Genomic DNA, 56,764 nt, shown 5'->3' on the forward strand with positions numbered 1-56,764 from the left:
GTTAGTCTTCTTTGCCGACGCAAAGAAGAGTGACCGGCAGCCCCCGCAGGGGGATGTCGTATGGCTCTTGGGTGCAATAACCATCGCCGTTCAAAGAAACAGCAGACCAACCCCGCAGGCAGATGTCGTACGGCCCTTGGCTACAAAAACCAACGCCGCAACAAATCCCTCCCAAACCCCACCCCTTGACATCCCCCCTCCCCCCTCCTATCCTCCCACCTAAATTCCCTAAGTAAGACTAACGTTCTATTCTACAGAACACAAAAATCATCCGCCGGTGCCGTGCACCACCCCAATCCGGAGACACAACACAATGAAACGCTTCCCCATCCGCGCCCTGCTGCTGCTCGCAGTCCCCGCCCTGCTCGCCGCAGGCGCCATCCCCGCTGCCGCGGACACCTATCCGAGCCAGCCGGTACGCCTGGTGGTCCCTTTCCCGCCGGCCGGCGGCACCGACGTCATGGCGCGCCTGGTGTTCAACAAGGTGGGCATGACCACCCACTGGAACGTGGTGGTGGAAAACCGCGCTGGCGCGGGCGGCAATATCGGCATGGACGCGGTGGCCAAGGCCCGCCCCGATGGCTACACGCTCGGCATGGGCCAGACCGCCAACCTGGCGATCAATCCCACGCTGTACCCCAGGATGCCCTACGACGCGGTCAAGGACTTCACCCCGGTGGCACTGGTTTCCGCGCAACCGCTGGTGCTGATCGTGCGCAAGGACGCGCCGTACAAGAACCTGGCCGACCTGGTCACCGCCGGCAAGGCCAGGCAGCTCTCGATGGCGTCGGCCGGCACGGGCACTGTGGGCCACCTGACGGGCGAGATGTTCGCGCGCCGCACGGGCATCAAGATGCTGCACGTGCCCTACAAGGGCGCCTCGCCGGCGCTGACCGACCTGCTGGGCGGCCAGACCGACTTTTACTTCGCCACGCCGCCGATCGCGCTGCCGATGATCAAGGCCGGCAAGCTGCGCGCACTCGGCGTGACCTCGGCCAAGCGCCTGCCGCTGCTGGCCGACGTGCCGACCGTGATCGAAGGCGGCTATGCCGGCTTCCAGGCGGAGGACTGGAAGGCGCTGGTGGCGCCGGCCGGCACGCCGGCGGAGATCGTCAAGCGCGTCAACGAGGAGATCAACAAGGCCATCGCCCAGCCCGATACCATCGCCAAGATGCGTGAGGAAGGCAGCGAGCCGCGCGGCGGCTCCCCGCAAGACCTGGCCGCGTTCATCAAGGCTGAAAACACCCGCTGGGGCACCCTCGTGCGCCAGTCCGGCGCCAAGGTAGAGTAACGCCTTCGCCGCTCGCCGCGGCCGGCTTCGCCACTGCGAAGCGCCGCGGCACCCACACCTCAAAGCCTCGCCATGCAAAAACCGCTACGCCATATCCGCGTCCTCGACCTCACCAACGTGCTGGCCGGGCCCTTCTGCTGCCACCAGCTCGCCCATATGGGCGCCGAGGTCATCAAGGTGGAAACCCCCGGCACCGGCGACCTGGCCCGCCAGCTGGGCGCCGACGCCGAGCTCAACAGCCGGCTCATGGGCGTGTCCTTCCTGGCGCAGAACCCCGGGAAGCGCTCCATCACCATCAACCTCAAGCACGCGAGCGGCAAGGAAGTCTTCCGCAAGCTGGTGCAGAGCGCCGACGTCCTGGTGGAGAACTTCCGCCCCGGCGTGATGGACCGCCTGGGGCTGGGCTTCGAGGCGCTCAAGCAGATCCATCCCAAGCTGATCTATTGCGCCATTTCCGGCTTCGGGCAGGACGGCCCGCTGTCGGACCTGCCGGCGTACGACCAGATCATCCAGGGGATGTCCGGGGTGATGAGCATCACCGGCGACCCGCAGACCGCGCCATACCGCGTGGGCTACCCGGTCTCCGACACCATCGGCGGCATCACCGCGGCCTTTGCCGTGGCCGCCGCGCTGGCGGATCACCAGCGCACCGAGGGTTACTTCATCGACGTGTCGATGCTGGAAGCCACCCTGGCCACCATGGGCTGGGTGGTGTCCAACTACCTGATCGCAGGCAAGACCCCGGCGCCGATGGGCAATGAGAACATGACGGCCAGCCCGTCGGGCGCGTTCCATACCGGCGAGGGCCTGATCAATATCGCTGCCAACAAGCAGGAGCAGTTCGAAGCGGTCTGCCGCGTGGTGGGCCGCCCGGAACTTGCCACCGACGCGCGCTTCGCGCAGCGCCAGGCGCGGCTGGCCAACCGCGCCGAACTCACGCGCGAGCTGGAGGCAGAGCTGGCGAAGAAATCCGCCGATGCGTGGTGGAAACTGTTCAACGAGGCGGGCGTGCCGGCCGGCCCGGTCTACAGCGTGCCGCAAACGCTGGATCACCCGCAGGTGAGCGGGCGCGGCATGATCGGTGAGTTTGCCGACGTGCCCGGCGTGGGCCGCGACATCCGGCTGGTGCGCACGGGCTTCAAGCTCAATGGCGAGGCCCCGTCGGTCGACACCCCGCCGCCGGAGCTCGGCCAGCACACCCGTGAGATCCTCGCCCAGCTTGGCTACGGCGAGGCGGATATCGAAACCCTGCAAAAGGAGCGCGCGGTATGAGTGAACCTACCAAGGCAAACACCGGCACCAATGACATCAACGAAGGCCAGCGCCTCTCCCAGGACTGGTGGCGCACCGAGATCATCGACATGCAGCCCGGCGAGATCCGCTACCGCGGCTATCCCATCGAGCAACTGATCGGCCAGGTGTCGTTCGCGCAGATGATCTGGCTGATGCTGCGCGGCGAGCTGCCGGCGCGCGGGCAAGGCGAGTTGCTGGACGCCGCGCTGATGTCGGCGGTGGACCACGGCCCGCAAGCGCCGAGCATCGCCATCGCCCGCATGGCCGCCACCTGTGGCGTGGGCCTGAACAATGCGATGGCGTCCGCCGTCAACGTGCTGGGCGATGTGCACGGCGGCGCCGGCGAGCAGGCGGTGGAGCTGTACCAGGATGTGGCACGCCGTATCGACGGCGGCGAAACCCAGGAAGCCGCGGTCAAGGCCGCCCTGGCGGATTACCGCGACAACCACGGCAAGTTCGTGTCCGGATTCGGCCACCGCTTCCATCCGCTAGACCCGCGCGCCCCGCGCCTGCTGGCGCTGGTGGGCCAGGCCGCGGCCGATGGCGTGGTCTCGGGCCGCTTCGCCACCATTGCACGCGCGGTGGAGGCCGAACTGGGCGCGGGCCGCAGCAAGCCGATTCCCATGAATATCGACGGGGCCACGGCCGTGATCTATGCGGAGCTGGGCTTCCCGGCGCCGCTGGCGCGCGGGCTGTTCTGCCTGTCGCGCTCGGTCGGGATCCTGGCGCATGCCTGGGAGCAAACGCAGCAAGGCGGCCGCAACAAGGGCCCGATCCCGCGCCAGTACATCTGGACTTACGACGGCCACCCGCCCCGGGACGTGCCGACGGCGCAGGACTGATCCAGGCTCAGAGGCAACGCTACCGGCCCTAGCGGTCCTAGCGGCCAGGCACGTGGGCGGAGTCGCCCACGTCGCCGGGCACCGGGCGCGTGGACGGCGCCATCCAGGACGCCAGCGTATAGCGGTCCCGGCCAAACTCCTTGGCCGCATAGAGCGCCCGGTCGGCCGCCGCGAACAAGGCGCGCCATAACCCTTCCACCCCCGCCGCCCCGCCCCGCAGCTCGGCCACGCCGATGCTGACGCTGGCAAACGCCGCCGAGTCGCCGGGCAGCGCAATGCCGCGCACCTTTTTCAGGATCCGGTTGGCCAGCGCGGTGGCCTGGCCCTCGTCGGTATGCGGGCAGAGGATGCAGAATTCCTCGCCGCCGTAGCGCCCGGCCACATCGGAGGCACGCCGCGAGTTGTCGATAGCCTCGGCGATCAGCTTGAGCACGGTGTCACCGGCATGGTGGCCATGCCGGTCATTGACCTGCTTGAAATGGTCGATATCGATCACCAGGCAGGACAAGGGCTGGCCGTGACGCTCCCAGGCAGCCACCAGGCTGATGGCCGCCTTGTCGAGCGCGCCCCGGTTGAGCAGGCGCGTCAGCGCATCGAGCCTGGCGCCGCTTTCATTGGTGGCAATGACCTGCTCCATCGCCATGACCGTAAACCCGAACAAGGCCAGCAAGGTGCCCACCAGCGGCGCCACCAGCAAGATCCCGTTGGCACTGCTGGCATAGAACGGTCCTGAGGCCACGTTGCCTGCCAGCCCGGCGGCGAATCCGGCCAGGTGCGTGGCCAGGTGAACGAGGCTGGCAATCACCACCAGGGGCGTGCCCACGCTGCGCCGGCCATCGTAGGCATGCAGCAGGGTGACGACCGTCAGCACCGCCACCAGGGCCAGGCAGCCGTAGCCGATCACATGCATGCGTGCCTGGCCGCCAGCCATGCCGGCGGCGCCAACCAGCGCCAGCGCTGCCACCGTCACGCCCACCGCGAGCGTGCGATCCCACGACGCCATGCCGTAATACACCCGCACGCCGCGGTAGATCAGCAGCCTGCCGGCGATAAAGGCAGCCGCCCCGCCCGCGCTGACGTAGACCAGCCTGGCCGAAGCGTTGGCCGCCAGCACCAGCCCGGCGGCCGACACCAGCAGATGCCCGAGCGCCCACAGGCGCCCGGCCGCGCTGGGCCGCAAGGCGCCGAGCAGGCCGGCCGAAATGGCCAGCGTGCTGGCGTACACCACCACCATGACGACGACAATCGTTTGCTGGTCTAACTGCACGGAATTCCTTTGAAGATGCCGTGTTGCCGGTGACGTTGACGGAAGGCTTCAGAGGCAGGCCCGGTTGCGTGGTCAACTTCGCAAAGGCGCATGATATCGCCACGGACGCCGACAGGGCCACCCCCGACAAGCCGGGCATCGTCCTGGCTGCCGGGCACGGCACAAGGAGCAAGGCGCAAACGCCGGGGAGCAAACACCACACCCGAACCGGTTCCGCACCGATCTGGGGCAGCTCAGGCGGGAAACGGGAACGTGCCCCCCAGCGCCAGGGTCAGGTCGCGGGCTGCCCGCAGGACGTGCGGGCGGAAGGCCTCGTCGAAGCGCGGCGTCGGGCAGGTCAGGGTCAGCGCGCCCTTGAGCTCGCCGTCCGGGCCAAACACCGGCGACGATACGCCGGCAATCTCCGGGAGACGATCCCCGACCATCGCCGCGACGCCCTCTTCCCGTATCTTCTGGTAAAGGTCCCCCCGCGCCCCGCTGAACGCGCGCAGCACGCGGCCACCGGCGCCGCGGTTGCGCGGCAGCAGCTCGCCCGCCTTGGCATGGTCGCGCACCGGCTGGGGCGAGTCGACGCGGTACAGGCACAGGCGGTGCTCGCCCTGCTCGACGTGGTAAGCGGCGCTTTCGCGCGTGGCCTGCACCAGCTGGCGCAGCACCGGCATGACGATGAGCTCGAGCGAGAACGAAGCCGAATACACCGAGTTCAGCCGCGCTACTTCCGGGCCTAGCCCATAGCGGCCATCGGTATGGCGCAGGATCAGCCTGGCATGCTCCAGCGACGCCAGCAGGCGCAGCAGCGTGCTTTTGTAGAGCCCGGTGCGCTGGGCCAGCTCCACCAGGCTCAGCGTGGTGTCGCCCAGGTGGAACGCGGAAAGCACGAACAAGGCCCGGTCTACGGCTACGGCGCCGCCTTCGGCGGCATGTTTGTCGGCTTCGGAGAGCTGGGCGGCTTTACGTGGCATGAAGGAAACAGGGCAGGAAAGGTCAGGAATGCGGGAATGCGGGAATGCAGGAATGCGGGAAAAAGCGGAGCGGCGGCGTGGCACAGGGCCGGCATCCCGTCGGCCGGGGAAAGCCAGTGGCATAGCCGCACGGAGTTCCACGGTACAGAACGGTACCAGCCTTGTCAATCGGTGCCACGAGCGGGTGTGGAGGGATGCCTCGCTGGCCAGAGGCCCTGCGGCGAAGCGACGCAGGGCCCGCGCGAAGCGTGCGGCCAAGCAATCCGGTGGCGGCGCCTGTCGCGCATTCACATTGGGCGCCGTCCTGCGTCAGTGATGATGGCCGCCACCATGGAACCCGCCCTGGAAGCCGCCGCGTGGCGCGCCGACAAACGACCCGCGCGAGCCGCCATGGAAGCCGCCGCCCGGGCGCGGCAGGAACACGCGGTGCATGTTGTGCGCGTGATGAAAGCGGTCGACAAAGATAAAACTCGCGCCAAAGCCGACGCCAACCGGCGTCCAGTACCAAGGGTCGTAGTAGTAAGCCGGCTGCCCATACGCCACCGCGCCGCCCGAACTATCCACCATCTGCCAGGAGCCATCCGGCTGCAGGCAGGCCAGCCCCACCACCTGTTGCAGGTAGCCGTCGATCTCCACCTGCCCTGCCATCTGCTGGCAAGGCGACGAATAGCCATTCCATGCGTCCGCGGCCACCGCCTGCGCCGCCGCGGGCGCGCTCAGGCCGAGGCCGGCAAGTAACGCCGCCACGGCACCCAGAGCCTTGCTCATGATGTCATCCCGGGATCGAATGCCCGACGTTGCGATGCGCCGGGCTATTGCCCGAACCGCATCCCGCGGCACATCGGTTTGCCTGCCGGACCCGCTGGCACGCTTGCGCGGCGCGCGTTCCTGCATTCGGTAAACGGATCAGGCGCCCCGTTTATTCCATGCATTCCCGCTGCGTTCCGCGCTCCCTTGTCCCTTGTTATTGCCATGCCTGCGGATCGCCGCCCAGGCTCGCGCAGACATCGCCGGCGATGGCGCGCAGCCGCGCTTCGGCCAACTGGCCGGAGAGCGCATAGCCGGCCCCGCCGCTGACCCAGTAAAAGGTGCGGCGATCCGCCTGGCGCAGCACGCCAAGCGTGGCCAGGGCGGGCGCGGCCGGCGTGATGTAGAGCGTGAGCCGCTCGCCGGCCGGGTCCTGGTACATCAGCTGGGCGGCCGGGCCTGCCTCGCCCGCCAGCAGGCGACCGCCCAGCAGCGTGAAGCCGTATTCGTCCAGCGACGGAATGGTGAGCGTACGCGCGAGCCGGCGCGACAACCACGCGCGCAGGTGCGCCTGGTCGGCTGCCGCCACCTCGACCGGATGACGCTCTTCAGGCGCGAACACCACATAGGCGGCGTCGGCACGGCGCGCAAATGCGTTGGGGTCCGCGCTGGCGCCTGGCAGCCACGCCACGCCGAATGCAAGCGCCAGGCCAGCCATCACCCAGCCCGTGGCGGCAAGCGCACTGCGCCACCACGGCACGCGCGCCCGGACCAGCACGTAGCGCAGGTCCGCTGGCAGCGGGAACAAGGCCTTGAGCGCGGCGTTCTGCTGGACATAGTGCTCCGCCAGCTCCGCCGCCCGCGCGTCATGCGCGAGGGCCGCGCGCAGGGCCGCCCCTTCGGCCTCGGGCAATTCGCCGTCCACCAGCGCGCACAGCCGCGCCAGGTCGGGTGCAGGCTCGCTGGCGTTCGGGTCAGAGGCGGGGCCGGGGCCGCGGTCGTCGTTCATGGCGTGTTCCTCACCACCCTTAGCGGTACGTGCCGCTCGCCGGCGCCACCCGTGCCACCAGAGCCGCCGGCGCCATCGGCCAGCAACGCGCGCAGATGCTCGCGCGCGCGGGACAGGCGCGACATCACCGTGCCCAGCGGCACGTGCAAGACCGCGGCGGCTTCCTGGTAGCGCAGGCCTTCCAGCACGATCAGCAGCAGCACCTCGCGCTGCTCGATCGGCAGGCGGTACAGCGCACGCTGCACATCGCGCAGCATCAGCCCGTCGACTTCGCTGGCAGGGGCCGCCTGCCGCTGCCAGAGCGGATCGGCCGCATCCAGCGCCACTTCGCGGCGCCGGCGCAACTGATCGATGTAAAGGTGGCGCAGCACGGTCAGCATCCAGGCCCGGGCCTGGATGCCTGCGGGCAGCCGCTTGCCTTGGGCAAGCGCGCGCTCCGCGGTGTCCTGTACCAGGTCATCGGCCCACGCCGCGTCGCCGGTGAGCGCGCGCGCATAGCGCCGCAGCTGCGGAAGCCAGACCGCGATGTCGTCGCCAACGCTCACTGCTGACAGGACATGGGGGGCGCATCTGCAGGCATCGGGGCAGGGATCAATATCCCCTCGTCCCCATGCCGCCGGTGCCACTTGTGCCACTCGTGCCACTCGTGCCGCGGCTGCCATCGCGCGAGGCCGAGGCGCCGCCGGACCCGTCGCCACCGCCATCGGAAGAACAGGCCGCCACCGCCATCAAGGCTAGCAGCAGGGCAGAAACCAGGCGGAGCGCTTTCATGTTGGTCTCCTTGGCGGGCGGGCCGCATGGTGACGCCATCGGGTGATGCCGCCAATCGGTCCTGCCCACCCGAGTAAACGCGTGGCGCCCCGGTTTTATTCCGCAAAGCGGATGTTTTGCCCCCGCTCCCACGCAGCGCGCAGCATGGCCCACATCTTGGCCCGGCCCGTGCGGCGCACGATACTTCGAGACGCTTCTTGCTTTGTCATGCAAGTGATCTAGAGTGATGTGATGCACCATTTCGCCCGGCTGTGGCGGTGCCGGAAGGGCCACAGCGTGCAACGACACGATGCCGTGATCGCGCAATGGCTGGCATGAGTGCACTGATACGGGCTCGCATTCGGTTTGCGGAAATCACCTCCCCCTACCCTCTTCGCCTTTGTCCTGCCACGCCGCATGGCAGGGTCGGGCATCCAAGCTTTAGCGGCCTGTCCCGCACGCCGCGCGAGGCTTGCGGCCATCGCCGGCGCCCTGATCGCAGCGCCTATCCATAGCCGAATCCACGACAGCCGCCCGCCAGCCGGCAAGGCCGGGGCGGCGGTTGCTCACCTGCCAGGCGCCAACCGGGACAACGGTTGCCGGCGCACGGCTCCGATTACCGTGCCGTGTAGCGGCTCTGCCTGTCCATGCCGGGTGGCCAGCGCGTGCGCGTGTTGTTTGTGCTTCTCGTCCACTTTCACCGATTCCGAGGTCCCTTCATGCGCATCGAGCGGGTTCCCTTTCGCCATATCAGTGCCGCGACGGTTGCCGTAATTCTTGCTGCATGCGGACAGAAGCCCGCCGCGCCGCCGCCGCAGACGCTGGAGGTCGGCGTCGTCACCGTCAAGCCGGCCACCGTGCCCGTCACGTCCGAACTGCCGGGCCGCACCAGCGCGTACCTGGTCGCGCAGGTGCGCGCGCGGGTCGACGGCATCGTGCTGCGCCGCGAGTTCACCGAGGGCGATGAGGTCAAGCTGGGCCAGCGCCTCTACAAGATCGACCCAACGCCCTACATTGCCGCGCTCAACAACGCCAAGGCCGTGCTGGCGAAGGCACAAGCCAACGTGGGCACGCAGAACGCACTGGTCCAGCGCTACAAGATCCTGGTGGCGTCCAACGCCGTGAGCAAGCAGGACTACGACAACGCCGTGGCCGCGCTGGGCCAGGCCGTGGCCGACGTGGCATCGGGCAAGGCAGGGGTGGAAACCGCGCAGATCAACCTGGGCTACACCGATGTCGTGTCCCCCATCAGCGGACGCAGCGGCTTGTCGCAGGTCACGCCGGGCGCCTATGTGCAGGCCAGCCAGGCCACGCTGCTGACCACGGTGCAGCAACTGGACCCGGTCTACGTCAACCTGACGCAATCGAGCGTCGAGGGGCTGCGGCTGCGCCGCCAGATCCAGGAGGGCCGCCTGCAGACCACCGGCGCCAATGCCGCCAAGGTCACGCTGCTGCTGGAAGACGGACGCGCCTATCCGCAGCCCGGCAAGCTCCAGTTCACCGACGTGAGCGTGGACCAGAGCACGGGATCCGTGACGGTGCGTGCGATCTTCCCGAACAAGGATCGCGTGCTGCTGCCCGGCATGTTCGTGCGCGCGCGCATCGACGAGGGCGTCAACGACAAGGCCATCGTCGTGCCGCAGATCGGCGTCACGCATGACGCGAAGGGGCAGGCCGTGGCGCTGGTCGTCGGCCAGGACAACAAGGTGACGCAACGCCAGATTGTCACCACCGGCACCTACGGCAGCGGATGGGTGGTGGACAGCGGCCTGCAGCCGGGCGATCGCGTGATCGTCAATGGCGTGGAAAAAGCCAAGCCGGGCATGACGGTCAAGCCGGTCGAAGCCCAGGTACCGGCGCAGCCGGCCTCCGGCGCGCAGGCCATGCCTGGCGCCGGCGCGCCAGCGGCATCGGCGCCTTCCGCAGCATCGGCAGCATCGGCCGCGCAATAACCGGGAGCCAGCTTCATGGCAAAGTTCTTTATCGACCGGCCGATTTTTGCGTGGGTGATCGCGATCATCCTGATGCTGGCCGGCCTCGCCGCGACCACCACGCTGCCCATTGCCCAGTACCCCACGATTGCCCCGCCGGCCGTGCAGATCAGCGCCACCTACCCCGGCGCTTCCGCCAAGACCGTCGAAGACACCGTCACGCAGGTAATCGAGCAGCAGATGAGCGGCCTGGACCACCTGCTGTACCTGTCGTCGACCAGCGACGACTCCGGCACCGCCACCATCACGCTCACTTTCGCGGCCGGCACCAACCCGGACATTGCGCAGGTCCAGGTGCAAAACAAGCTGCAACTGGCCACCCCGCTGCTGCCGCAGGCCGTGCAGCAGCTGGGCACCAAGGTCACCAAGTCGAGCAGCAGCTTCTTGCTGATCCTCGCCTTCGTGTCCAAGGACGGCAGCATGGGCCGCTACGACCTGGCGAACTACGTGGCGTCGAAGGTGCTGGACCCGGTCAGCCGGATCGACGGCGTCGGCACGGTGACGCTGTTCGGCTCGCAGTACGCCATGCGGATCTGGCTCGACGCGACCAAGCTGAACAACTACAGCCTGACCCCGATCGACGTCAAGAACGCGGTGGCCGCGCAGAACGTGCAGGTCGCTGGCGGCAGCCTGGGCGGCACGCCGTCGGTGCCGGGCCAGATGCTGCAAGCCACCATCACCGAGGCCACGCTGCTGCAAACCCCCGCGCAGTTCGGCAATATCCTGCTCAAGGTGAATACCGACGGCTCGCAGGTGCGCCTGAGGGATGTGGCGCGCATCGAGCTGGGCGGCGAGAACTATAACTTCGACACCAAGTACAACGGCCGGCCGACCGCGGCCTTCGGCATCCAGCTCGCCACCGGCGCCAACGCGCTGGCCACGGCCAAGGCGGTGCGCGCCAAGATGGCCGACCTGCAGCGCTACGCACCGCAAGGCGTGGTGGTGGAGTATCCGTACGACATCACGCCGTTCATCACGCTGTCGATCGAGGAAGTGATCAAGACGCTGATCGAGGGCATCGTGCTGGTGTTCCTGGTGATGTACCTGTTCCTGCAGAACCTGCGCGCCACGCTGATCCCGACCATCGCGGTGCCCGTGGTGCTGCTGGGCACCTTCGCGGTGATGTCGGTCGTTGGCTTCTCGATCAACACCCTGTCGATGTTCGGCATGGTGCTGGCCATCGGCCTGCTGGTGGACGATGCGATCGTGGTGGTGGAAAACGTCGAGCGGGTCATGGCCGAGGAAGGCTTGTCGCCGCGCGACGCCACGCGCAAGGCCATGGAGCAGATCACCGGCGCGCTGGTGGGCGTGGCGCTGGTGCTCTCGGCGGTGTTCGTGCCGGTGGCATTCTCCGGCGGCTCGGTGGGAGCGATCTACCGGCAGTTTTCACTGACCATCGTTGCCGCCATGGTGCTGTCCGTCTTGGTGGCCCTGATCCTGACGCCGGCGCTGTGCGCTTCCATGCTCGAGCCGATCCCGAAAGGCCACCACGATGAAAAGACCGGCTTCTTCGGCTGGTTCAACCGCACCTTCGCCAGGAGCCAGAAGAAGTACCACGGCGGCGTGGAGCACGTGATCCGGCGCTCGGGCCGTTGGCTGGTCATCTACCTGATGGTGATCCTGCTGGTGGGCTTGCTGTTCGTGCGCCTGCCGAAAGCCTTCCTGCCCGAAGAGGACCAGGGCACCATGTTCGTGCTGGTGCAGGCACCCGTGGGTTCCACGCAGGAGCGTACCGCCAAGGTGCTGCTGGATGTGCAGGAGTACCTGCTCAACAGCGAGAAGGAATCCGTGGAAGCGGTGCTGACGGTTAACGGCTTCAGCTTTGCCGGCCGCGGCCAGAACTCGGGCCTGGTGTTCGTGCGGCTCAAGGACTTCTCCCAGCGGGAGTCCGCCAACCTGAAAGCACCCGCTTTGGTCGGGCGGATTTTCGGGCACTTTGCCGGATACAAGGACGCCAACGTGTTCCCGTTGAACCCCCCTTCCATTCCGGAACTCGGCACGGCCGCAGGCTTCGACTTCGAGTTGCAGGACCGTGCCGGCGTGGGCCACGAGAAGCTGATGCAGGCGCGCAACATGCTGCTCGGCATGGCGGCCAAGGACGCGCTGCTGGCACAGGTGCGCCCGAACGGCCTGAACGATACGCCGCAGTTCAAGGTCGACATCGACCGCGAAAAAGCCAATGCGCTGGGCGTCAGCGCCGCCGACATCGACCAGACCTTCTCGACCGCCTGGGCGTCGTTATACGTGAACAACTTCCTCGATACCGACAACCGGATCAAGAAGGCCTACGTGCAGGGCGAACCGAGGTTCCGCATGAACCCGGAGGACCTGAACGCCTGGTACGTGCGCAATGCGACTGGCACGATGGTGCCCTTCGGCGCCTTCGGCTCGGGGGCGTGGATCTTCGGGTCCCCCAAGCTCGAACGCTTCAACGGCATCCCGGCGGTCGAGATCCAGGGCTCGGCGGCAGCCGGCAAATCGACCGGCCAGGCGATGAACGCCATGGAAGCCATCGCGCAGAAGCTGCCCGACGGCATCGGCTACGAATGGACCGGCTTGTCGTACCAGGAGCGCCAATCCGGCTCGCAGGCGCCACTGCTCTATGGCATCTCGATCCTCGTCGTGTTCCTTTGCCTGGCCGCGCTGTATGAGAGCTGGTCGATCCCGTTCTCGGTGATCATGGTGGTGCCGCTGGGGATTTTGGGCGCGCTGCTGGCCGCCACCCTGCGTGGGCTGGAGAACGACGTCTTCTTCCAGGTCGGCCTGCTGACCACGGTGGGGCTGTCGGCGAAGAACGCCATCCTGATCGTGGAGTTCGCCCGCGACCTGCGCGACCAGGGTATGAGCACCGTCGACGCGGCGGTGGAGGCGGCACGCCTGCGCTTGCGCCCGATCCTGATGACATCGCTGGCCTTCATCCTTGGCGTGCTGCCGCTGGCGCTCAGTAATGGCGCCGGCTCCGGCAGCCAGCATGCGATCGGCACCGGCGTGATCGGCGGGATGCTGACCGCCACCTTCCTCGCGATCTTCATGATCCCGATGTTCTTCGTCGTGATCGGCAAGTTCAGCAAGACCAAGCACAAGCCCGGGTCGCCGCCTGCGCCCGTCCCGTCCGGCCATGCGGGCGGCGGCAATGACGATAGCAGCGATAGCAGCGATGGCGACGCCGGCACGCCTGGCCAAGGACATTGAGATGCCCAGACTCGCACTGATCGCCGCCGCCACCGCCATCCTGGCTGCCGGCTGCACGCTCCAGCCGCGCTATGAGCGCCCCGCCGCCCCCGTTGCCCCCACCTTCCCGGCCGGCGGCGTCTACGACGCCCAGCCGGACGCCGCCAGCGCCACGGCCAGCACGCCGGCCCCGGAGATCGGCTGGCGGGACTTCTTTGCCGATGCGCGCCTGCAGCGCTTGCTGGAACTCGCGCTCAAGAACAACCGCGACCTGCGCGTGTCGGTGCTGAACATGGAGGCGGCGCGCGCGCAGTACCAGATCAGCCGCGCCGGCCTGTTCCCGGCCGTCAACGCGGTGGCCTCGCAGAGCCGCTCGCGCACGCCGGAGAACCTGTCCTTCCTTGGCAAGACCATCTCCGGCGAGTATTCGGTGGGCCTCAGCGCGTCGTGGGAAATCGACTTCTTCGGCCGCATCCGCAGCCTGAACGACCAGGCCCTCGCGCAGTTCCTGTCGCTGGCGGAAAACCGCAGGGCGGCGGAGCTAGCCTTGCTGTCGTCGGTGGCGAACCAGTACCTCACCATGCTCAGCTACGACGACGCGCTGGCCGTCACGCGCGCAACGCTGGTGACGGCCGAGGAGTCTTTACGCATCACCAGCCTGCAGTTTGACGTCGGCACGGGCTCGGAGCTGGCCCTGCGCCAGGCCGAAGGCGTGGTCGAGCAGGCGCGCGCCAACCTGGAAACGGAAAGCCGGTTGCGCGCGCAGTCCGAGAATGCACTGGTGCTGCTGGTGGGCGAGCCGCTGCCGGATAACCTGCCGCCTGGCCTGCCGCTCAACAGCCAGGCCTTGCTGGCCGACATCCCGGCGGGCTTGCCGTCCGACCTGCTGACCCGGCGCCCGGACATAGCCGCCGCGGAGCAATCGCTGCGGGCAGCCAATGCCAACATCGGCGCGGCGCGCGCGGCGTTTTTCCCGCGGGTGACGCTCACCGGCAGCGCGGGCACGCTGTCGCCCACGCTGGGCGGCTTGTTCAAGCCGGGCTCCGGCGCCTGGTCGTTCGCGCCACAGATCACCTTGCCGATCTTCCAGGGCGGCCAGAACATCGCCGCGCTGGACCTGGCGCAGGTACAGAAGCGCATCGAGATCGCCACCTACGAGAAGGCCATCCAGACCGCCTTTCGGGAGGTGTCCGATGGCCTGGCGGCGCGCGGCACCTTCGACAACCAGATCAAGGCGCTTGAGCGCTTCACCGGCTCGCAAGAGCGGCGGCTGGTGCTGTCGGACCTGCGATTTCGCAACGGGGTGGACAGCTACCTGAGCGTGCTGACCGCGCAGAACGACCTCTACAGCGCGCAACTGCTGCTGATCAACGCCCGGCTGCAACGGCTGACCAACCTGGTCGATCTCTACCAGTTCCTCGGCGGCGGCTGGATCGAGCGCGCGGGCGACACGCCCCGCCCCTCGGACGCGCCGCTCGACTACAGCGCGAACGCGCCAGGCCCGGCGGCCGCGCCGTAGCGTGCCCGATGTGTGTCCGCTGCGGGTCCGCAGCGGGTCCGTCAGGCCAGCCGCTGGCAGCTATACACCTCGGTCCGGTAGGGAAACGCCACGCTGGCCTTGCCGGCCAGCGCCGGGCTGCCGTCGATCACAGCCAGCAGCCGGGCGCGCACCGCGTCCTGCTCCGCGGCCGGCAGCGAGGCAATGAAGCTGACCGACATCACCCGGTCCACGATCACCTGCTGCGCGGGGCCAACGTGCTCGTAAGGCAGGCTGGCCAGCCCCAGCTCGCCGAAGCCGCTGGCCGGGAACACCTTCTTCCAGTCACCCTTGTAGAAGCGCGGCGCGTCGCCCTCGAGCGGGGTCATGATGGCGGTCAGCTGCGCCACCCAGTCGACCGACTCATCGCGCACGTTCCACACCAGGCCGAGCTTGCCGCCCGGGCGCAGCACACGGCCGATCTCGGCCATGGCCGCGGCGTTGGCAAACCAGTGGAACGCCTGCGCGCAGACCACCGCATCGACACTGGCGTCGGGCAGCGGGATGCCCTCGGCCGTGCCCGCCAACGCCTGCACGGCGGGCAAGGCGGCGCTTAGCTGGGCGCGCATCGCGGCCACGGGTTCCACCGCGATCACGCTGGCGCCGGTGGCCAGCAGCAGGCGGCTGAACTTGCCGGTGCCGGCGCCCAGGTCCAGCACCGTCTTGCCGGGCTGCAGGCCGAGCTCCGTCGTCAGCCAGCCGCCAAGCGCGCTCGGATAGTCGGGGCGCCCGCGGGCGTAGGTATCGGCCTGGCTGGAAAAGCCCTGGGCAGCGGCGTGGTGGATGTCGGTCATGGTTGCGCGTCTCTCATCTCTCTCGTGCGTTGGACAGGCACTCCGGAGCCAGCCCCTTGCCGCAGCGGCCCTGGAGTGGAGGAAGGAAGTGGAACTAGAACGAAGGCACCGGGTTCTCGCCCTGGCTGACCTGGTACTTGCCGTCCTGGAAGCGATAGCGCACCACCGCATCCAGCGATTTGCGCCGCGGCTTGGCCGCGCCTCCCGGTACTTTGACCTCCTGGCCCCGGAACGTCACGGTCAGGTCACCCGGCGTGTCCGCGCCAAGGGCAAATGCCGGTTTGCCCTCTACCGCATAGCAGACCTGCTCGCCGGCGTCCTGGCTATCCGCGCCGCGTTGCGCGAGCACGGCGGACTTGCCTGACAGCGCCTCCTCGCATGGCTCGAGCGCGCCGGAATTCTCCGCGCTCATGGCCTCGCCGGCCAGCAGGGTGGAGATCTGCCCCGGCGCCAGGCGATAGAACGACGCCCAGCTGCCGCAATAGCCTTGCCAGCAACCGCCCCAGGTCAGGGTGAGCGCAAAGTCCGTGGCCGATATCTTCGCGATCGAGGACTCGCCGAGCGAGCCTTGCCCGCCTGAGAAGTCGTAGCCATCAACGCGCCGGCTGAGCCGCCAGCCGCCGGGGCTTTCGCCACTGGCCGTGGCATCGCGCGTAAAGAAGTACGCGCCCAGCCAGGCACCCGCCGCGTGGCTATTGTTGCGCGTGCCGCCTTCATCCACCACCATGCCCTCGGTCAGCATCGCCGCATGGGTGTCGTCCAGCCGGATCACCTGGATCGGCTTGACATCGATGGTGCCCTCCACCAGCGGCGCCTCGCCCGTGCCCTTGTAGTCCGGGTCCGGCAACGCGGCGCGCACCACGCGGCCTTTGTCGTCGTCGCGCCAGGCGGGAAAGGCCAGCAGGATCAAGGCCTCGCGCTTGAGGGTGTCGGCCTGCGCCACCGCGGCGGAGGCCGGCGCGGCCTGCGCGGACGAAGCGCCAGCCGCCGCGGGCGGGGCCTCATGCCGCGAGCAGGCGGACAAGCCGAGGCAAAGCGCCAGGGCCGGCGCCAGCATCCGCCTGGCAATACGTCGGGAATCCGCAGAGGCGGCACGAAGCGAGCAAAAGGTCATGTTGACGGCGGGCGCAAGGGCCGCGGCTGCGCGGCCAGGGATAGGGAGGCAAAGCGGGAGGCAAAGCGAGAATCACGAACTGCGGAAACCGTGGCAAATGGCCACGCGGATGCCGCGCACCGCACTATCCGCGAGCTGGTCCGCGCCGTCAAGGCGGGCCGGCTGCCATCCGGGCCCTCAAGCCGGGGCGTCGGGTGTAGTGGCGGAGCCCATGGCGGCCTCCAGCGCGGGCAGGTTGCCCTCGCCGAAGCCATGGTAGTTGTCGCGCTGGACGATTTCGAAGAAGAACTCGCCGGCCTCGCGGCGGGCAAAGGCTTGCAGGAAGGCCTCGCGCGTGCCGTCGGCGCGCAGCGCGCCGTCCACCAGGATGCCGTAGCGCCGCAAGGCCACCAGATCCAGCCCGTGGCCCGGCACGCGCGCGTCGACAGTGTCGTAGTAGGCCGCGGGCGGCTCGACAAAGCGCACGCCGTTGCGCGCCAGGGCGGCGGCGCTGGCCACCAGGTCGTCGGTCGCCAGCGCAATGTGCTGGATGCCCTCGCCATGATGCCCCGACAGGTAGTGCTCCATCTGGTCGTGGCGCTGCGTGCCTTTCTCGTAGATCGGGATGCGGATCAGGCCGCAGGGCGAAAGCAGCACGCGGGAATCGCTCGCGACATGCCAGCCGGCATTGACCTCATGGATCTCGCGAAAGCCCAGCACCTTGCGGTAGAAATCGAGCCACTCTTCCAGATGCCCGGGGTCGACCGCCTGCGTCACGTGATCCACGCGGGCCAGGCCGGCGCCAGCGGTAGTGGCGGCAGTATCCGTGGCGGCATGCGCCAGCGCGCGGAAATCCACGTCGTAGATGGAGATGTCGCCCACGTCGCCGGGCCGCCCCTCCTTGCCGCGCCAGCGGTCGATAAAGTAGATGATGGATCGGCCAATGCCCTGGATGGCCGGGATATTCAGCTCCATCGGGCCGACCGTGCCGGCCTCGAACGGCCATGCACCGGCATCGACCGCGCGCGCGAATGCCGTGGCGGCATCGTTCACGCGGATGCCGACCGCGCAGATCGAGAGGCCATATTCGGAGGCATAGCGGGTGGCGAAGGAATCCGGCTCCGCGTCAACGATGAAATTCATCTCGCCCTGGCGGAACAGCTTCACGTTCTTGTGCCGGTGCTGGGCAATGGCATGAAAGCCGAAACGCTCGAAGGTACGCCCAAGCGCCGCGGGATCGGGGGACGCAAATTCGACGAACTCATAACCCATGATGCCCAGCGGGTTCTCCCAAGGCTGGAAATCGTCGGCGCGCGGCGAAAAAACGTCTGCCGGTCGGCTCATGTCTGCTCCTTTTTATGTGGTCCGTGGTGGCTGCGGGTGTTAGCCATCATAGCAAGGGCCATGGCTTCGCTCTAGCCCGGCGCCGTGCCCCGCCGTGGCGCCGTGGCGGGGTCGGCCAGCGGCAGCCGAAGCGTAGCGGGCGCCCCGCGCGCCAACAATGGGAGCGCCCCGGCCTGTCGCGCTATTCGTGCGCCAGCGCGCGATGAACGCACCAATCATGGGTAAACCCTTAGTTTTGATGCCTTCCCCGCAAAATGGCCTCATCCACCGGGGCAAACCCGAATTTCGCCCCATAAGCGCGCACATACGTCCGTCTATCGCGCATAGTGCGCATTACACCTCTTGGTTCGCCTCATTTCACCCTTTAAGCTTGCGCTACCCACCTCGCTTCCACCTTGCGGAACAGACGGCAACAAGTAGAGCAACAGGCAACACGGACACCACCATGATCGACGGCAAGACCATCCTCATCGCGCATATCGGCTACCCCACCGAGTCCTTCAAGGCGCCGATGATCTACAACCCCTGGTTCGCGCAGCGCGGCATCAATGCCGTCGTGGTGCCCATGGGCCTGAAAGCCGAGCACTTCGCCGATGGCTTGCGCGCGCTGTTCCGGCTGACCAACCTGCGCGGCGCGCTTATCACCATGCCGCACAAGGTTTCCACCATGGCGCTGGTGGATGCGCTCACCCCGACGGCCCGCATCGCCGGCGCCTGCAACGCGGTACTGCTGCGCGACGACGGCACCCTGCTCGGCGATCAGTTCGATGGCGCGGGCTTCGTGCGCGGCATCCAGCGCAAAGGCTGCCAGCTGCAGGGTGCCAGCGTGCTGGTGTCCGGCTGCGGCGGCGTGGGTTCGGCCATTGCCGCGTCGCTGGCCGGCGCCGGGGTGGCGCGGCTAGGCCTGTTCGATGCGCGCGACGCCTCGGCGCAGGCACTGGCCGCGCGGCTGCAGGCGCACTACCCGCAATTGCAGGTCGGCACCGGCTCGAACGATCCTGCCGGCTACCAGCTGGTGGTCAATGCCACGCCGCTGGGCATGAACGAGGCCGATCCCCTGCCCTTCGACGTCAGCCGCATCGACCCGCAAGCCTGGGTGGGCGAGGTCGTGATGAAGACGGAGTACACGCCTTTGCTGCGCGCGGCGCTGGAGCGCGGCTGCCAGGTCCAGGTGGGCACCGACATGCTGTTCGAGATGATTCCCGCCTATCTTGAATTCTTTGGTTTTGGCACGGCCACGGCCGAGGAACTGCGCGCCGTTGCCAGGATCGCCTATTGAGTGTTTGCCATCCGTGCGGTTTTCACTGCAAATTCAACGGCTTAACTGCTTAACTGCTTAACTGCTTAACTGCTTAAAGTCAAAGGCGGTTTCACCTCCCCTGCGGGGAGGCGACCTACTTTCTTGTCTTGCCAAGAAAGTAGGCAAAGAAGGCGCGCCGGATGGGGCGACTACCCCCTCGGGCTTCGGCGAAAAGAGCGGCCGGGACCCAAACTCGCATCGCCTTGAGGCGATACTCAGACATGGGTCCCTCTTTTCCGCTCTTTTCGCCGAATCCCGAGGCGCCCCATACGGCCTAGGTACACCCTGACGGCTCGCTTCGCATCGCGCTTGGGTGTTTTCCGCCCCTTCGGGCGGGAAACACGGCTACCACAGTTGGTTGGTCTTGCCGCTGGTTGGCTCCCCTCTCCCACTTGTGGGAGGGGCCGGGGGAGAGGGAGCAGACTGGGAGCAGCCGTCGTCGTAGCGTATGGCTTTGGCCTGTTCGGCGGCTTCGGCCTGTGCATTGGATTTGTCAGGCTGGCGTGCCCGCCAGTTTCGCGGCGATGAACTGCAACGCCAGCCCGTACCCCTGGGTGCCGAACCCCGCCATCACCGCCTCCGCGATATCCGACAGGTAGGAGTGATGGCGGAACGCCTCGCGCTTGTGGACATTCGAGATATGTACCTCGACGAAGGGAATGGCGACCCCGGCAAACGCGTCGCGGATCGCCACGCTGGTGTGGGTGAAGGCGCCCGGATTGATCAGGATAAAGCTGACGCCTTCGGTGCGCGCTGCGTGGATGCGATCGACGATGGCGCCCTCATGGTTGCTCTGGAAGCAGGCCAGGGACAAACCCAGCTGGCCGGCCTGCTGGCGCAGGCTGCCCTCGACATCGGCGAGCGTGGTCGAGCCATAGATCTGCGGCTCGCGCGTGCCCAGCAGGTTCAGGTTGGGCCCGTTCAGGACGAGTACGGATTTCATGGTGGTTCCTCTGGTTTCCTCTGATGGGTCTGGTTGATTGCTGCCGGCCGGTTGCCGCCGGCTTGAAGACGCCCGGCTCAGGCGTCCACCGTCTCGACAATGCGCCCGCTGCGCGCAGCTTCGGCGATGGCTTCGGTCACGCGCAGATTCTGCAGCCCGTCATGCACGGTGACAAGCGGCGCGGCGGCGCCGCGGATCACGTCGCAGAAATGCGCGAGCTGGCGCGCGAGCGGATCCTCGCGCGTGAGCTCGACCACGCTGGCCTGGAAGGGCCTGAACCACGAGCGGTCCTGGTCTTGCGCATAGGTCTTGAGCCGCATGGTTGGCACCGCGAGCGAGCCGCGCGTGCCGGCGATCACATAGCAATCCTCGTCCGGATAGCTGGCATAGTCCGCGTTCTCCCGCGAAGTCTGCTCCCAACTGCGCGCCGAAGCCGCGCTATCGGACAGCATGAACGTGCCGAGCGCGCCATTGGCAAAGCGCAGGTTGATCGCCACCGTGTCCTCGACCGGAAACTGCCGCGCGGCGTTCGACGCCATCGCCTGCACCGCCACGATCTCGCCGCACAAGGCCCGCAGGTTGCCGATCTCGTGAATCATGTTGATCAGGATCGGCCCGCCGCCAGGCTGGCGGCGCCACGGCGCCGCCGCGAAGTAGTCATCGGGCTTGCAGAACATCGCCGTGCCAACCACCGCCACGGGCGTGCCCAGCACGCCTTGCTGCACGATTTCGCGCGCGCGGGCCAGCAGCGGGCTGTGCGCGCGGTGATGTCCTACCAGCAGCTTTGCAGTGGCCGCCTCGGCTGCCCGGCGCAAGCGCATGCCCTCCTCCAGGCTGTGCGCCACGGGCTTCTCAATCAGCGCCGGAACGCCCGCGCGCAAGCAGGCCAGCGCGTCTGCCACATGCAGCTTGTTTGGCGTGGCGAGGATCATGCCATCGAGCCGTTGCGCTGCAAGGAGTGCATCTAGCGAAGCGTACAAGGGCACGCCCGTAGCGCGCGCCACCTCGGCCGCGGCCGATGCGGGGTCGGCAATGGCGGCCAGCTCGCAGGCCGGGCTGGCCTGCACCAGTTCCATATGGCGGCGGCCAATCAGGCCGGCGCCGGCAATGCCGATTCTGAGCTTTGTCATTTGCTGTGCTGGTGAGGGATGACCGTGGGGTGAGCCCCCGGGGTGAGCCCCGTATCCGGCCGCCTGGACAGGGGCCATCAGCACAGCGTACTGTTATACGTCGATACGATAATCAGGCGTCATGGAAAGTCACAATGTCCCATTGGCGAACAATGATCCCTTCCTCCGGGATCTGCGCCTGTTCTGCACCGTGGCCCGGCGCGCCAGCTTTAGCGCCGGCGCCAACGAGATGGGCCTGTCCGCCGCGCATGTGAGCAAGCGCATCGCCACCCTCGAGGCCATGCTCGGCGTCAAATTGTTCCACCGCACCACGCGCCGTGTCAGCGTGAGCGCCGACGGTGAAGCGGCCTTCCTGTGGGCGCAGAAGATCCTGGATGACGTCGAGAGCATGCTGGAAGCGGTTGGCGGCGCAAGCGCGGAGCCACGGGGCCTGCTGCGCATCAGCACCAGCTTGCGGCTCGGGCGCGACCACCTCTGCCCGGCGCTGTCCCTGCTGCGCCAGCGCCATCCCGCGCTCGAAGTCTGGCTGGAACTGCTGGACCGCCGCGTCGACCTGATCGCCGAGAACTTCGACCTCGACATCCGCGTGGGCGAAGTCCAGGAACCCCACCTGATCGCCCACAAGATCGCCCCGGGCAGCCGCATCCTCTGCGCCGCGCCCTCCTACCTGGTCCGGCACGGCCAGCCCCGGACTCTCGCAGAACTGGCACAGCACGACTGCCTGCCCTTTCGCGACCGCGACCAGCGCTTCGGGGTATGGCGCATGGCCGGGCCCAGCGGCACGGAAACCGTCAAGATCACCGGGCCCACGGCCTCCAACCACAGCGATATCGTGCGCCAGTGGGCGCACGAAGGCTACGGCATCATCATGGCTTCGATATGGGACGTGGCCAGCAGCATCCGCAGCGGCGCACTGGTGCGCGTGCTGCCCGCGTACCACCAGCCGGCCGACGTATGGGCGGTGACCACCGCGCGCGCCTCAAGCTCGGCCAAGATGCGGGCCTGCATCGATTTCCTCAAGGTGCAGCTCACGCAAGGACCACACGCGCTGGCAACCAGCCTGGAAGCCGGAGCAGCGTAGCGTGCCGCACGTCGGAAACGGGCGTGAACTGACACCAACCAGCGCCGCATGACCTAAAAATCACTTTTATGATGAAGCAGACAACCCCGGTGAGGCTGCCACGCTCCTGAGACGGGCGTGGGATCCGACCGCTCCTTGCAACGGATTGGGGGTGCCATCCCGCTGGTAGAAACCCGGCTTTTGCGCGTATATCGCGCAGTCTGCGCGAATAGCGCGCAGATTGCGAGAATTCGCCTTGTCGACGATCAAGGGATCGCTTAATTTCCAGCCAACAATGATTGGAGACGAAATTGGCTACTACCCTCAATGACCGTGACCTGCACGGCAAGCGCCAGACCAAGAAGGCGACCGCGAGCGGCTGGATCGGCTCGGCACTCGAATACTACGATTTCTTCATCTATGCGACGGCAGCGTCGCTGCTCTTCCCCCAGATTTTCTTCCCCTCGGGCAACCCCAAGGTCGCCATCGTTGCTTCGCTGGCAACCTACGGTGTCGGCTATATCGCCCGCCCCATCGGCGCCCTCTTCCTGGGCCACTGGGGCGACACCCACGGGCGCAAGAACGTGCTGGTGCTGTGCATGTTCCTGATGGGCTTTTCGACCGTGGCAGTCGGCCTGCTGCCGACCTACAGCCAGGTTGGCATGCTCGCCCCGGTGCTCCTGGTTATCCTTCGCCTGATCCAGGGCTTCGCGGTCGCCGGTGAAATCTCCGGCGCCAGCTCGATGATCCTGGAGCACGCGCCGTTCGGGCGCCGCGGCTACTACGCCAGCTTCACGCTCCAGGGCGTGCAGGCCGGCCAGATCCTGGCCGCCGCAGTCTTCCTGCCGCTTGCCTACTACATGCCGTCGGACGCGTTCAATGCCTGGGGCTGGCGCATTCCGTTCCTGCTGAGCGCCGTCGTGCTGGTGGCCGGCTTCATCATCCGCCGTGAAGTCTCCGAGACGCCGGCGTTTGCCAAGGAAGCCAAGGCTGGCGAAGTGGTGCGTTCGCCCATCATCGAAGCCTTCAAGTTCAGCTGGCGCGACATGATCCGCGTGGTGTGCATGGCCCTGATGAACGTGATCCCGGTGGTAGCCACGATCTTCGGCGCAGCCTACGCGGTGCAGCCGGCGTACGGCATCGGCTTCGACAAGAGCCTTTACCTGTGGATTCCTGTGGCAGGAAATATCCTCGCAGTGCTGGTCATTCCGATTGTCGGCAACCTGTCCGACAAGTTCGGCCGCAAGCCGCCGATCGTCATTGGCGCGCTTAGCTCCGGGTTGCTTTCCTTCCTCTATCTCTACGCCATCAGCATCCATAACGTGCCGCTTGCCATCGTGGCATCGCTGCTGATGTGGGGCATCGTCTACCAGGGCTACAACGCGATTTTCCCGAGCTTCTTCCCCGAGTTGTTCCCGACACGCTCGCGCGTGTCGGCCATGGCCATCGCGCAGAATATCGGCACCGCCGTCACCGCCTTGCTTCCCGCGCTGTTCGCCACCGTGGCACCTCCGGGATCGGCCAATATCCCGCTGACGATCGGCGCGATTACCTTCGCCGTGACGATCGTTGCAGCCCTGGCGGCCCTGAGTGCCCGGGAAACCCACCGCATCCGCATGAGCGAACTCGGCGAGCCCGACGCCGCGCCCATGGACAAGCAGGACTATGACCGGCTGCGCGCCGAGGCCATGGGCGAGACAAAGGTGGCCCGGGCAGCCGCCTGAGCGCACCACAGCCTGGCTAGGGAGCACAGAGCAGCCGGTCCGCCGCGGACCAGCGCTCTCTGAGGCCAGGTTCTACCTCCGTCGCCCGCCACCGATATGCACTTGTTGGCGATATCGGCGATATCGGTGCTATCACGGCCCTGTCACGCTCCTTTCACCTGATGTCAGTGCGATCGCACGCACCGAGGGGGGCCCATTTCCCTGAAAGCGCTGAAACACAAAAGCGCAATCGAATGAAATCGAATTGAATCGAATTACCAAGCCCACGTTTTAAAAAAATCAATATCAATATTGATATCCACATGAAAAGTATCTGGAGGAGTATCGACATGAACAAGAAAGCCGCCGCCCTGCTCGTTCTGGGGAGCGCCGCCCTGCCCGCATTCGCCCAGCAATCCAGCGTCACCCTGTATGGTCTTGTCGACACCACCATCCGCTACAGCACCCACGCGAACGCCGCCGGCAACAGCAAGTGGGAAATGACCGATGGCGAACTCACCGGCAGCCGCTGGGGCCTGCGCGGCACCGAAGATCTCGGCAACAACCTGAAGGCCTTTTACATCCTCGAATCGGGTTTCAGCCCGGATACCGGCAGCAGCCAGCAAGGCGGCCGCCTGTTCGGGCGCACCGCGGTGATCGGCCTGGACGGCGATTTCGGCAAGCTTGCGCTGGGCCGGCAATACACGCTCGCCCACGAAATCCTGTCCTCCTACGAGGCCATGGCCTTCGCCAACAACTCCATCGTCGGCTACCAGGGCGGCAACTACACCGGCCTGCGCTACGACAACACCATCAAGTACATCAAATCGTTCGGCGGGCTGCAGGCGGCGGCGGCCTATACCTTCGGCGAGGTCGCGGGCAGCATCAAGGCCAGCAACGCCAGTGCCGGCTCGCTGGTCTACAGCACCGGGCCCATCGAGGTTGGCGCTGTCTACCAGGTCACGCACGATGTCTCCTCCGCCTTCTTCGGCGCCGTGCCGGCCGCGCAGGCCAGCAAGCAAACCGTGTGGGGCCTGGGGGGTACCTGGAAAGCGTCGCGCGCGCAGTATTACCTGGGCTATACCAACAACCGCCTGGATGTGGCCGACTACCGCAGCAACGTGGGCTATATCGGCACGCGCGTGAATATCACCGAAGCCCTCAGCTTGATCGGCACCTTCCAGTACGACTGGCTCAAGCATGCCGGCGAGAGCGGCAAGCGCATGACCACCGCCGGCATGCTGGACTACAACTTCAGCAAGCGCACGGACGTCTATGTGGCAGTGGATTACACCCACCTGAGCGGCGCCTGGATCCCGCTGAACAGCTCGCCAAACTTCAACAACAGCGGCAATATGTTCGGCAACACGACCCGGCTGGGCTTCATGGCCGGCCTGCGGCACAAGTTCTGAGGCGCATAGCCGGACATAGACAGGCAAGCAGATAGGCCGGCAAGAATACAGACAAGAATACAGACAAGACTCGCATGTTAAATATCCTGGCGATCATCGCGCCGATCTACATCCTCATTCTGATCGGATTCGCGACGACCCGCGCCGGGCTGTTTGCCAAGGCCGACATGCGCGTGTTCGGGAAGTTCGTGATCAACCTGGCATTGCCGGCGCTGCTATTGCGCGCGCTGTCGCAACGCCAGGTTGGCGAGATTCTCAACGTCAGCTACCTGCTTGCCTATTGCATCGGATCGTGGGCGGTGATCGGCCTGGGCTATGCCTGGTGCCGCCGCGTCAGCCGGCTGAATCCGGCCACCAGCGCGTTCTATGCGATGGGCATGTCGTGCTCGAACAGCGGGTTCATCGGCTATCCCATCCTCCTGTTGACGCTGGCGCCGGTAGCGGGCGTTTCGCTCGCGCTCAACATGGTGGTGGAAAACCTGCTGGTGATTCCTTTCCTGCTCTTCATGGCGGAGCGCAAACCGGGCAGCACGGGCGGGTGGCAAACGTTAGGCAAAGCGCTGGCCCGGCTGATCTGCAACCCGCTGATCCTTGGCTTGCTCGCGGGGCTGGCGGTGTCGGTGCTTGGCTTGACATTGCCCGCGCCGGTCACGCGTACCGTCGATACGCTGGCAACCGCCTGCAGTGCGCTCTCCCTGTTTGTCATCGGCGGCACGCTGGTCGGACTGCCCATGGGCGGGCTCGGCTCGCGGATTGTGCCCATTGTCGTGGGCAAGCTGGTGCTGCATCCGTTGTGCGTATTGCTGGCGATCACGATGCTGCCGATGCTCGGGCTGCCTGAGATCGACCGCTCGCTTAGCGCAGCGGCCGTGCTGATGGCGGCCATGCCCATGATGGGCATCTACGCCACCCTGGGCCAGGCCTACGGGCAGGAGGATTTCAGCGCTGTGACCTTGCTGATCACAACCATCGCTTCCTTCTTCACGCTGAGCGCGTTGCTCTTTTTGCTCGGTGCATTTCACGCGCTCCCCTGACAGGCTTGCCGGGCGCGGCGAGTCTCACAATACCCGCATGATCGAGATCGCCGTATCCTGCAGCACCCGCAGCACCCGCTCCAGCGCCTGCTCCGCGCTCTCGTCCCCGATCTGCATATTCACGCTGAGCGCGGCGATCACCTTCCCATGGCGATCCCGCAGCGGCACCGCCACCCCCCGCACGCCGATCTGCAACTGCTGCTCGACCAAGGCATAACCCTGGGCGCCGGCACGGCGGATTTCCGCCATCAGCCGATCCTGCTGCATGATTGTGTACGGCGTGTAAGGCGTGAGCACGCAGCCTTCCAGCCAGGCCTTGACCTTATCCTCCGGCTCGGACGCCAGCATCATCACGCCGGCTGACGCCAGCGGCGCCGGCACGCGCGCGCCTAGCACGAAGCCTGTGTTCATCACCCGGCTGGTGCCGGTGCGGCAGATAAACACCAGTTCCCAGTCGTCCAGCACGCTCAGGTAAGCCGGCTCGCCAACGGCGGCGGTGATCTGCTGCAGGAAAGGCTGCACGGTGCGCGGCAGGCGCGCGGAGTCGAAGTACGACCACCCGACCTTGAGCACGCGCGGGGTGAGGCTGAACAAGGTGCCATCGCTGGTGGTGTAGCCCAGATGCTCCAGCGTGAGCAGGTAACGCCGCGCCGCGGTGCGCGTGAGACCGGTGAGCTGGGCCGCCTGCGTGGGTGTCAGGCGTGGGTGGTCGTTATCGAATGCCTCCAGGATGGCCAGGCCCTTCTCCAGCCCGGCAATCCAGTCCCGACGGCTCAATGGTTCTTTATCCATAGCGAAAACCCTAATCCCGAGCGCCAGTCGCTCGCATACGCGCGATTGTCGCACGCCTACGCGCGAATTGCGCTTGTTGTCACCTACGATCAGTCCTAATCTTGCCCTACACGAAGCACGCAGGATCTGACATGGACACCACAATCTGGCGCCACCCGAAATCAATCGCCACCGTATCGCTCTCCGGGACGCTTCCTGAAAAACTTGAGGCCGCCGCCGCGGCCGGCTTCGATGGGGTCGAGATCTTCGAGAACGACCTGCTGAACTTCGACGGCTCGCCAGCCGACGTGCGCCGCATCGCGGCCGACCTCGGCCTGGCCATCATGCTGTACCAGCCCTTGCGCGATTTCGAGGCCATGCCGGATGCGATCCGCGAGCGCAACATGGCACGGGCTGAGCGCAAGTTCGACGTGATGGAAGAGCTCGGCGCGCGCATGGTGCTGGTCTGCAGCAATGTGCAAGAGATCGCCATCGACGATCCCGCGCGCGCGGCGGCCGACCTGCGCGCCATGGCCGAGGCTGCGGCGAAACGCGGACTGTCGGTAGCCTACGAGGCGCTGGCCTGGGGCCGACACACCCGGCGCTGGCGCCAGGCGTGGGAAATCGTGCGGCAGGCCGACCACCCCGCGCTGGGCCTGGTGCTGGATAGCTTTCACACGCTTGCGCTTGGCGACACGCTCGAAGGCATCGGCGAAGTGCCAGCGCAAAAGCTCTTCTTCATGCAACTGGCCGACGCGCCGCGAATGAGCATGGACGTGCTGTCGTGGAGCCGGCATTACCGCAATTTCCCCGGGCAGGGCGATCTGGCCGTCACCGAGTTTGCGCGCGCGGCAATGGACGCGGGCTATCGCGGACCGCTCTCGCTGGAGATCTTCAATGACGAATTCCGCGCGGCGCCCGCGCGCCTGACCGCGCTCGATGGGCTGCGCTCGCTGATCTGGCTCGAGTCCGAGGCGGGCGGCCCGCCCCTGCCGGCGCCGCCGCGCTTCGGCGGCGTGGACTTCCTGGAGTTCGCGGTGGACTACGTGACCGGGCGCGAGCTGGGCGCGCGCCTGCGCTCGCTGGGCTTTGGCCATGCGGGCCGCCACCGCTCCAAGGCGGTGGAGCTGTACCGGCAGGGCGGCGTCAACATCATCCTCAATGCCGAGCAGGACAGCGCCGCGGCCGAGCACTTCCAGCTGCACGGCCCCTCCGTGTGCGCGCTGGGCCTGAAGGTGGACGATGCCCAACGCGCCGTCACGCGTGCCCGGACCCTGTTGTGCAAGGAGTGGCGCGAGCGCATCGGCCCGCACGAGCGCCGCATTCCGGCATTGCGCGCGCCCGACGGCATGCTGTTCTACCTGATCGACGAACAGGGATCGGACCGCAGCATCTACGAAAGCGACTTCGTGCTGGAACCTGGCGGCGCCGACAGCGCGGGCGCGGGGCTGATGGCCATCGACCATATCGCCCAGGCGCTGCCGCCGCACAGGCTCGACAGCTTCGTGCTGTTCTACAAGACGGTGTTCGGCCTGCAGGCGCAGGCGCTGCACGAAATCGCCGATCCCTATGGGCTGGTCAAGAGCCGCGCCATGGTCAGCGCGGAACAGAGCCTGCGGATTCCGCTCAATGTCTCGGAAAGCAGCCGCACCGCAACCGGCCGGTTCATCACCGCCTACGCGGGCTCGGGCATCCACCACATCGCATTCCGTACGCCGGATCTGTGCGCGACGCTGGCGCAAGTCGCGCCAGCCGAGGCCGCCATGCTCCACGTGCCGGACAACTACTACGACGATGTCGGCGCCCGGCTCGGGCTGGACGATGCGGCACTAGAACGCCTGAGGCAACACCAGTTGCTATACGACCGGGATGGCGGTGGTGAATTCCTGCACGCGTACACCGAGCCCTTCCACGACCGCTTCTTCTTCGAGCTGGTGCAGCGCGATGGCTACCTAGGCTTCGGCGCGGCCAACGCCTCGCTGCGCATGGCCGCGCAAGCCCTGGCCAGCCGCAACCGCCAGGGTCGTCCGGCCTGAAGCCGCCAGCGTCATCCCTTATTGGAGCCTCACATTGGAGCCTCACATGCAAGATCCCTGCATCATCTCAGTCGCCATCACGGGCTCGGTGCCCCGCAAGAAAGACAATCCCGCCATCCCGATCTCGGTCGCCGAGCAGATCGAGAGCACGCACCAGAGCTTCGAGGCAGGCGCCACGCTGGTGCATCTGCATGTGCGCGACGAAGCCGGCAATTCCAGCTCGGACCCGGCGCGCTTCGCCGAGCTGCAGGAGGGCATCCGCAAGCATTGCCCGGGCATGATCGTGCAGTTCTCCACCGGCGGGCGCGGACGCGCCATGGAGCAGCGCGGCGCCATGCTCGACCTGCGCCCGGACATGGCCTCGCTGGCCACGGGCTCGGTCAACTTCCCCACCACCGTCTACGAGAACCCGCCCGACTTCGTACGCGCGCTGGCCAAGGCCATGCGCGACTACCACATCAAGCCCGAAATCGAGATCTTCGACCTGGCGATGCTCTACAACACGGCGGACCTGGTCAAGGAGGGCTTGCTGCTGCCACCGGTGCATGTGCAATTTGTGTTCGGCATCAAGAATGCGCTGCCGGCGCGCAAGGACATCCTCGAATTCCAGGTGGCGCAACTGGGCAAGGTACTGCCCGGCGCGACCTGGACCGCGGCGGGCATTGGCCGGCACCAGCTGGAGGTCAATCACTGGACGCTCCAGCTCGGCGGCCACTGCCGCACCGGCCTGGAAGACAATGTGCGCTGGGACAAGGACACACTGGCCGCCAGCAACGCGCAGTTGGTGGGCCGGGTGGCGGCGCTGTGCGCGCAGTACGGCCGCGCCGTGGCCACGCCGCAAGAGGCCCGCCAGCTGCTCGGCCTGGCATGAGCTTTTTACCGCCCCCGTTTTGATCGCCACGCATCTCGTGCTACCGTAGAGAAGACCGGATCCGGAGCCGAAAACGGCTCAACGCAAACTTGGATTTCGATAACCTCTTCTTCGTGGGCTTCATGGGCGCCGGCAAGACCACCATCGGCAGGACGGTGGCGCGCCGGCTCGGGCTGCCTTTTTTCGATTCCGACCACGAAATCGAGGCGCGTTGCGGCGTGCGGATACCCACCATCTTCGAGCTGGAAGGCGAGGAAGGCTTTCGCGAACGCGAAAGCCGGGTGCTGGATGAGCTCAGCCAGCGCCGCGGCATCGTGATGGCCACCGGCGGCGGCGCCGTGCTGCGCCCGGAAAACCGCGAGATGCTGCGCTCGCGCGGCTGCGTGATCTACCTGTGCGCCTCGCCCGCCGAGCTGTGGCACCGCACGCGGCGCAACCGCAACCGCCCTTTGCTGCAGGTCGCCAACCCGCGCGCCACGCTGGAAGCGCTGTTCCAGGTGCGCGACCCGCTGTATCGCGAGACCGCGCACCTGATCATGCCCCCGCATGGCGACAGCGTGGCGAATGCCGCCGGCCGCGTGCTGGAGCGCCTGGGCTTGAGCGAGCGGGTTCTGCCGCCTCCGGTCGATCCCTGAAGCCGCCCCTGGTGCCGCGTGCCGGCAACAGCACTATTGCCCATTACCGCCGCCTCATTGCTGCATGCCCCAGCGGCGCACGGTCACACGCTCCAGCGTCCTGAACACCAGGTTCTCCACCAGCAGGCCGATCAGGATCACCATGGCCAGGCCGGCGAAGACGCGGTCGGTGTACAGCTCATTGCGGTTCTGGAAGATGTACCAGCCCAGCCCGCCCTTGCCCGACGATGCGCCAAACACCAGCTCCGCCGCGATCAGCGTGCGCCAGGCAAAGGCCCAGCCTATCTTCAGCCCGGACAGGATGGCCGGCAGCGCGGCGGGCACCAGGATCAGCAGCACATAGCGCAGCCCACGCAGGCCATAGTTGCGCCCGGCCATGCGCAAGGTGGCCGGCACCCCGCGAAAACCCGCATAGGTATTGAGCGCCAGCGGCCAAAGCACCGAATGGATCAGCACGAACACCAGGCTCTTGCTGCCAAGGCCAAACCACAGCAGTGCCAGCGGCAGCAGCGCGATGGCCGGCAGCGGGTTGAACATGGAGGTGAGCGTGTCCAGCACGTCGCGCCCCAGTTCGGTGGACACCGCCAGCGTGGTCAGCACGAAGGCCAGCACGATGCCGCCGGCATAGCCTTGCAACAGCACCGACATGGAGATGCCGGCCTTGGTCAGCAGCTCGCCATTGCCGATGCCTTCGGCAAAGGCGCGTGCGGTGGCGAGAAAGCTCGGCAACAGCAGGTCGTTGTCCTGCACGCGCGCGATGATTTCCCACAGGCAGGCCAGCACCACCAGGATCAGCGCCTTGCGCAGCCAGCCCTGCTGCCACAGGCGTTGCGGCCAGGGCAAGGCGCGCGCCACCGGCAAGGCAGTGAAGGGCTCGAGCTTGCACTCGTATTCGGCGCGGACCACCGTGGTGGCGGAAAAAGATGTCGTGCTCGTGTGCGTGCTCGTCATGGTCGATCCTGGCAGGGACTCAGCGCGCCTGCGCGGTGCGCGCCGGCGACGGCGCCGGGTGCGGCGCTTCGTCGAACAGCAGATGGTGGATGCGTTGCGCGGTCGCCTGGAACTCCGCCCCGCCCTGGCTGGCCAGGTCGAACTGGTGGCTGTTGAGCTCGGCGCGCACGCGTCCCGGATGCGGCGACAGCAGCAGGATGCGGCTGCCCACCACCAGCGCCTCTTCGATCGAATGCGTGACAAACAGCAGCGTGAAGGCGGCGTCGTGCCACAGCGCCAGCAACTCCTCCTGCATGCGCCGGCGCGTAAGCGCATCCAGCGCGGCAAAGGGCTCGTCCATCAGTAGCACCTTGGGGCGCATCGCCAGCGCGCGGGCAATCGCCACGCGCTGCTTCATGCCGCCCGACAGGGTATGCGGATAGGCATCGGCAAAGTTGGCCAGCCCCACCTTGCCGAGGAAATGCGACGCGCATTCGGACGCCTCGCGGCGCGACATGCCGCGCGACTGCATGAGCGGGAACATCACGTTCTGCCGCACCGTCTTCCAGGGCGGCAACTGGTCGAACTCCTGGAACACCACGATGCGGTCGGCGCCGGGCGCGCTGACAGGCGCGCCCTCGATCCGGATCTCGCCCTCGCACGGCGCAACGAAGCCCGCCACGGCCTTGAGCAAGGTCGACTTGCCGCAGCCCGATGGGCCGAGCAGCACAAAGCGATCGGCCGCATGGACGTCGAAGCTGACCTGATGGGTGGCGCGCACCACGCGCTCGGGGGTGCGGTATTCCAGCGAGACGCCGTCGACCTGCAACAGCGGCGCGGGGGCAGCGCGCGCGGAAACCACGCGTAGCGGGGAAGGTTGCGCGGTCATGTCAGCTGCCCTGCGCGGTGACCGGATCCTGGAAGAAATAATCCTGCCAGGATTTTGGCTGGTTGCGGATGGCGCCCACCCGGTGCATGAACTCGGCCAGCGCAAAGGTGTTCTGCGGCGCGACCTTGAACTGCACCTGCGGGTTCTTCAGGATCTTGACCAGCAGCGCGCGATCGATCTTGGCCTTGTTGACGCGAATATACAGATCGGCGGCGGCTTCCGGATTGGCGGTGGCGAACCTGGCCGCCTCGGCCAGTGCATCGACAAAGGCGCGGTAGGTCTTGGGGTTGTCGTTGCGGAATTTCTCGGTGGCATAGAGCACCGTGGCCGAGCTGGGGCCGCCCAGCACGTCATACGAGTTCAGCACGATGCGCGCATTGGGATTGCCGGCCAGCTCCTGCTCCTGGAACGGCGGGTTGCCGAAATGGCCGCTGATCTCGGTACCACCGGCGATGATGGCCGCAGCCGCATCGGGATGCGGCACCGCCACCGTCCACTTGTCCAGCCGGTTGAACTCCTTGTCGCCCCATTGCTTGGCCGCAGCCAGTTGCAGCACGCGCGACTGCACCGAGACCGATACCGCGGGCAGCGCGATGCGGTCCTTGTCGGTGAAGTCGGCGATGGTCTTGACCTTGGGATTGTTGCTGACCAGGTAGTAAGGGAAATTGCCCAGCGATGCCACGCCCTTCACGTTCTGCTTGCCGTGCGTGCGGTCCCACACCGTCAGCAAGGGGCCCACGCCCGCGCCGGCGATATCGATGGCGCCGGACAGCAGCGCATCGTTGACGGCGGCGCCGCCGGAGAGCTGGGTCCATTCCACCTTGACGTCCACGCCCTGCTGCTTGCCTTGCTTCTCGATCAGTTGCTGGTCGCGCGCCACGTTGAGCAGCAGGTAGACCACGCCGAATTGCTCGGCGATGCGGATCTTCCCTTCCGCGTGGGCCGCGCCCGTGGCCGCCATGCCGGCGGCGAGCGTCAGCGCGACGACGCCACGCGGCCAGCGGGCGGAGAAAAGACGGGAACGTAGCAGGGACATGCGGGACTCCGGTGGATATTGCGGATACTGCGGATACTGCGGATACGGTGGATACGGTGGATACGGTGAATTCGATAGAGCGCAGGGCGGGCCAAGCCACCCCGCCGCGCGCGACGCATGCCGCTCAGGCGGGCAGATCGCCTTCGATGGTCGTGCGGTACATCACGCGGCGCATGGCCTGCGGGCAGCCTGCTGCCAGATGCAACAGCGAGCGGTTGTCCCAGAACACCAGGTCATGCTCCTGCCAGGCGTGGCGGTAGATATGCTCGGGCTTGACGCTATGCGCGAACAGCTGCGCCAGCAGGTCGCGGCTTTCGTCTTCGGGCAGCCCCTTGATGCGCGTGGTGAAATGCTCGCTGACGAACAGCGCGCGCCGGCCGGTCTCCGGGTGCGTGCGCACCACCGGCTGCAGCACGGGGGCCACCTGCGCGATCTGCTCGGGCGTCAGGTTGGGACGCCATGGGCTGCGCTGTTGCAGCTCGGCGTATTTGGCCAGGTAGGTGTGCTCGGCTTTGAGCCCATCCACCTTCGCCTTGAGATGCGCGGGCAGCGTTTCCCAGGCCAGGTGCATGTTGGCGAACAAGGTGTCGCCGCCCTCGGCCGGCAATTCCTGGGCATGCAGCAGCGAGCCCAGGCTGGGCTTTTCCTTGTACGAGAGATCGGAATGCCAGAAATGCCCGGCATCGCCCAGCCCGATCGGCTTGCCGTCCTTGAGCACGTTGGAGACGATCAGGATCTCGGGGTGGTTGGCAAGCTGGAACTGGTGCAGCACATGGATCTGCAGCGGGCCAAAGCGGCGGCTGAACGCGATCTGCTGCGCTGGCGTAATGCGCTGATCACGGAAGACCACCACGTGGTAGTCCAGATGCGCGCGGTGGATGCGGGCGAAGTCTTCCGCGGACAGCGGCTCGGCCAGGTCCAGGCCAACGATCTCGGCGCCCAGCGGCGCATCAAAGGGGCGGATCTCGAACCGGGCGCTGCCGGCGAAAGCAGCGGGCGCGGTGGCACGGGAAGTTGAGGCCGGGTGGGTTCCAATCGTCATGACAGGCTCTTAGGCGGGGGACCGAAAGTGCGTAGCGAAACGCGCGCGGCACCGCACCTGGCTGCTCAAGGCAATAGGCAGGCCCGCACCGCTTGTTCTTAAGCTTTGCACTGTAGTGACCTCGGATTGGAGCGGTCAACGAATGTAATCGCTGCCGCTTATTCGCTTATCGCATATGGGCGTCTCGCGTGATTTCAGCGTAGTCTCAACGTGCCGGTGCGCCACAGCTGCGGCGGCACGGCACGTTCGCCGTATCGGGCCGCGCGTCCGCGACGAAGCCATCGCGATTCGGCATGCGCACCTGCGGCAACGTGCGCGCATCCAGCACGGCATCCACCGGCACGATGCCGTTCAGGTGCAGCAGATACGCGGTGACGGCATAGACCTCATCCGCCTTGAGGCTCTGCGGCGCGTTGTATGGCATGGCCCGGTTGATGAAATCGAACACCGTCGTCGCATACGGCCAGAAGCTGCCGATGGTCTTCAACGGCGCCTTGGCATTCACGCCACCGCCCTTCAGGCTGCCGTGCCCGCCGACCAGCGCATCGGCCGGCTTGCCTTCTCCTTTCAAGCCGTGGCATGCGGCGCACTGGTTCTCGTAGACCTGCTTGCCAAGTGTCACGCTGCCGCTGCCTGGCGGCAGCCCGGCGCCATCTGGCGTGACATCGATGTTCCAGGCGGCGAGATCGCGCTCGCTGGCCAGCAAGCCAATGCCGTAGGTTTGCGCCTGTGCCTGCGCGCAGACCGCGGCCATCGCCAGCGCGGCGGCGGCAATGTGGGTACGGTGGGATTCAAGCGCGCGCATTGGCAATGCTCCCGTCGGCGCTGACGCGCCAGGCTTGTATGGCGTTGTAGTGATAGGTGGACTCATAGCCTCGCGCGGCCACCAACTGGTCCGGCAAGGGCTGCACATTGCCCGCCTCGTCGATGGCGCGGCTTTGCAGCACGGCCGGGCCGCCCTCCCAGCGCCATGGCAGGCGAAAGCGCGTGAGCGCGCGGTCCAGCACGGGATCCTGCAACTGCGCCTCGCGCCAGTTGCGCCCGCCATCCACCGACACCTCCACGCGCCGGATGCGGCCGTAGCCAGACCAGGCGAGGCCGGAGATTTCGTAAAAGCCCTTGTCGCGCAGCCGGTGGTCCGGCGCGGGAAAGGTGATCACGGACTTCACGTCCATCATGAAGGTGAACTGGCGCGCGCTGCCGTCCGGCAATGAGTCCGTGTACTTGGATGTCTCTTCGCGCGTCATGAAGGGCGCGCGGCCGAGCTTGAGCCGGCGCAGCCACTTGATGCTCATATTGCCCTCGAAGCCCGGCAGGAACAGCCGCAGCGGGTAGCCGTGCTCGGGCCGCAGCATCTCGCCGTTCTGCGCGTAGACCAGCAGCGCGTCTTCCATCGCCTTGGCCATCGGCACGCTGCGCGTCATGGTGGCGGAATCAGCGCCCTCGGCCAGCAGCCAGGCGGCTTCGGGGCGCACGCCCACCTCCTCCAGCACGACGGAAAGGGGCACGCCCGTCCATTCGCAGCACGACAGCAAGCCGTGGCTGATCTGCACCGAAGTGGCGCTGGGCGCGCGCCATTCGCGCCCGGTATTGCCTGAGCACTCCAGGAAGTGGATGCGCGAGACCGATGGCAAGCGCACCAGGTCGTCCATGGTGAAGATCCGCGGGCGCTCCACCAGGCCATGCACAGCGAGGCGGTGCTGCGCCGGATTGATCTGCGGGATGCCGGCGTGGTGGCGCTCGAACACCAGGCCCGTGGGCGTGATGATGCCGCGCAGATCCTGCAGCGGCGTCATGGAGGAGTTCGCGCCGGGCATCGGCGCAGGGCCGCGGTTGCGCCGGATCACGTTCTTCTCGAACGCGGAGGGCTGGCCGTAGGCGTGCCACAGCACCGGCTCGCCGGGCGTGCGGGTCCAGGGCGGCACCGTCAGTACTTCGGCCCGCGCGGGGGCGGGCGCACCGGCGGCGAGCGCCACGCCACCCAGACCCGCGCCCTGGCGCAGGAAGCGGCGCCGGCCGGGCTGCGGCTGCCCGTTCCTTTCGTTGTTGCTGGTCATTGGCTCAGCCCTTGTGCGTTCGGCACATAGCGAAAATGGCGCACTCTATGCCAGCGCGCCGCCTCACGGAACGAAGGAAAGCGCATGCCCATATGCGTTGCCGCGTCGCCATCGCCATCTGTGGTGCATATGCGCGCAGGCCATATCCAAAAGCAGAAACATTCGTTCTGCTGTGCCGATGGCGCCGCGTATCTTGAGAGCCGTTGGTGGAATTCTCCCCACGAGCACAAGACACAGGACCACATCCAAGATGGCAATCACGCGACGAACCCTCCTCAAACGCCTTGCCGTGTCCGGCCTGGGTGCCGCCGCATCCGCCAGCCCGCTGAGCGCATTCAGCGCCAGCGGCGGCGCCAGCGGCGGCGCCAGGCCCGACGTGATCCGCATTGGCGTGGCGCAGCCGGCCACCGGCACGCCGCCCACTTTCGCGGGCAGCTCCATGGCCATCGCGCATGCGCGCGGCTGGCTGGAGGAAGCGTTCAAGCCGTCAGGCACGCGCATCGAATGGCTGTTCTTCAAGGGCGCGGGGCCGGCCGTGAATGAAGCCATCAGCACCAACCAGCTCGATTTTGCGATGCAGGGCGACCTGCCCGCCATCGTGGCGCGCGCCGCCGGTCTCAAGACACGGCTGGTGCTGGCCACGGGCGTGCGCACCAATATCTATATCGGCGTGCCGCCCGACTCCCCGCTCAAGACGGTGGCGGACCTGCGCGGCAAGCGCGTGTCGCTGTTCAAGGGCACCAATATGCATCTGCCGGCATTGCGCCTGCTTGAGGCCAACGGCCTGGCCGAGAAGGACCTGCGCTTGCTGAACCTGGACACTGCCGGCTACCTGGCCGCGCTCACCACGCGGGATATCGACGGCGCCATCGGCGCCATGGATATCCTGCGCCTGCGCGACAAGGGCGCGGTGCGCATCCTGTACTCCAGCAAGAACCAGTCGCCGATCTACACGCGCCAGAGCCATGTGCTGGTGACCGATGCGTTCGCCAGCAAGTACCCCGAAGCCACCCAGCAACTGGTCAAGACCGCGGTGCAGGCCGCACGCTGGGCCTCCGACGAAAAGAACCGCGAAGACGTGCTGCGTACCTGGGCGCGCGCCGGCACGCCCTACGAGCACTGGAAAGAAGACTACGAAGGTGAACCGCTGCGCGTGCGGCTGAACCCGAACTTCGACCCCTTCCTGGTGACCCGCTACAAGGACGCCACCGAGCAGGCGTACCGCCTGCGGCTCTCACGCGCGAAGTTCGACGTGGACCAGTGGATCGACCCGAGCTTCCTGAAGGCCGCGCTGAACGACCTGAGCCTGCAGAGCTACTGGCCGGTCTACCAGCCCAACGGCAAGATCCTCGGAGCCTGACGCGATGGCAGCCAACGATACCCTGACGCTGCCGGGTGCGGCGGGCACCGCCCCCGCGCAACGCGGCAAGCGGTTGCACGGCTGGCGGCCCACCCGGCAGCATGCCGCGTGGCTGCTGGCCTGGCCGGTGCCGCTGACGCTGCTGCTGGTCTGGTACGTGGCGGCGCGTTTCGCGTGGATTCCGCCGCAGGTGCTGCCCGCCCCCGACACCGTCTGGCACACGCTCACCGAGCTGTACCAAAGCGGCGAGCTGCAGGCCAACCTGGCCGTCAGCGCATTGCGCGTGGCGCTCGGCTTTGCGCTGGGCCTGGCCGGCGGGCTGGCGCTGGGCGTGGCGATGGGCCTGTCGCCCAGCTTCCGCGATTACGTCTACCCCACCTTCAAGGCCTTCAGCCAGGTGCCCGTGCTGGGCTGGCTGCCGCTGCTGATGCTGCTGGTCGGCATTGACGAAGCGCTCAAGATCATCCTGATTGCCAAGGCCTCACTGGTACCGATCGCGCTCAATACCTACAAGGGCATCCAGAACGTGCCCACGCGCTATATCGAGGTGGCGCGGGTGCTGCGCTTCACGCGTTGGCAACTGCTGTCGCGGGTGGTGTTTCCCGCCGCCGCCGCGCCGATCTGGAGCGGCATCCGCTACGGCCTGACGCACGCGTGGCTGGCGCTGGTGGTGGTGGAGCTGCTGGCCTCCTCCGAAGGGCTGGGCTACATGATCGTGTACGGCCGGCAGCTGTTCCAGCTCGACATGGTGATTGCGGCGGTGATCGTGGTGGGCGCGGTGGGCTTCGCGCTGGACAAGGTGCTGGCGCTGGCCGAGCGCGCGGTATTGCGCTGGCGCAAGCCGGGGCTCTGAGTTGCGGCGCAAATCAACAGCAAAGGAAAACAACATGGCCGATGCCTCCGCGACGCTGGTAACGAAATCCGGCAACCCGCGCTCCCTGCGCCTCCCGCGCGCGTTGCGCGGCTGGGTACTTCCTATCGGCCTGATCATCCTGTGGTGGGCCGCGGTGCGTTTTGGCTGGAGCACGTCGCCGCTGCTGGTGCCGGTGTCCAAGGTCTGGGCCACGGCGGTAGAGCAGGTGCGCAGCGGCGCGCTGTTTGTCGCGCTGTCGGCCAGCCTGTGGCGTGACGTTGCCGGCTTCGCGCTGGGTGCCAGCGTGGGCCTGTTGTTTGGCACCGCGCTGGGGCTGTCGCGGCTGTTCGAGCAACTGGTGGGGCCGACGTTCCACACCATCAAGCAGATCTCGCTGTTCGCCTGGATCCCGCTGATCTCGGTCTGGTTCGGGCTGGGCGACACCGCCAAGGTGGTGTTCCTGTCGCTCGCGGCTTTCTTCCCCGTGGTGCTCAACACCTTCGAGGGGATCCGCGCCGTGCCCGCCGATCTGCTGGAAGTGGCCAACGTACTGAAGTATTCGCGCCGGCAGGTGCTACTGCGCGTGGTGCTGCCGTCGGCCTCGCCGTCGATCTTCGCCGGCATCCACCTGGCACTGATCTACGCCTGGCTGGCCACGCTCGGCGCCGAGTACATGCTGGTGTCCGGCAAGGGCATCGGCAACACCCTGACCGATGGCCGCGAGAATTTCTGGATGGACCTGGTGATCTTCGGCGTGATCGTGGTCGGGTTGGTCGGCTTTACGCTGAACTGGATCGCCAGCCGTATCGAGAGCCGCCTGCTGGCGTGGCGCGGGCGCTCGGTCGCCGCCTTCTGATCCTGAACCCATTGCTTCTGAACCCGTTGCTTCTGAACCCATCCCGGAGACCTGTCATGGCCCGAGCCGGCACGCTCGATATCGCGCACCTGCGCAAGCAATATGAAGTCAAGGGCGAGCCCCTGCCCGTCCTCGAAGACATCACGCTGTCCATCGCGCCCGGCGAGTTCGTCAGCATCGTCGGCGCCAGCGGCTGCGGCAAATCGACCTTGCTGCGGCTGGTGGTGGGGCTGGAGGAGGACTACAAGGGCGAGATCCTGCTCGACGGCAAGCGCGTGGTGGGCACCAGCCTGGACCGCGGCATCGTGTTCCAGGAGCACCGGCTGTTCCCGTGGCTGACGGTGGAGCAGAACATCCGCACGGCGCTGCTCAACGCCAACCTGACCGAGACCGAGAAGCGCCGCACGGTGCGCGAGCATATCGCGCTGGTGGGGCTGGCCGGCTTCGAGACCGCGTTCCCCCACCAGCTATCGGGCGGCATGTCCCAGCGCGTGGCCATTGCCCGCGCGCTGGTCACGCGCCCGGAGATCCTGCTGCTCGACGAGCCTTTCGGCGCGCTCGACGCCCTGACCCGCGCTTACCTGCAGCAGGAGCTGCACCGCATCTGGCAGGCCGAGGGCATCACCATGATCCTGGTCACGCACGATGTCGAAGAAGCCATCTACCTGGGCGATCGCGTGGTGGTGATGGAGCCGCGGCCCGGGCGCATCCGGCGCATCCTGCCGGTGCCGCTGGCCCATCCGCGCGACCGCGCCGCGCTGGGCTTCGCACGCGTCAAGGACGACGTGCTGCAGGAATTCACCGGGCGCCCGGCCGATCTCGCGGAAGCGCCCATCAAGCGCGAACCCGATCCGGAAACCACCGACCGGCTGCCACCCCATATCCAGTTCGCGATCTGAATCGCGCCCCTCGCCCACAGGAGAATCCCAGATGACCCAGCAGCAAGCCACAGCACAAGTCAGGCTAGACATCCACCCGGTAGCCGGGCGCATCGGCGCCGAGATCCGCGGCATCAAGCTGGCGCCGGACCTCGACGCCACCACGTTCGGCGCCGTGCGCGCTGCGCTGCTGCGCCACAAGGTGCTGTTCTTGCGCGATCAGGACCACCTGGACGACAAAGCCCAGGAAGGCTTTGCCAGCCTGTTCGGCACGCCCGTGCCCCACCCCACCGTGCCCTCGCGCGACGGCACGCGGTTCCTGCTCGAACTCGATTCCGAGCACGGCGGCCGCGCCAACTCCTGGCATACCGATGTGACCTTCGACCTGGCCTACCCGCAGGTGTCCGTGCTGCGCGGCGTGGTCATTCCCGCCGCCGGCGGCGACACCGTATGGGCCAATACGGCGGCAGCCTACCAGGATCTGCCCGAGGCGCTGCGCGAACTGGCCGACCGCCTGTGGGCGCTGCATACCAACGACTACGATTACGCCGCCACCCGCAACACGGTCAGCACCGAAGCCATCAAGCGCTACCGCGAGGTCTTCACCGCCGCCATTTACGAGACCGAGCATCCGGTGGTGCGCGTGCACCCGGAAACCGGCGAGCGCACGCTGGTGCTGGGGCATTTCGTGAAGAAGCTGCTTGGCTACTCGTCCTCCGACTCGCAGCATCTGGTCTCCGTACTCCAAGACCACGTCCATCGCCTTGAGAACACGGTGCGCTGGCGCTGGCGCGCCAACGACGTGGCGATCTGGGACAACCGCGCCACCCAGCACTACGCCATCAACGACTACGGCGATGCGAAACGCGTGGTACGCCGGGTGACCATCGCGGGCGATGTGCCGGTCAGCGTGGACGGACGCCGCAGCGTATCGGTGAAGTCCGCCGCGCCCAAGCAAGCCGAGCCGGCCAACCACGCGGCGCCGGCGCGCGCCGCCGCATAAGGGAGCCGCAGATGAGCCAACCCGCACAGAAGCGCCAGCTCAAGCTCGGCGCCTTCCTGCAAGCCACCGGCCACCATGTGGCCGGCTGGCGCCACCCCGGCGCGCAGGCCGACGCCGGGCAGAATCTTGCGCACTATGTGCGGCTGGCGCAAAGCGCCGAGGCCGCGCAGTTCGATACGATCTTTCTCGCCGACGGCGTCGCAATCCGAGCGCTTGACGACGCCACCCTGCCCCGCACGGCGCGCGCCGCCAGCTTCGAGCCGCTGACACTGCTCTCGGCCCTGGCCGCGGTGACCGAGCGCATCGGCCTGGTGGCCACCGTCTCCACCACGTACAACGAGCCCTTTCACGTCGCGCGCAAATTCGCCTCGCTCGATCACCTGAGCGGCGGCCGCGCCGGCTGGAATGTGGTGACGTCGTGGTCCGACGCCGAGGCGCGCAACTTCAGCCTGGACAAGCACCCCGAGCACGCTGACCGCTACGCGCGCGCCGAGGAATTCGTGGATGTGGTGACGGGGCTTTGGGACACCTGGGAAGACGACGCATTCCTCTACGACAAGGAAAGCGGCCTGCATTTCGCGGCCAACAAGCTGCACGCACTGGATCACCACGGCAAGCATTTCCAGGTGCGCGGGCCGCTCAACGTGTCACGCCCGCCGCAGGGCCATCCGGTAATCGTGCAGGCGGGCTCGTCCGAGGCCGGACAGGAACTGGCGGCGCGCACGGCGGAGGTCATCTTTACCGCGCAGCAGTCGCTGGAGGATGCCCAGGCCTTTTACCAAGGCCTGAAAGGCCGGCTGGCGCGCTATGGCCGCACACCCGACCAGCTCAAGATCATGCCGGGCGTGTTCCCCGTGATCGGGCGCAGCGAGGCCGAAGCGAAGGAGAAATTCGAGGCGCTGCAAAGCCTGATCCATCCAGCCGTGGGGCTGGCCCTGCTGTCGCAGAACCTCGGCGGCGTGGATCTCTCCGGCTACTCGCTCGACGGGCCGCTGCCCGACGACCTGCCCGAGCCCAACGGCGCCAAGAGCCGTTTCCAGCTGGTGACCGGGCTAGCCCGGCGCGAGGGACTGACCATTCGCCAGCTCTACCTGCGCGTGGCTACCGCGCGCGGGCACTGGTCCATTCATGGCACCGCCGAGAGCATCGCCGATCAGCTGCAGGCCTGGTTTGAAGGCGGCGCCGCCGACGGCTTCAACATCATGCCGCCATGGCTGCCGGGCGGCCTCGACGACTTCATCGAACTGGTGCTGCCGGAGCTGCGCCGGCGCGGGCTGTTTCGCGAGCGCTACGCGGGCAGCACCTTGCGCGAGCACCTGGGCCTGGCGCGGCCGGCGCATCCGCGCGCGTTTGGCGACGCACGGCAGGTGGCCTGACGGGCCAGGCATTGCCTTGCGAAGAAGCAAGGGTTGCCAGTTGGCCCGTCCGAGGCGACAGGGCTGCGCAAGCACAGCCATGCTTGCATGGTCAGAACACGTGTTTCATCCCGACCATGGCACCAAGCTGGCTACCGCCGGGTGCGGGATTGGTGCCCGTTCCCGCATTGCTGACGGACTGCGCCAGGTTGCCGCCGTTGTTGATGAAGCCGGCCGTGCCGTAGACGGACGTGCGCTTGGTAAAGGCATAGACGCCGCGCGCCGCGAACAGCCATGCCTTGTCCGCGCTGTTGTGATAGCGCAGGTTGAACACCTCGCCGTCGACGCTGAAGGCCGGCGTCACCTGATACGTCACGCCGCCGTAGAACATGTCGCTCACGGGGGCCGGGCTGGCCCTGTTGTCCCGGCGTAGCCAGCCCAGGCCGATCTTGGTGTCCCGGTTGACCAGTACATAGCCGTTGATGGACAGGCGGTCATCCGTCAGGCTGCTGCGGTTCAGCCCGGCGAAGGCACCCGGGCCGCCGCGCAGCGAATCGTAGGCGGCTGCCACACTCCAGGTCGCGGTGTCGTACTTGAGCATCGCGGACCACTCCCGACAGGCGCGCTGGTCCGCTGGATTCTCCCCGGCGCAGTTGGTGCCCGAGGGGCTCGGGCCCGCGTTGACCGTATCGCGGCCGAAACTGTAGGTGGCGCCGGCGGTCAGGCCGCCGAAGGTACCCTTGTACGAGATGGCATTGTCCGTGCGTGCATTGGGCAGGTAGCTATCCAGCGAGCCCGATCCGAAGGCGTTCGGCCCCAGGATGTCGGGATCGGCCATGGCCCAGAACAGCATGGTGTACTGCCGTCCCAGCGCGACCTGCCCCCAGTTCCCCGCCAGGCCCACCAGCGCCTGGCGGCCGAACAGGCGTCCACCCTGGTTGCTGGCGCCGCTATCGGGCCCGAACCCGGACTCCAGCCAGAAGATCGCCTTCATGCCGCCGCCCAGGTCCTCGGTGCCGCGCAAGCCCCAGCGCGACGGCACCGTGCCAGTCAGGTTCGGCATGCGCAAGACATTGTCCTTCGCCGCGCCGATATGGGAGACGTACTCCACGCCCGTATCCACCACCCCATAAGCCGTCACGTTCTGCGCCGCGGCAACCACCGGGATCGCTGCCGCGATGGCTGCGACCGTATGTCCAAGTTTCATTGTCATCCTCCCGTTTCTTCTAAGATTTGGGGCAAGCCGGGGGCCTGCCGCCCAATGTCGGCACGCTATTGCGTGTTCTATGTGGTACCGCTCAGTGCGCGGCGATACGGACCGCTTGTCCGTCGGCGGCCGGGGACCGGCCAAGCAAGCCGACGCTGGCGATGGCTACCAGCAGCGGCAGCGCGAAGACGTAGTACAGGTTTGAGGTGGGCCAGCCCGCGTCGACCAGCGCGCCGGCGACCAGCGGGGCCAGCACCGCGCCGAAGCGGCCCATGCCGATCGACCAGCCCATGCCCGTGGTGCGGTTTTGCGCCGGATAGAGAATGGGCGCGTAGGCGTACAAGCCGACCATGCAGCCGAAGATGCCGCCACCGATGAACAGGGCCAGCACGAACGCCACCGACAAGGTATTGGCGTACATGCCGAATGCCACCAGCAACAAGGCGGTCAGGACAAAGCAGCTCCACAGCAGCGGCTTGAGCCCGATGCGCGCGGCAAGGAAACCGAACAACGTGCCGCCCACGATGCCACCGACGTTGAGCAGCACGCCGCCGGTAATCCCCTGCTGCGCCGACATGCCGGCCGCCACCAGCAGCTTCGGCGTCCAGCTCAGGACAAAGTAAAAGCTGAACATCACCAGGAAGAACGAAGTCCAGCTCATCAGCGTCTGCATGGCGAGGCGACCGCCAAACAAGCTGCGAACCCCGCCCTGGGCTGGCGTCTGCGCGGCGGCGCGCGCCGGCATTTCGGTAATGCGTTCGCGCCCCATGCCGGCGAGAAGCTTGTTGAGCTTGTCGACCGCGCCGGCCGGGCGCCTGGCGATCAGGAAGTCCAGCGATTCAGGCAAGCGTGCCAGCACGACCGGGATCATGGCCAGCGTGACCAGCCCGCCAAAAACGAAGACGCTGCGCCAGCCGTAGTGCAGCAACAGCACGCCGGCGATGGCGCCGCCAATCGTGGCGCCCACCGGATAACCGGTGGCCTGCAGCACGATCGCGGTGCTGCGCCACTTGTCGGAGGCGTATTCGCCCGTAATGACGTTGATGCTGGCCAGCATGCCGCCGATGCCCAGCCCGGTGATCGCCCGCATGGCCGCCAGTTGGGTCACGCTCTGCGCGAAGGCGGAACAAAGCATGCCCGCCGAGATCGTCACCAGGCAGAGCAGGATGACGGGGCGGCGCCCGAGCCGGTCGGCCCAGGGCGCCAGGAACAGCGATCCCGCCGCCATGCCGAACAGCCCGGCACTGAGCAGGACGCCAATCTCCTTGCCGCTCAGGTGCCAGTCGGCCGAGATATGCGAGGCGGTGAACGCCATCGCCAGTACGTCAAAGCCGTCGAGCATATTGAGCACGATGCAGATCGCTACCGCCATGATCTGGAACCGGCTCATCTCGCCCTGGTTGATGGTTTCCCTGATGTCGAGCTTCATTGTCTACCTCCATGGTTTTATTTTGATTTACCCGGCCGATCCGATCGATCTGGATTGACGGCAACTACAAATCCAGCACTAGCAAACCCGTCCGGGCGCGCGAGCAGCACGGCAGGAACTGATCGTTGGCGGCACGTTCCTCGTCGGTCAAATAGGCGTCGCGATGCTCCGGCTCGCCCGCCAGCACCCGCGTCAGGCAGGTTCCGCACACGCCCTGCTCGCAGGATGTCTGGATCTCCACGCCATTGGCCGACAGCGCCTGCACCACCGTCTGGTCCGGCTCAACATCGATCACCAGCCCGCTGCTCTGGACCTTCACCTGGAACGCCCCGGCGACGGCGCCCGGCACCTCGGGCGCGGCGAAGTATTCGCGGTGGAGATTCGCCTCCGGCCAGCCGGCCTCCTTCGCCCGGCGCAGCACCGCATCCATGAAGCCGGCGGGGCCGCACACATAGAGATGCGTCCGTGCGCCGGGGGCGACGAGCAAGCGTGGCAGGTCAGCCCGATGGCCCGGCGGCTCGTCGAAATAGAAATGCGTGCGGTCCCGGAGATCCTCGTGCGCAAGGCGTTCGCGGAACGCCGTATGCGCCGCCGAGCGGGTGCAGTAGTGCAACTCGAACGACGCGCCGGTCCGCGCCAGGCGCTGCGCCATGGCCAGGATGGGCGTGACACCGATGCCACCGGCAAGCAGGATCGAATGCGCGGCGCCGGCGGCCAGGGGAAAGTGGTTCTTCGGCTCGCTGATTTCCAGCGTGGCGCCCACTGCCAGCGCGTGCATGGCCACCGACCCGCCCCGGGAGGCGGGGTCGCGCAGCACGCCGATCTGGTAGCGATGGGTCTCGGCCGGGTCGTTGCACAGGGAGTACTGACGCACCAGTCCCGGCGCGATCCGTACGTCGATATGCGCGCCCGCGGTGAATGCCGGCAGGGTGCCGCCGTGCGGCGCGACCAGCTCGAACACGGCGATGCCCGACGCCGCGTCGGCCTTGCTTGCGATCCTGACCTGCATCACGCGCCCTCCGCCTGCCCGGCCTGTTCCTGCTGCAGCAGGCGATCCAGAATCCGCCGCGCCTGGACGCCGCCGGCATCGATGTTCAGCTTGAGCAGCTTGCGCTCGGGATTGGCCAGGATATTGCGCTGCTGTGCCTCCAGCATTTCCAGGTCTTCGGCGAAGATCTTGCCCTGCCCTTCGCGGATGGTTTCGGTCAGTTGCGCGTCGTCTGCCTTGAAGTTGCGCGCCATGCCCCAGAAGTACCAGATCGAGGTCTCGGTTTCCGGCGTGATGAAGTCCACCACGATGCTCGACGCCTTGTGCTGCGGCTCGGCGTGATACCCGCCCTTGCCCGCGTGCGCCACGCCCACCTCGATCATGACGTGGCTTGGCGGCGTGAAGCGGCAGATCTGCCAGCGGTCGCAAGGCACATCGTGCGCAAGGCCATTGCCGCGCAACGCCGCGGCCCAGAACGGCGGCGGCATGATGCCCTCCATATGCCGGCCGGTCACGACCATGTCGCCTTCGACCTTGGTGGCCGGTGCCGACTCTTCGATCTCGGCCTGCCCGATGCTGGAGGCATGGACGTAGGTCTCATGGGTCAGGTCCATGAGGTTGTCGATCATCAGCCGGTAGTCGCAATGGATGTGATACAGCCCGCCGCCGTGGGCCCAGTCCGCGCTCACCGCCCACTCCAGATGCGGGATCGCACCCGCATCGGCCAGCGCGGCGTCGCCAGGCCAGACCCAGACAAAACCGTAACGCTCGACGGCCGGATAACTGCGGATCGACGGAAACCCGCCGACGCGCTGCCCGGCCATCCTGGCGCATTTGCCGTCGCGGCCCATGGTCAGGCCGTGGTAGCCGCAGACCAGTTGCCCGTCGCGGACAAAACCCAGCGAAAGCGGCGCGCCACGGTGCGGGCAAAAGTCCTCCAGCGCGGCGACGTTGCCGTCCTCGCCCCGGAACAGCACCATTTTTTCATTGCAGATCGTGCGGCCAAGCGGCTTTCCCGCGAGTTCGTCCGGCGTGCAGGCCACGTACCAGGTGTTTTTCAGAAACATAGCGATCCCCTCCCTGGCGCCCGAGCGCGCCAAGGTTCAGTGACTTACGAAAGTGGATTAGGTCAGGCCGGGCGGCCTGCCCGGCGAATCAGGCTGCCGCCGAGCACCTGCGACATCGCCTGCTGGTTCTGCATGGCGATCTTGAGGTTGCGGTTGGCGATGCGGCTGTGTTCACGCATCAGCGCTTCGGCGCGGGCGCCCTCGCGCAGCTCGATCGCCTCGACCACCGAGCGGTGCTGCGCCTGCGCAAGCAGCAGCATTTCGCGCGCGCTTTCATCGATGGACTGGACCATCACGAAGGCGCTGGCGGAGGCGAACGGGATATTCATCACTTTCTCGATCTGCCGTGCAACCAGGGGGCTGCCGGCCGCCTCAGCCAACAACTGGTGGAAGCGCGCGTTGAGATCGACGTAAGCAGAGAATTTGACCGCGGTCAGCTCGCCGGTGAGCGCCGTGTCGATTTGCGTGATGCAGTCGCGCAGGCCGCTCAGGATGGTCTGGCCGACGCCGCGCTCCGCGGCAAGCCGGGCCGCCATGCCTTCCATCGTGCCCCGCAGTTCGATCGCATCGCTGATTTCACTTTCGGCGAAGGAACGGACCGCAAAGCCGCCGGACGGGATGGGCTCGACCAAGCCTTCTTCCTGCAAGCGGATCAACGCGGCCCGGATCGGGGTGCGGGAGACGCCGAGGCGCTCAACCACCCACAGTTCGGAGATGCGAGCACCCGGCGCGAGGTCGCCGCCGAGGATCAGCTCCCGCAATCCGAGCAGGGCCCGGACCGCCTGGGAAGCACTGGCGCCGGCTTTGCTGTCGCTGAGATTGTCGTTGTCGTTGTCGGTCTGCATGATGCGCTGTCTCTAATTGTGGGGGCGAGCGTGTCCGGTGATGCAAGATGGCCGCTGTTGAATACAGAGTGTATCCACAAGAAACTGACCAGGCAATGTGAAAGCTGAAAACCGAGGGTAAACGTCGATAAAACGCGAAGAACCAGAGAGTAACGAGAAGACAGGCAGCGTATTTCGGGGGAATACTCGACCACATAGAACATGTTGTATACAACGAAGAATCAAGGCCTGGCGGGGCAAAAACCCACTGCCCGCGATGCCAGAAACACATGTTCCGCTGCCGCACAAACAAAAACGACCCGGGCGCTCACGCGACCGGGTCGTCTTGTCACATCGTTTGCGTGACGCGGTTCGACAGAAAGCCGAACCGCGCTTAGCCACCCTTCACGCTCAATGCACCATCATATTGGCGTTCATGTTGTGCATGATCCACAGCGAGCCCGCCACCACGATCAGCAGGATCAGCGCGGTGAAGGCCAGGGCCATCACGTTCCAGCGCTGCTCCGACGAGCTGTCCAGGTGCAGGAAATAGATCAGGTGCACGACGATCTGCACGACCGCCAGGCCCAGGATCACGGCCAGCGTGGTCGAGGCTTCCAGCGTGCCGCCCATCACCAGCTTGAACGGGATGACGGTCAGGATCACCGCCAGCACGAAGCCGATCACATACGACTTGACGCTGCCATGGCTGGCGCCTGCGGACGTGGTGCCGTGCCCGTCGTGGGCGCGGTGAGCGCCGGCGGCAGAGACGTTGCTATGTTCCATTACATCGCTCCCATCAGGTAGACCACGGTGAACACGCCGATCCAGACGATGTCCAGAAAGTGCCAGAACAAGGCGAAGCAGGCCAGGCGCTTGGTCATGGTCGGGGTCAGGCCCTTGCGGGAGATCTGCCACATCAGCACAGCCATCCACAGCAGGCCGCTCGCCACGTGCAGGCCGTGGGTGCCGACCAGCGTGAAGAACGACGACAGGAAGGCGCTGCGCTCGGGGCCGGCGCCCTCGGCGATCATGTGATGGAACTCGTTGATTTCCATGCCGATGAACGCCACGCCCAGCAAGAACGTGATGCCGAGCCAGAACTGCAGGCGGGCACGCTGGCCGTTATGCAGGGAGATCATTGCCATGCCCGAGGTCAAGCTGCTGAACAACAGCAGGAAGGTCTCGACCAGGACGTAGTTCAGCTCGAACAACTCCTTGCCCGACGGGCCGCCCGCCACTTCGCCGCGCAGCACCGCGAACGCGGCGAACAACCCGGCGAAGATGATGCAGTCGCTCATCAGGTACACCCAGAAACCAAACACCGTGTTGGCGCTGGTGTCGTGATGGGCGTGATCGTGCGAATGATCGTGCGAGTGGGCATGCGCCTGGGCGGCGCCATGCGCGGGATAACGCTGTAGGACTTCAGTCGTCATGGTTCAGGCCTGTGACGCAATGCGCTGGAAATGGCTCGTTTCGACCGCCTTGACTTCGTGCGCGGGCACGTAGTAGTCGATGTGGTCGTCGTTGCTGCGGAAGATAAAGCTGACGATCATGCCAACCAGGCCTACCGCCGCCAGCCACCAGATATGCCAGGTCAGGGCAAAGCCCAGCGCCAGGCTGAAGGCACCGATGTAGAAGCCGGCGCCGGTGTTCTTCGGCATGTGGATCTGCTCGTAGTGCGCTTGTTGCTGCGGCACTTCACCACGCGCCTTCATATCGGCGAACGCGTCCAGGTCACGCACCACCGGGGTATGCGCGAAGTTGTAGAACGGCGGCGGCGACGAAGTTGCCCACTCCAGCGTACGGCCACCCCAGGGGTCGCCCGTCACGTCGAGGAGTTCCTTGCGGCGGCGCACGCTGACCACGATCTGCAGGATCTGGAACAGGATGCCCAGGCCGACAAACGCGGCGCCGAGCACGGCCACGTACAGGTACGGGTTCCACGCCGGATTGTCGGTGTGGTTCAGGCGACGGGTCATGCCCATGAAGCCCAGCGCGTACAGCGGCATGAAGGCCAGGTAGAAACCGATGATCCAGCACCAGAACGCGTACTTGCCCAGGCGCTCGTCGAGCTTGAAGCCGAAGGCCTTCGGGAACCAGTAGGTAATGCCGGCGATGTAGCCGAACAGCACGCCACCGATGATCACGTTGTGGAAGTGGGCGATCAGGAACAGGCTGTTGTGCAGCACGAAGTCAGCCGCCGGCACTGCCATCAGCACGCCGGTCATGCCGCCGATCACGAAGGTGACCATGAAGCCCAGCGTCCACAGCACGGGCGTGGTCATCTGCACACGGCCGCGGTACATGGTGAACAGCCAGTTGAAGATCTTCACCCCGGTCGGGATGGAGATGATCATGGTGGTGATGCCGAAGAACGCATTCACGTTGGCGCCGGAGCCCATCGTGAAGAAGTGGTGCAGCCAGACCAGGAACGACAGCACCATGATGGCGCAGGTCGCGTAGACCATGCCCTTGTAGCCGAACAGCTTCTTGCCGGAGAACGTCGAGATGATTTCCGAGAAGATGCCGAATGCCGGCAGGATCAGGATGTACACCTCGGGGTGGCCCCAGATCCAGATCAGGTTCACGTACATCATGGCGTTGCCGCCCATTTCGTTCGTGAAGAAGTGCATGCCCAGGTAGCGGTCAAGGCCCAGCAGGCCCAGCGTGACGGTCAGCACCGGGAAAGCGGCGATGATCAGCACGTTGGTGCACAGCGCGGTCCAGGTGAACACCGGCATGCGCATCAGGGTCATGCCCGGGGCGCGCATCTTGAGGATGGTCACCAGGAAGTTGACGCCGGTCAGCAAGGTGCCCAGGCCCGAGATCTGCAAGCTCCAGAGGTAGTAGTCCACCCCCACGCCAGGGCTGTACGCAATGCCGGACAACGGCGGATAGGCCAGCCAGCCGGTGCGCGCGAACTCGCCGACGCCCAGCGAGACGTTGACCAGCATCGCGCCGGCAACGAACAGCCAGAAGCTCAGCGTGTTGAGGAACGGGAAGGCCACGTCGCGCGCGCCGATCTGCAGCGGCACGACCAGGTTCATCAGGCCCGTCATCAGCGGCATCGCCACGAAGAAGATCATGATCACGCCGTGGGCGGTGAAGATCTGGTCGTAGTGCTCAGGCGGCAGGATGCCCGGCGAGCCGTTGGTGGACAACGCCAGCTGGGTACGCATCATGATGGCGTCGGCAAAGCCGCGCAGCAGCATGATCAGCGCAACCACGGAATACATGATGCCGATCTTCTTGTGGTCGACCGAGGTGAACCAGTCGTTCCACAGCCATTTCCACTTGCCGAAATAGGTGATCAGCGCGCATAGCGCCACGCCACCCAGCGCCACCATCGTCAACGTGCCCATGATGATGGGCTCGTGGAACGGGATGGCATCCAAACTCAATTTGCCAAACATCTCTACTCCTAGGAATTCGAGCCCGGCGCCGGCGTAGCGGGCGCGGCCATGGACACCTGGCTCACGCCAAGGGTGTTGCGCGAGGTGCAGACGGGACCAAACGAGGTGCCGTTGCCGGCGATAGCGCCACCGGCGCCGTCCATGTACTTGTGCAGGATGCCGTGGTACAGCTGCGGATCGACCTTGGCGTACAGCGCCACGGGATTCGCCTCGCTGGGCTTGGCCAGCGCGCTGTAGTCAGCCAGGGTCAGCTGGCTCGACGAGGCGCGGACCTGCTTGACCCACGCCTCGAAGTCGAAGTTCGACACCGACTTGGCCTTGAACTTCATGCCCGAGAAGCCGCCGCCGCTGTAGTTGGCCGACATGCCGTCGAACGCGCCGGTCTCGCTGGCGATCAGGTGCAGCTTGGTCTCCATGCCCGCCATGGCGTACACCTGGCTGCCCAGTTGCGGAATGAAGAAGGAATTCATGATCGAATCCGACGTGATCTTGAAGTTCACGGGAGTGTTCACCGGGAACGCGATCTCGTTGACCGTGGCAATGCCCAGGTCCGGATAGATGAACAGCCATTTCCAGTTCAGCGCAACCGCCTCGATGGTGATCGGCTTGACGTTGGATTCGATGGGCTTATAGGGGTCCAGGTCGTGCGAGGACTTCCACGTGATGATGCCCAGCACCAGGATGATCAGGCAGGGAATCAGCCAGACCACGACTTCGATCCCGGTCGAGTGGGACCAGTCCGGCTCGTAGCGAGCCGACTTGTTGCTGGCGCGGTACTTCCAGGCGAAGGTGAAGACCAGCGCGATCACCGGCACCACGACAAGCAGCATCAACCAGGTCGCGATCAGGATGATGTTTTTGACGTCGGCGCCAATCTGGCCCTTCGGATCTAGCACGGCCATGTTGCATCCGGCCAGCAAGAGCACGGCGGCGCAAGGCATTAGCCGCGTCCAACGCGGAAGTTTGGGTATCTTCATGTCACGACTGGTTGAGTTGGCCACGGCAGCGACGGCGCGGCGTGATTCTGCTGCCAGATGCGCGAGCAAGAGGCAGGCTTAAGGCTTGGGGGAAACTGGGTCAGATCCGGGTCAAGCGACCGGTGTGCCGGGGGACGCGCCGATCAGCGGCAGCCTGGCTTGGTCCTTGTGGGACGGATCAAAGTGGGACTGCGGCGGTCCACACAGGAGGACGTCGGCGTGGCGCGGCCCGGCGAGCTTGCCTGGTGGGCAAGCAGGGTGTTCGGGTGAGGTTCGCGGTACGTCAGACATCGTGGCCGCGAATCTACCGCATCGCAGCATTGAGGGTAAACCCGTGATCTAGAACACACTGTCCGGAAAATCGGACAATGCAGCTTCTTCTGCCATCTCACAGGCAACACCCAACTAAGCCGAGACATTTTTGACTGCGGCAAGGTGTCGCAGGGGTGCGCACCCTTGAAAGCGGCTGCACAAACCGCAACGCGCGTGCGGTGAGCATTTCAGTGGGCAATGCGGTGGAAAGCAGGATGCCATGGACCGCCAAAACCTGCTTGCCGGCGCGTTGCGCCCGCCGCGGTTCTATGCAAATGCAATAACCTTCGTTCCCCTCCTCGCGCGATTTCGCAACCATAGGGCCGCATCCCAACCTCAGACCCTTGCTACCGCATCGTCGACTTCGGAGAACATCGCAATGCATCCTTTCCGCCAATGGCTACCCGTTGTCGGCCGCGCCCTGGCCATCGCCGCGCTGTCCTGGTCCGCCGCCGGCCATGCCGCCGACGCGTCGGTCCGCGTGGGCTACCAGAAGGCCGGCCTGCTGGCCGTGCTCAAAGCGCAGGGCTCGCTGGAGAAAAAGCTCGCCCCGCTCGGCTTCAAGGTGGAGTGGAAGGAATTCCCCGCCGGCCCGCAGTTGCTGGAGGCGCTCAATGCCGGCGGCATCGACTTTGGCTACACGGGCGCGCCGCCGGCAGTGTTCGCCCAGGCGGCGCGTGCCAACTTTGTCTACGTGGGCGCAGAGCCAGGCGGCAAGACCAACGAGGCGCTGTTCGTGCTGGAGAAGTCGCCGATCCGCTCGGTGGCCGACCTGCGCGGCAAGCGCATCGCCTTGCAAAAAGGCTCCAGCTCCAACTACCTGCTGGTGCAGTTGCTGAACAAGCATGGGCTGGCCCTGCAGGACATCCAGCCGATCTACCTGCCGCCCGCCGATGCGCGCGCCGCCTTCGAGAGCGGCAACGTGGACGCCTGGGTGGTCTGGGACCCGTACTACGCGCTGGCGCAGAAGGCGCTGAAGGTGCGCACCATCGCCGACTATGAAGGCGTGCCCTCCCCCTTCAACTTCTATGAAGCCGCCAACGGCTTCGTCAAAGCGCAGCCGCAAGTGGTCAATGCCATCCTGGAGCAACTGCGCACGACCGGCCTGTGGGTGGTGAAGAACCCCGGCGAGACTGCCGCCCTGCTCGCGCCTGCCGTGGGCCTGGACACGCAGGTCGTGGAGACCTGGCTCAAGCGCGTGCCGTACGGCGCCACCCCGGTGACGCCGGAGGTGATCGCCGCCCAGCAGCGGGTGGCCGACCTGTTCCATGAGCAGAAACTGATCCCCACCGCCGTCAAGGTCAAGGACAACGTCTGGCAGGCGAGCTTCCCCCTGGCCAGCCAGTAAGGGGCCAAGGCCCGAATCCGGGGCGGGCCCGCGCGGTCCGCCCCGGATGGCACACGCGAACCACGGCTGCTACCATGCCCGTTCCTGAGCGTATTCATTCCAACAAGAAGACAACGACATCATGAAAATCGAGACAATTGCCGTTCACGGCGGCTACTCCCCGGACCCCACCACGCGTGCCGTGGCCGTGCCGATCTACCAGACCGTTGCGTATGCGTTCGACAACGCGCAGCACGGGGCCGACCTGTTCGACCTCAAGGTGCCCGGCAATATCTACAGCCGCATCATGAACCCCACCAACGACGTGCTGGAGCAGCGGCTGGCCGCGCTCGAGGGCGGCGTGGGCGCGCTGGCGCTGGCGTCCGGCATGGCGGCCATCACCTATGCCATCCAGACCATCGCCGAGGCCGGCGACAACATCATCTCGGCCAGCCAGCTCTATGGCGGCACCTACAACCTGTTCGCGCACACGCTGCCCCTGTCCGGCATCGAGACCCGCTTTGCCGATGGCCGCAACCCGGCCGCCTTCGGCGACCTGGTGGATGCGCGCACCAAGGCGATCTTCGTGGAGTCGGTGGGCAACCCGCTGGGCAACATCGTCGATATCGCAGCCATCGCCAAGGTGGCGCATAGCCACGGCATCCCGCTGATCGTGGACAACACCGTGCCCTCGCCCTACCTGTGCCGTCCGTTCGAGCATGGCGCGGACATTGTCGTGCACTCGCTCACCAAATACCTGGGCGGCCACGGCAACAGCGTGGGCGGCGCCATTGTCGATAGCGGCAAGTTCCCGTGGGCCGAGCACAAGGCGCGCTTCAAGCGCCTGAACGAGCCGGATGTGTCGTACCACGGCGTGGTCTACACCGAAGCGCTCGGCGCCGCCGCCTATATCGGCCGCGCCCGCGTGGTGCCGCTGCGCAATACCGGCGCGGCGCTGTCGCCGTTCAATGCCTTCCTGATCCTGCAAGGCATCGAGACCCTGGCGCTGCGCCTGGACCGCATCACCGAGAACGCACTGGCTGTCGCGCGCCACCTGAAGGCCAGCCCCAAGGTGGAGTGGGTCAACTTTGCCGGCCTGCCGGAGCACCCGGACCATGCGCTGGTGCAGCGCTACCTGGGCGGGCGCGGCCCCGGCATCCTGTCGTTCGGCCTGAAGAGCGGCGGCCGCGAAGCCGGCGCGCGCTTCCTGGACGCGCTGCAACTGTTCACCCGCCTGGTCAACATCGGCGACGCCAAGTCGCTGGCGACCCATCCGGCCTCCACCACGCACCGCCAGCTCGACGCCGCCGAGCTGAAGGCCGCCGGTGTCAGCGAAGACATGGTGCGCCTGTCGATCGGCATCGAGCACATCGACGACCTGCTGGAAGACCTGGAGCGCGCGCTGGCCGCGGCCTGAGGGGTGGCGGGGTAGCGCAGTAGCTGGCGTCGCAACGCGGCGCTCGCAACAAGAAGGGCCGGTGGCACATGGATGCCACCGGCCCTTCTTGTTTTCCGCCGCGCTGGCGATCGCTTAAGCCCGCCGCTTAAGCCCGCTTGGGAAGCCCAAAAATGGGAAGCACAAACAAAAACGCCCACCAATGAGGCGGGCGCGAATCCAATTCCTTGGTGGGATTGGAGGAGACAGTTCAATCATAACCGCAATACGGGTTATCCCGCAACTACTACCCGATTGCGTATGCATATTCCGCAGCGCAACAGCCGTTGGCGTCACACGAACGCCTGCAAACCCACATACAGGCATATGCAAGTGCGTTATAAGACCATGCATTTTTACTCGTTCCTTGAACGTATGCACTTCCCTACAATGGGCATCCTTGCTTGCCGCCATCCCGGTAAGCCACGATGCACACAAACAATACGGGGAGCTTTAGATGAAACTGGGTTTCGGAATTCGACTGATTGCCGCGGTGCTCGCGCTCGGCGCGATCCAGACGGCCGGCGCGGCTGATCC

Annotated in this window: 50 protein-coding genes (1 of these 50 cut by a window edge); 23 read left to right on the plus strand and 27 right to left on the minus strand. The window is 66.4% G+C overall.

Features of this window, described 5'->3' with window-relative positions; translation table 11 throughout:
• The first annotated feature begins 313 nt into the window (after positions 1-313).
• From AC1Q7Q_RS13445 to AC1Q7Q_RS13455, 3 genes are all read left to right on the plus strand, one after another.
• On the plus strand, positions 314-1,291 hold the full coding sequence (locus AC1Q7Q_RS13445; RefSeq protein WP_492376590.1) for a Bug family tripartite tricarboxylate transporter substrate binding protein: 978 nt from the start codon (positions 314-316) through the stop codon (positions 1,289-1,291).
• Positions 1,292-1,363: 72 nt separating this feature from the next.
• Positions 1,364-2,563 (plus strand): CaiB/BaiF CoA transferase family protein, encoded by a 1,200-nt coding sequence (locus AC1Q7Q_RS13450; protein WP_253933369.1) that lies wholly within the window; start codon positions 1,364-1,366, stop codon positions 2,561-2,563.
• The gene (locus tag AC1Q7Q_RS13455) at positions 2,560-3,426 is read left to right on the plus strand and encodes a citryl-CoA lyase (RefSeq protein ID WP_492376591.1); all 867 of its coding nucleotides are present in this window, start codon (positions 2,560-2,562) and stop codon (positions 3,424-3,426) included. Before AC1Q7Q_RS13450 ends, AC1Q7Q_RS13455 begins: the two co-directional genes overlap by 4 nt.
• A gap of 37 nt (positions 3,427-3,463) precedes the next feature.
• On the opposite strand, the gene AC1Q7Q_RS13460 is transcribed toward AC1Q7Q_RS13455, so the two are convergent.
• From AC1Q7Q_RS13460 to AC1Q7Q_RS13485, 6 genes are all read right to left on the minus strand, one after another.
• A complete protein-coding gene (locus AC1Q7Q_RS13460) occupies positions 3,464-4,693 on the minus strand; it encodes a GGDEF domain-containing protein (protein WP_492376592.1) in 1,230 nt (409 codons plus the stop codon).
• A 233-nt stretch (positions 4,694-4,926) separates the two neighbouring features.
• Positions 4,927-5,655, minus strand: a complete 729-nt coding sequence (locus AC1Q7Q_RS13465) for an IclR family transcriptional regulator (protein WP_492376593.1) — start codon at positions 5,653-5,655, stop codon at positions 4,927-4,929.
• A 309-nt stretch (positions 5,656-5,964) separates the two neighbouring features.
• Positions 5,965-6,423, minus strand: coding sequence for a hypothetical protein (locus AC1Q7Q_RS13470; RefSeq protein WP_416053151.1), 459 nt, complete (start codon positions 6,421-6,423; stop codon positions 5,965-5,967).
• A 196-nt stretch (positions 6,424-6,619) separates the two neighbouring features.
• Complete coding sequence (locus AC1Q7Q_RS13475) at positions 6,620-7,411, minus strand: anti-sigma factor family protein (protein ID WP_492376594.1); 792 nt, start codon at positions 7,409-7,411, stop codon at positions 6,620-6,622.
• Complete coding sequence (locus AC1Q7Q_RS13480) at positions 7,408-7,956, minus strand: sigma-70 family RNA polymerase sigma factor (RefSeq protein WP_492376595.1); 549 nt, start codon at positions 7,954-7,956, stop codon at positions 7,408-7,410. Before AC1Q7Q_RS13480 ends, AC1Q7Q_RS13475 begins: the two co-directional genes overlap by 4 nt.
• 46 nt (positions 7,957-8,002) lie before the next feature.
• Positions 8,003-8,182, minus strand: coding sequence for a hypothetical protein (locus tag AC1Q7Q_RS13485; protein WP_492376596.1), 180 nt, complete (start codon positions 8,180-8,182; stop codon positions 8,003-8,005).
• A gap of 698 nt (positions 8,183-8,880) precedes the next feature.
• Between AC1Q7Q_RS13485 and AC1Q7Q_RS13490 the strand changes: the two genes are divergently transcribed.
• Genes AC1Q7Q_RS13490 through AC1Q7Q_RS13500 form a run of 3 tightly spaced genes read left to right on the plus strand, consistent with a single transcriptional unit; the run spans position 8,881 to position 14,842 of the window.
• Positions 8,881-10,113 (plus strand): efflux RND transporter periplasmic adaptor subunit, encoded by a 1,233-nt coding sequence (locus AC1Q7Q_RS13490; protein WP_492376597.1) that lies wholly within the window; start codon positions 8,881-8,883, stop codon positions 10,111-10,113.
• A gap of 15 nt (positions 10,114-10,128) precedes the next feature.
• Complete coding sequence (locus AC1Q7Q_RS13495) at positions 10,129-13,344, plus strand: efflux RND transporter permease subunit (RefSeq protein ID WP_492376598.1); 3,216 nt, start codon at positions 10,129-10,131, stop codon at positions 13,342-13,344.
• 1 nt (position 13,345) lies between these two features.
• Entirely contained in the window at positions 13,346-14,842 is a 1,497-nt protein-coding gene (locus AC1Q7Q_RS13500) for an efflux transporter outer membrane subunit (RefSeq protein ID WP_492387171.1), read from the plus strand.
• Positions 14,843-14,883: 41 nt separating this feature from the next.
• On the opposite strand, the gene AC1Q7Q_RS13505 is transcribed toward AC1Q7Q_RS13500, so the two are convergent.
• The 3 genes from AC1Q7Q_RS13505 to AC1Q7Q_RS13515 form a co-directional block, all read right to left on the minus strand.
• A complete protein-coding gene (locus AC1Q7Q_RS13505) occupies positions 14,884-15,654 on the minus strand; it encodes a class I SAM-dependent methyltransferase (protein ID WP_492376775.1) in 771 nt (256 codons plus the stop codon).
• Between the two features lie 94 nt (positions 15,655-15,748).
• Complete coding sequence (locus AC1Q7Q_RS13510) at positions 15,749-16,711, minus strand: hypothetical protein (RefSeq protein WP_492376774.1); 963 nt, start codon at positions 16,709-16,711, stop codon at positions 15,749-15,751.
• 234 nt (positions 16,712-16,945) lie between these two features.
• Positions 16,946-18,091 (minus strand): 4-hydroxyphenylpyruvate dioxygenase family protein, encoded by a 1,146-nt coding sequence (locus AC1Q7Q_RS13515; RefSeq protein ID WP_492376773.1) that lies wholly within the window; start codon positions 18,089-18,091, stop codon positions 16,946-16,948.
• 445 nt (positions 18,092-18,536) lie between these two features.
• Between AC1Q7Q_RS13515 and AC1Q7Q_RS13520 the strand changes: the two genes are divergently transcribed.
• On the plus strand, positions 18,537-19,370 hold the full coding sequence (locus tag AC1Q7Q_RS13520; RefSeq protein ID WP_492376772.1) for a shikimate dehydrogenase family protein: 834 nt from the start codon (positions 18,537-18,539) through the stop codon (positions 19,368-19,370).
• 514 nt (positions 19,371-19,884) lie between these two features.
• Here AC1Q7Q_RS13520 and aroQ read toward each other — a convergent pair.
• Positions 19,885-20,334 (minus strand): type II 3-dehydroquinate dehydratase, encoded by a 450-nt coding sequence (aroQ, locus tag AC1Q7Q_RS13525; RefSeq protein WP_492375142.1) that lies wholly within the window; start codon positions 20,332-20,334, stop codon positions 19,885-19,887.
• 77 nt (positions 20,335-20,411) lie between these two features.
• Entirely contained in the window at positions 20,412-21,464 is a 1,053-nt protein-coding gene (locus tag AC1Q7Q_RS13530) for a Gfo/Idh/MocA family protein (RefSeq protein ID WP_492375141.1), read from the minus strand.
• A 121-nt stretch (positions 21,465-21,585) separates the two neighbouring features.
• Between AC1Q7Q_RS13530 and AC1Q7Q_RS13535 the strand changes: the two genes are divergently transcribed.
• The 4 genes from AC1Q7Q_RS13535 (at position 21,586) to AC1Q7Q_RS13550 (ending at position 26,673) form a co-directional block, all read left to right on the plus strand.
• Positions 21,586-22,545 carry a LysR family transcriptional regulator gene (locus tag AC1Q7Q_RS13535; protein WP_492375140.1) on the plus strand — a complete coding sequence of 320 codons (960 nt, stop codon included), beginning with the start codon at positions 21,586-21,588 and terminating at the stop codon, positions 22,543-22,545.
• A gap of 290 nt (positions 22,546-22,835) precedes the next feature.
• Positions 22,836-24,248, plus strand: coding sequence for an MFS transporter (locus AC1Q7Q_RS13540; RefSeq protein WP_492375139.1), 1,413 nt, complete (start codon positions 22,836-22,838; stop codon positions 24,246-24,248).
• A gap of 329 nt (positions 24,249-24,577) precedes the next feature.
• A complete protein-coding gene (locus AC1Q7Q_RS13545) occupies positions 24,578-25,639 on the plus strand; it encodes a porin (protein WP_492375138.1) in 1,062 nt (353 codons plus the stop codon).
• A 74-nt stretch (positions 25,640-25,713) separates the two neighbouring features.
• The gene (locus AC1Q7Q_RS13550) at positions 25,714-26,673 is read left to right on the plus strand and encodes an AEC family transporter (RefSeq protein ID WP_492375137.1); all 960 of its coding nucleotides are present in this window, start codon (positions 25,714-25,716) and stop codon (positions 26,671-26,673) included.
• Between the two features lie 24 nt (positions 26,674-26,697).
• Here the strand turns inward: AC1Q7Q_RS13550 and AC1Q7Q_RS13555 are convergent, their stop codons facing one another.
• On the minus strand, positions 26,698-27,465 hold the full coding sequence (locus AC1Q7Q_RS13555; RefSeq protein ID WP_309404875.1) for an IclR family transcriptional regulator domain-containing protein: 768 nt from the start codon (positions 27,463-27,465) through the stop codon (positions 26,698-26,700).
• Between the two features lie 131 nt (positions 27,466-27,596).
• On the opposite strand from AC1Q7Q_RS13555, the gene AC1Q7Q_RS13560 reads away from it, so the two are divergent.
• The 3 genes from AC1Q7Q_RS13560 (at position 27,597) to AC1Q7Q_RS13570 (ending at position 30,986) form a co-directional block, all read left to right on the plus strand.
• Positions 27,597-29,480 carry a bifunctional sugar phosphate isomerase/epimerase/4-hydroxyphenylpyruvate dioxygenase family protein gene (locus AC1Q7Q_RS13560; protein ID WP_492375136.1) on the plus strand — a complete coding sequence of 628 codons (1,884 nt, stop codon included), beginning with the start codon at positions 27,597-27,599 and terminating at the stop codon, positions 29,478-29,480.
• Between the two features lie 46 nt (positions 29,481-29,526).
• Positions 29,527-30,351 (plus strand): 3-oxoadipate:acetyl-CoA acetyltransferase, encoded by an 825-nt coding sequence (locus AC1Q7Q_RS13565; RefSeq protein ID WP_492375135.1) that lies wholly within the window; start codon positions 29,527-29,529, stop codon positions 30,349-30,351.
• Positions 30,352-30,440: 89 nt separating this feature from the next.
• The gene (locus AC1Q7Q_RS13570) at positions 30,441-30,986 is read left to right on the plus strand and encodes a shikimate kinase (RefSeq protein WP_150987212.1); all 546 of its coding nucleotides are present in this window, start codon (positions 30,441-30,443) and stop codon (positions 30,984-30,986) included.
• A gap of 54 nt (positions 30,987-31,040) precedes the next feature.
• Here AC1Q7Q_RS13570 and AC1Q7Q_RS13575 read toward each other — a convergent pair whose 3' ends face one another.
• The 6 genes from AC1Q7Q_RS13575 to soxC all read right to left on the minus strand — a co-directional run bounded on the left by AC1Q7Q_RS13575 (position 31,041) and on the right by soxC (position 36,940).
• Positions 31,041-31,937: an ABC transporter permease gene (locus AC1Q7Q_RS13575; protein ID WP_492375134.1), complete on the minus strand. Its 897-nt coding sequence runs from the start codon at positions 31,935-31,937 to the stop codon at positions 31,041-31,043.
• 19 nt (positions 31,938-31,956) lie between these two features.
• Positions 31,957-32,805, minus strand: a complete 849-nt coding sequence (locus AC1Q7Q_RS13580) for an ABC transporter ATP-binding protein (protein WP_492375133.1) — start codon at positions 32,803-32,805, stop codon at positions 31,957-31,959.
• Position 32,806: 1 nt separating this feature from the next.
• Complete coding sequence (locus tag AC1Q7Q_RS13585) at positions 32,807-33,841, minus strand: ABC transporter substrate-binding protein (RefSeq protein ID WP_370563885.1); 1,035 nt, start codon at positions 33,839-33,841, stop codon at positions 32,807-32,809.
• Between the two features lie 124 nt (positions 33,842-33,965).
• The gene (locus AC1Q7Q_RS13590; RefSeq protein ID WP_492375132.1) at positions 33,966-34,883 is read right to left on the minus strand and encodes a TauD/TfdA dioxygenase family protein; all 918 of its coding nucleotides are present in this window, start codon (positions 34,881-34,883) and stop codon (positions 33,966-33,968) included.
• 205 nt (positions 34,884-35,088) lie between these two features.
• Entirely contained in the window at positions 35,089-35,688 is a 600-nt protein-coding gene (locus tag AC1Q7Q_RS13595) for a c-type cytochrome (protein WP_492375131.1), read from the minus strand.
• Positions 35,675-36,940, minus strand: a complete 1,266-nt coding sequence (gene soxC, locus AC1Q7Q_RS13600; protein ID WP_492375130.1) for a sulfite dehydrogenase — start codon at positions 36,938-36,940, stop codon at positions 35,675-35,677. Before soxC ends, AC1Q7Q_RS13595 begins: the two co-directional genes overlap by 14 nt.
• 250 nt (positions 36,941-37,190) lie before the next feature.
• Here soxC and AC1Q7Q_RS13605 point away from each other — a divergent pair, with 250 nt between their 5' ends.
• From AC1Q7Q_RS13605 to AC1Q7Q_RS13630, 6 genes are read left to right on the plus strand one after another with little or no spacing between them, the layout of a single operon-like run.
• Positions 37,191-38,300, plus strand: coding sequence for an ABC transporter substrate-binding protein (locus AC1Q7Q_RS13605; protein WP_492375129.1), 1,110 nt, complete (start codon positions 37,191-37,193; stop codon positions 38,298-38,300).
• Between the two features lie 4 nt (positions 38,301-38,304).
• Positions 38,305-39,153, plus strand: a complete 849-nt coding sequence (locus tag AC1Q7Q_RS13610; RefSeq protein WP_492375128.1) for an ABC transporter permease — start codon at positions 38,305-38,307, stop codon at positions 39,151-39,153.
• A 34-nt stretch (positions 39,154-39,187) separates the two neighbouring features.
• Positions 39,188-40,009: an ABC transporter permease gene (locus AC1Q7Q_RS13615; RefSeq protein ID WP_492375127.1), complete on the plus strand. Its 822-nt coding sequence runs from the start codon at positions 39,188-39,190 to the stop codon at positions 40,007-40,009.
• Between the two features lie 56 nt (positions 40,010-40,065).
• Complete coding sequence (locus tag AC1Q7Q_RS13620; protein ID WP_492375126.1) at positions 40,066-40,908, plus strand: ABC transporter ATP-binding protein; 843 nt, start codon at positions 40,066-40,068, stop codon at positions 40,906-40,908.
• Between the two features lie 31 nt (positions 40,909-40,939).
• Positions 40,940-41,890, plus strand: coding sequence for a TauD/TfdA dioxygenase family protein (locus AC1Q7Q_RS13625; RefSeq protein ID WP_492375125.1), 951 nt, complete (start codon positions 40,940-40,942; stop codon positions 41,888-41,890).
• Positions 41,891-41,901: 11 nt separating this feature from the next.
• Entirely contained in the window at positions 41,902-43,266 is a 1,365-nt protein-coding gene (locus AC1Q7Q_RS13630; protein ID WP_492375124.1) for an LLM class flavin-dependent oxidoreductase, read from the plus strand.
• Between the two features lie 91 nt (positions 43,267-43,357).
• On the opposite strand, the gene AC1Q7Q_RS13635 is transcribed toward AC1Q7Q_RS13630, so the two are convergent.
• The 9 genes from AC1Q7Q_RS13635 to cyoA form a co-directional block, all read right to left on the minus strand.
• Positions 43,358-44,452, minus strand: a complete 1,095-nt coding sequence (locus AC1Q7Q_RS13635; RefSeq protein ID WP_492375123.1) for a porin — start codon at positions 44,450-44,452, stop codon at positions 43,358-43,360.
• 91 nt (positions 44,453-44,543) lie between these two features.
• A complete protein-coding gene (locus tag AC1Q7Q_RS13640) occupies positions 44,544-45,881 on the minus strand; it encodes an MFS transporter (protein ID WP_492375122.1) in 1,338 nt (445 codons plus the stop codon).
• Positions 45,882-45,945: 64 nt separating this feature from the next.
• Positions 45,946-46,890 (minus strand): PDR/VanB family oxidoreductase, encoded by a 945-nt coding sequence (locus AC1Q7Q_RS13645; RefSeq protein WP_492375121.1) that lies wholly within the window; start codon positions 46,888-46,890, stop codon positions 45,946-45,948.
• Positions 46,890-47,936: a Rieske 2Fe-2S domain-containing protein gene (locus AC1Q7Q_RS13650; protein WP_492375120.1), complete on the minus strand. Its 1,047-nt coding sequence runs from the start codon at positions 47,934-47,936 to the stop codon at positions 46,890-46,892. The genes AC1Q7Q_RS13645 and AC1Q7Q_RS13650 overlap by 1 nt, the downstream gene beginning before the upstream one ends.
• A 62-nt stretch (positions 47,937-47,998) precedes the next feature.
• On the minus strand, positions 47,999-48,781 hold the full coding sequence (locus AC1Q7Q_RS13655) for a GntR family transcriptional regulator (protein ID WP_043356066.1): 783 nt from the start codon (positions 48,779-48,781) through the stop codon (positions 47,999-48,001).
• A gap of 390 nt (positions 48,782-49,171) precedes the next feature.
• Positions 49,172-49,546 (minus strand): cytochrome o ubiquinol oxidase subunit IV, encoded by a 375-nt coding sequence (locus AC1Q7Q_RS13660; RefSeq protein ID WP_150987177.1) that lies wholly within the window; start codon positions 49,544-49,546, stop codon positions 49,172-49,174.
• Entirely contained in the window at positions 49,546-50,196 is a 651-nt protein-coding gene (gene cyoC, locus AC1Q7Q_RS13665; protein ID WP_477133450.1) for a cytochrome o ubiquinol oxidase subunit III, read from the minus strand. Before cyoC ends, AC1Q7Q_RS13660 begins: the two co-directional genes overlap by 1 nt.
• A gap of 3 nt (positions 50,197-50,199) precedes the next feature.
• Positions 50,200-52,176, minus strand: coding sequence for a cytochrome o ubiquinol oxidase subunit I (gene cyoB, locus AC1Q7Q_RS13670; RefSeq protein ID WP_492375119.1), 1,977 nt, complete (start codon positions 52,174-52,176; stop codon positions 50,200-50,202).
• A gap of 8 nt (positions 52,177-52,184) precedes the next feature.
• Complete coding sequence (cyoA, locus tag AC1Q7Q_RS13675; protein ID WP_492375118.1) at positions 52,185-53,153, minus strand: ubiquinol oxidase subunit II; 969 nt, start codon at positions 53,151-53,153, stop codon at positions 52,185-52,187.
• 691 nt (positions 53,154-53,844) lie between these two features.
• Here cyoA and AC1Q7Q_RS13680 point away from each other — a divergent pair.
• The 3 genes from AC1Q7Q_RS13680 to AC1Q7Q_RS13690 form a co-directional block, all read left to right on the plus strand.
• Positions 53,845-54,813: an aliphatic sulfonate ABC transporter substrate-binding protein gene (locus AC1Q7Q_RS13680; protein ID WP_492375117.1), complete on the plus strand. Its 969-nt coding sequence runs from the start codon at positions 53,845-53,847 to the stop codon at positions 54,811-54,813.
• A 121-nt stretch (positions 54,814-54,934) separates the two neighbouring features.
• Entirely contained in the window at positions 54,935-56,209 is a 1,275-nt protein-coding gene (locus tag AC1Q7Q_RS13685) for an O-acetylhomoserine aminocarboxypropyltransferase/cysteine synthase family protein (RefSeq protein ID WP_492375116.1), read from the plus strand.
• 475 nt (positions 56,210-56,684) lie between these two features.
• A protein-coding gene (locus AC1Q7Q_RS13690) for a MetQ/NlpA family ABC transporter substrate-binding protein (protein ID WP_492375115.1) crosses the window boundary here: on the plus strand, positions 56,685-56,764 show its 5' portion. 733 nt of this gene lie beyond the right edge of the window; only the first 80 of its 813 coding nucleotides appear in the window; its start codon is at positions 56,685-56,687; its stop codon lies beyond the right edge, outside the window.

The sequence above is a fragment of the Cupriavidus sp. GW823-FHT07A04 genome, from assembly GCF_058794615.1.

Excerpts from the sequence above, each read along its gene's own strand:
- AC1Q7Q_RS13595 (WP_492375131.1), bottom strand. The coding sequence starts at position 35,688 with ATGCGCGCGCTTGAATCCCACCGTACCCACATTGCCGCCGCCGCGCTG.
- AC1Q7Q_RS13445 (WP_492376590.1), top strand. The coding sequence starts at position 314 with ATGAAACGCTTCCCCATCCGCGCCCTGCTGCTGCTCGCAGTCCCCGCC.
- AC1Q7Q_RS13550 (WP_492375137.1), top strand. The coding sequence starts at position 25,714 with ATGTTAAATATCCTGGCGATCATCGCGCCGATCTACATCCTCATTCTG.
- cyoB (WP_492375119.1), bottom strand. The coding sequence starts at position 52,176 with ATGTTTGGCAAATTGAGTTTGGATGCCATCCCGTTCCACGAGCCCATC.
- AC1Q7Q_RS13610 (WP_492375128.1), top strand. The coding sequence starts at position 38,305 with ATGGCAGCCAACGATACCCTGACGCTGCCGGGTGCGGCGGGCACCGCC.
- AC1Q7Q_RS13555 (WP_309404875.1), bottom strand. The coding sequence starts at position 27,465 with ATGGATAAAGAACCATTGAGCCGTCGGGACTGGATTGCCGGGCTGGAG.
- AC1Q7Q_RS13485 (WP_492376596.1), bottom strand. The coding sequence starts at position 8,182 with ATGAAAGCGCTCCGCCTGGTTTCTGCCCTGCTGCTAGCCTTGATGGCG.
- aroQ (WP_492375142.1), bottom strand. The coding sequence starts at position 20,334 with ATGAAATCCGTACTCGTCCTGAACGGGCCCAACCTGAACCTGCTGGGC.
- AC1Q7Q_RS13465 (WP_492376593.1), bottom strand. The coding sequence starts at position 5,655 with ATGCCACGTAAAGCCGCCCAGCTCTCCGAAGCCGACAAACATGCCGCC.
- AC1Q7Q_RS13450 (WP_253933369.1), top strand. The coding sequence starts at position 1,364 with ATGCAAAAACCGCTACGCCATATCCGCGTCCTCGACCTCACCAACGTG.
- soxC (WP_492375130.1), bottom strand. The coding sequence starts at position 36,940 with ATGACCAGCAACAACGAAAGGAACGGGCAGCCGCAGCCCGGCCGGCGC.
- AC1Q7Q_RS13680 (WP_492375117.1), top strand. The coding sequence starts at position 53,845 with ATGCATCCTTTCCGCCAATGGCTACCCGTTGTCGGCCGCGCCCTGGCC.
- AC1Q7Q_RS13575 (WP_492375134.1), bottom strand. The coding sequence starts at position 31,937 with ATGACGAGCACGCACACGAGCACGACATCTTTTTCCGCCACCACGGTG.
- AC1Q7Q_RS13545 (WP_492375138.1), top strand. The coding sequence starts at position 24,578 with ATGAACAAGAAAGCCGCCGCCCTGCTCGTTCTGGGGAGCGCCGCCCTG.
- cyoC (WP_477133450.1), bottom strand. The coding sequence starts at position 50,196 with ATGACGACTGAAGTCCTACAGCGTTATCCCGCGCATGGCGCCGCCCAG.
- AC1Q7Q_RS13520 (WP_492376772.1), top strand. The coding sequence starts at position 18,537 with ATGATCGACGGCAAGACCATCCTCATCGCGCATATCGGCTACCCCACC.
- AC1Q7Q_RS13535 (WP_492375140.1), top strand. The coding sequence starts at position 21,586 with ATGGAAAGTCACAATGTCCCATTGGCGAACAATGATCCCTTCCTCCGG.
- AC1Q7Q_RS13620 (WP_492375126.1), top strand. The coding sequence starts at position 40,066 with ATGGCCCGAGCCGGCACGCTCGATATCGCGCACCTGCGCAAGCAATAT.
- AC1Q7Q_RS13560 (WP_492375136.1), top strand. The coding sequence starts at position 27,597 with ATGGACACCACAATCTGGCGCCACCCGAAATCAATCGCCACCGTATCG.
- AC1Q7Q_RS13640 (WP_492375122.1), bottom strand. The coding sequence starts at position 45,881 with ATGAAGCTCGACATCAGGGAAACCATCAACCAGGGCGAGATGAGCCGG.
- AC1Q7Q_RS13685 (WP_492375116.1), top strand. The coding sequence starts at position 54,935 with ATGAAAATCGAGACAATTGCCGTTCACGGCGGCTACTCCCCGGACCCC.
- AC1Q7Q_RS13635 (WP_492375123.1), bottom strand. The coding sequence starts at position 44,452 with ATGAAACTTGGACATACGGTCGCAGCCATCGCGGCAGCGATCCCGGTG.
- AC1Q7Q_RS13645 (WP_492375121.1), bottom strand. The coding sequence starts at position 46,890 with ATGCAGGTCAGGATCGCAAGCAAGGCCGACGCGGCGTCGGGCATCGCC.
- AC1Q7Q_RS13500 (WP_492387171.1), top strand. The coding sequence starts at position 13,346 with ATGCCCAGACTCGCACTGATCGCCGCCGCCACCGCCATCCTGGCTGCC.
- AC1Q7Q_RS13490 (WP_492376597.1), top strand. The coding sequence starts at position 8,881 with ATGCGCATCGAGCGGGTTCCCTTTCGCCATATCAGTGCCGCGACGGTT.
- AC1Q7Q_RS13580 (WP_492375133.1), bottom strand. The coding sequence starts at position 32,805 with ATGACCGCGCAACCTTCCCCGCTACGCGTGGTTTCCGCGCGCGCTGCC.
- AC1Q7Q_RS13655 (WP_043356066.1), bottom strand. The coding sequence starts at position 48,781 with ATGCAGACCGACAACGACAACGACAATCTCAGCGACAGCAAAGCCGGC.
- AC1Q7Q_RS13455 (WP_492376591.1), top strand. The coding sequence starts at position 2,560 with ATGAGTGAACCTACCAAGGCAAACACCGGCACCAATGACATCAACGAA.
- AC1Q7Q_RS13630 (WP_492375124.1), top strand. The coding sequence starts at position 41,902 with ATGAGCCAACCCGCACAGAAGCGCCAGCTCAAGCTCGGCGCCTTCCTG.
- AC1Q7Q_RS13585 (WP_370563885.1), bottom strand. The coding sequence starts at position 33,841 with ATGTCCCTGCTACGTTCCCGTCTTTTCTCCGCCCGCTGGCCGCGTGGC.
- AC1Q7Q_RS13590 (WP_492375132.1), bottom strand. The coding sequence starts at position 34,883 with ATGACGATTGGAACCCACCCGGCCTCAACTTCCCGTGCCACCGCGCCC.
- AC1Q7Q_RS13530 (WP_492375141.1), bottom strand. The coding sequence starts at position 21,464 with ATGACAAAGCTCAGAATCGGCATTGCCGGCGCCGGCCTGATTGGCCGC.
- AC1Q7Q_RS13515 (WP_492376773.1), bottom strand. The coding sequence starts at position 18,091 with ATGAGCCGACCGGCAGACGTTTTTTCGCCGCGCGCCGACGATTTCCAG.
- AC1Q7Q_RS13475 (WP_492376594.1), bottom strand. The coding sequence starts at position 7,411 with ATGAACGACGACCGCGGCCCCGGCCCCGCCTCTGACCCGAACGCCAGC.
- AC1Q7Q_RS13615 (WP_492375127.1), top strand. The coding sequence starts at position 39,188 with ATGGCCGATGCCTCCGCGACGCTGGTAACGAAATCCGGCAACCCGCGC.
- AC1Q7Q_RS13660 (WP_150987177.1), bottom strand. The coding sequence starts at position 49,546 with ATGGAACATAGCAACGTCTCTGCCGCCGGCGCTCACCGCGCCCACGAC.
- AC1Q7Q_RS13505 (WP_492376775.1), bottom strand. The coding sequence starts at position 15,654 with ATGACCGACATCCACCACGCCGCTGCCCAGGGCTTTTCCAGCCAGGCC.
- AC1Q7Q_RS13510 (WP_492376774.1), bottom strand. The coding sequence starts at position 16,711 with ATGCTGGCGCCGGCCCTGGCGCTTTGCCTCGGCTTGTCCGCCTGCTCG.
- AC1Q7Q_RS13650 (WP_492375120.1), bottom strand. The coding sequence starts at position 47,936 with ATGTTTCTGAAAAACACCTGGTACGTGGCCTGCACGCCGGACGAACTC.
- AC1Q7Q_RS13470 (WP_416053151.1), bottom strand. The coding sequence starts at position 6,423 with ATGAGCAAGGCTCTGGGTGCCGTGGCGGCGTTACTTGCCGGCCTCGGC.
- AC1Q7Q_RS13605 (WP_492375129.1), top strand. The coding sequence starts at position 37,191 with ATGGCAATCACGCGACGAACCCTCCTCAAACGCCTTGCCGTGTCCGGC.
- AC1Q7Q_RS13495 (WP_492376598.1), top strand. The coding sequence starts at position 10,129 with ATGGCAAAGTTCTTTATCGACCGGCCGATTTTTGCGTGGGTGATCGCG.
- AC1Q7Q_RS13625 (WP_492375125.1), top strand. The coding sequence starts at position 40,940 with ATGACCCAGCAGCAAGCCACAGCACAAGTCAGGCTAGACATCCACCCG.
- AC1Q7Q_RS13565 (WP_492375135.1), top strand. The coding sequence starts at position 29,527 with ATGCAAGATCCCTGCATCATCTCAGTCGCCATCACGGGCTCGGTGCCC.
- cyoA (WP_492375118.1), bottom strand. The coding sequence starts at position 53,153 with ATGAAGATACCCAAACTTCCGCGTTGGACGCGGCTAATGCCTTGCGCC.